This window comes from Williamsia soli (genome assembly GCF_017377795.1).
Taxonomy (GTDB): Bacteria; Actinomycetota; Actinomycetes; order Mycobacteriales; family Mycobacteriaceae; genus Williamsia; species Williamsia soli.
Window position 1 is genome coordinate 169625 of sequence record NZ_JAFRDR010000008.1, and the last position, 57671, is coordinate 227295.

Annotated in this window: 50 protein-coding genes and 1 riboswitch (2 of these 51 running past the window's edge); of the genes, 16 read left to right on the plus strand and 34 right to left on the minus strand. The window is 65.2% G+C overall.

What is annotated here, in order from left to right; all coding sequences use genetic code 11:
* The 3 genes in view from J3S28_RS20710 to J3S28_RS20720 are tightly spaced (at most 53 nt apart) and all read left to right on the plus strand, a layout consistent with a single transcriptional unit that may run on beyond the window.
* A protein-coding gene (locus J3S28_RS20710) for a hypothetical protein (protein WP_207842645.1) crosses the window boundary here: on the plus strand, window positions 1-724 show its 3' end. 764 nt of this gene lie to the left of the window's left edge; only the last 724 of its 1488 coding nucleotides appear in the window; its start codon lies beyond the left edge, outside the window; its stop codon occupies window positions 722-724.
* A gap of 53 nt (window positions 725-777) precedes the next feature.
* A complete protein-coding gene (locus tag J3S28_RS20715) occupies window positions 778-2271 on the plus strand; it encodes a glycosyltransferase (RefSeq protein ID WP_207842741.1) in 1494 nt (497 codons plus the stop codon).
* Window positions 2264-3958, plus strand: a complete 1695-nt coding sequence (locus J3S28_RS20720; RefSeq protein ID WP_207842646.1) for an ArnT family glycosyltransferase — start codon at window positions 2264-2266, stop codon at window positions 3956-3958. Before J3S28_RS20715 ends, J3S28_RS20720 begins: the two co-directional genes overlap by 8 nt.
* 27 nt (window positions 3959-3985) lie before the next feature.
* Here J3S28_RS20720 and J3S28_RS20725 read toward each other — a convergent pair whose 3' ends face one another.
* Window positions 3986-5128 carry a beta-mannosidase gene (locus J3S28_RS20725; protein ID WP_207842647.1) on the minus strand — a complete coding sequence of 381 codons (1143 nt, stop codon included), beginning with the start codon at window positions 5126-5128 and terminating at the stop codon, window positions 3986-3988.
* A gap of 126 nt (window positions 5129-5254) precedes the next feature.
* Between J3S28_RS20725 and J3S28_RS20730 the strand changes: the two genes are divergently transcribed.
* Window positions 5255-6580 (plus strand): D-alanyl-D-alanine carboxypeptidase family protein, encoded by a 1326-nt coding sequence (locus tag J3S28_RS20730; protein ID WP_207842648.1) that lies wholly within the window; start codon window positions 5255-5257, stop codon window positions 6578-6580.
* A gap of 28 nt (window positions 6581-6608) precedes the next feature.
* Here J3S28_RS20730 and yhjD read toward each other — a convergent pair whose 3' ends face one another.
* From yhjD to J3S28_RS20755, 5 genes are all read right to left on the minus strand, one after another.
* Window positions 6609-7715: an inner membrane protein YhjD gene (yhjD, locus tag J3S28_RS20735; protein WP_207842649.1), complete on the minus strand. Its 1107-nt coding sequence runs from the start codon at window positions 7713-7715 to the stop codon at window positions 6609-6611.
* A gap of 30 nt (window positions 7716-7745) precedes the next feature.
* The gene (trpS, locus tag J3S28_RS20740) at window positions 7746-8786 is read right to left on the minus strand and encodes a tryptophan--tRNA ligase (RefSeq protein ID WP_207842650.1); all 1041 of its coding nucleotides are present in this window, start codon (window positions 8784-8786) and stop codon (window positions 7746-7748) included.
* A 32-nt stretch (window positions 8787-8818) separates the two neighbouring features.
* Window positions 8819-9625, minus strand: coding sequence for an exodeoxyribonuclease III (locus J3S28_RS20745; protein WP_207842651.1), 807 nt, complete (start codon window positions 9623-9625; stop codon window positions 8819-8821).
* 105 nt (window positions 9626-9730) lie between these two features.
* The gene (locus J3S28_RS20750; protein WP_237341881.1) at window positions 9731-10939 is read right to left on the minus strand and encodes an MFS transporter; all 1209 of its coding nucleotides are present in this window, start codon (window positions 10937-10939) and stop codon (window positions 9731-9733) included.
* Between the two features lie 214 nt (window positions 10940-11153).
* Window positions 11154-12377 (minus strand): NADP-dependent isocitrate dehydrogenase, encoded by a 1224-nt coding sequence (locus J3S28_RS20755; RefSeq protein ID WP_207842653.1) that lies wholly within the window; start codon window positions 12375-12377, stop codon window positions 11154-11156.
* Between the two features lie 379 nt (window positions 12378-12756).
* Window positions 12757-12866, plus strand: a riboswitch (SAM riboswitch).
* A gap of 58 nt (window positions 12867-12924) precedes the next feature.
* Here J3S28_RS20755 and J3S28_RS20760 point away from each other — a divergent pair.
* Together J3S28_RS20760 and metX are read left to right on the plus strand one after the other, a co-directional pair.
* Window positions 12925-14241 carry a bifunctional o-acetylhomoserine/o-acetylserine sulfhydrylase gene (locus J3S28_RS20760; protein WP_207842654.1) on the plus strand — a complete coding sequence of 439 codons (1317 nt, stop codon included), beginning with the start codon at window positions 12925-12927 and terminating at the stop codon, window positions 14239-14241.
* Window position 14242: 1 nt separating this feature from the next.
* Window positions 14243-15385: a homoserine O-acetyltransferase MetX gene (gene metX / locus J3S28_RS20765; protein WP_207842655.1), complete on the plus strand. Its 1143-nt coding sequence runs from the start codon at window positions 14243-14245 to the stop codon at window positions 15383-15385.
* Window positions 15386-15413: 28 nt separating this feature from the next.
* Here metX and J3S28_RS20770 read toward each other — a convergent pair whose 3' ends face one another.
* The 5 genes from J3S28_RS20770 to J3S28_RS20790 all read right to left on the minus strand — a co-directional run bounded on the left by J3S28_RS20770 (window position 15414) and on the right by J3S28_RS20790 (window position 19992).
* A complete protein-coding gene (locus tag J3S28_RS20770) occupies window positions 15414-16898 on the minus strand; it encodes an Hsp70 family protein (protein WP_207842656.1) in 1485 nt (494 codons plus the stop codon).
* 180 nt (window positions 16899-17078) lie between these two features.
* Window positions 17079-17432, minus strand: coding sequence for a DUF3017 domain-containing protein (locus J3S28_RS20775; protein WP_207842657.1), 354 nt, complete (start codon window positions 17430-17432; stop codon window positions 17079-17081).
* Between the two features lie 5 nt (window positions 17433-17437).
* Complete coding sequence (locus tag J3S28_RS20780) at window positions 17438-18307, minus strand: bifunctional methylenetetrahydrofolate dehydrogenase/methenyltetrahydrofolate cyclohydrolase (protein ID WP_207842658.1); 870 nt, start codon at window positions 18305-18307, stop codon at window positions 17438-17440.
* A 48-nt stretch (window positions 18308-18355) separates the two neighbouring features.
* Window positions 18356-19390, minus strand: coding sequence for an SMP-30/gluconolactonase/LRE family protein (locus J3S28_RS20785; RefSeq protein WP_207842659.1), 1035 nt, complete (start codon window positions 19388-19390; stop codon window positions 18356-18358).
* Window positions 19387-19992 (minus strand): pentapeptide repeat-containing protein, encoded by a 606-nt coding sequence (locus J3S28_RS20790; protein WP_207842660.1) that lies wholly within the window; start codon window positions 19990-19992, stop codon window positions 19387-19389. Before J3S28_RS20790 ends, J3S28_RS20785 begins: the two co-directional genes overlap by 4 nt.
* Window positions 19993-20075: 83 nt before the next feature.
* Between J3S28_RS20790 and J3S28_RS20795 the strand changes: the two genes are divergently transcribed.
* Window positions 20076-20540: a tRNA (cytidine(34)-2'-O)-methyltransferase gene (locus J3S28_RS20795; RefSeq protein ID WP_207842742.1), complete on the plus strand. Its 465-nt coding sequence runs from the start codon at window positions 20076-20078 to the stop codon at window positions 20538-20540.
* Window positions 20541-20552: 12 nt separating this feature from the next.
* Here the strand turns inward: J3S28_RS20795 and J3S28_RS20800 are convergent, their stop codons facing one another.
* The 3 genes from J3S28_RS20800 to J3S28_RS20810 all read right to left on the minus strand — a co-directional run bounded on the left by J3S28_RS20800 (window position 20553) and on the right by J3S28_RS20810 (window position 26073).
* Entirely contained in the window at window positions 20553-20972 is a 420-nt protein-coding gene (locus J3S28_RS20800; RefSeq protein WP_207842661.1) for a hypothetical protein, read from the minus strand.
* 58 nt (window positions 20973-21030) lie between these two features.
* Window positions 21031-22308 carry a reverse transcriptase family protein gene (locus J3S28_RS20805; protein WP_237341857.1) on the minus strand — a complete coding sequence of 426 codons (1278 nt, stop codon included), beginning with the start codon at window positions 22306-22308 and terminating at the stop codon, window positions 21031-21033.
* A 477-nt stretch (window positions 22309-22785) separates the two neighbouring features.
* The gene (locus J3S28_RS20810) at window positions 22786-26073 is read right to left on the minus strand and encodes an error-prone DNA polymerase (protein ID WP_207842662.1); all 3288 of its coding nucleotides are present in this window, start codon (window positions 26071-26073) and stop codon (window positions 22786-22788) included.
* A 124-nt stretch (window positions 26074-26197) separates the two neighbouring features.
* On the opposite strand from J3S28_RS20810, the gene J3S28_RS20815 reads away from it, so the two are divergent.
* Genes J3S28_RS20815 through J3S28_RS20825 form a run of 3 tightly spaced genes read left to right on the plus strand, consistent with a single transcriptional unit; the run spans window position 26198 to window position 30701 of the window.
* Complete coding sequence (locus J3S28_RS20815) at window positions 26198-28324, plus strand: SDR family oxidoreductase (protein ID WP_207842663.1); 2127 nt, start codon at window positions 26198-26200, stop codon at window positions 28322-28324.
* A gap of 53 nt (window positions 28325-28377) precedes the next feature.
* Window positions 28378-29445, plus strand: a complete 1068-nt coding sequence (locus J3S28_RS20820) for an alanine racemase (protein ID WP_272874228.1) — start codon at window positions 28378-28380, stop codon at window positions 29443-29445.
* A complete protein-coding gene (locus J3S28_RS20825; protein WP_207842664.1) occupies window positions 29412-30701 on the plus strand; it encodes a serpin family protein in 1290 nt (429 codons plus the stop codon). The genes J3S28_RS20820 and J3S28_RS20825 overlap by 34 nt, the downstream gene beginning before the upstream one ends.
* Before the next feature lie 62 nt (window positions 30702-30763).
* Here the strand turns inward: J3S28_RS20825 and J3S28_RS20830 are convergent, their stop codons facing one another.
* The 3 genes from J3S28_RS20830 to imuA' form a co-directional block, all read right to left on the minus strand.
* Complete coding sequence (locus tag J3S28_RS20830) at window positions 30764-32131, minus strand: LLM class flavin-dependent oxidoreductase (RefSeq protein ID WP_207842665.1); 1368 nt, start codon at window positions 32129-32131, stop codon at window positions 30764-30766.
* Window positions 32132-32300: 169 nt separating this feature from the next.
* Window positions 32301-33881, minus strand: coding sequence for a DNA polymerase Y family protein (locus tag J3S28_RS20835; protein ID WP_207842666.1), 1581 nt, complete (start codon window positions 33879-33881; stop codon window positions 32301-32303).
* The gene (gene imuA', locus J3S28_RS20840) at window positions 33878-34699 is read right to left on the minus strand and encodes a DnaE2-dependent mutagenesis accessory factor ImuA' (RefSeq protein WP_372436042.1); all 822 of its coding nucleotides are present in this window, start codon (window positions 34697-34699) and stop codon (window positions 33878-33880) included. The genes J3S28_RS20835 and imuA' overlap by 4 nt, the downstream gene beginning before the upstream one ends.
* A 193-nt stretch (window positions 34700-34892) precedes the next feature.
* Between imuA' and J3S28_RS20845 the strand changes: the two genes are divergently transcribed.
* The gene (locus J3S28_RS20845) at window positions 34893-36080 is read left to right on the plus strand and encodes a serine/threonine-protein kinase (RefSeq protein WP_307797291.1); all 1188 of its coding nucleotides are present in this window, start codon (window positions 34893-34895) and stop codon (window positions 36078-36080) included.
* A gap of 77 nt (window positions 36081-36157) precedes the next feature.
* Here the strand turns inward: J3S28_RS20845 and J3S28_RS20850 are convergent, their stop codons facing one another.
* Both J3S28_RS20850 and J3S28_RS20855 read right to left on the minus strand, forming a co-directional pair.
* Entirely contained in the window at window positions 36158-36829 is a 672-nt protein-coding gene (locus tag J3S28_RS20850; RefSeq protein ID WP_207842667.1) for a response regulator, read from the minus strand.
* Window positions 36826-38082, minus strand: a complete 1257-nt coding sequence (locus J3S28_RS20855; protein WP_207842668.1) for an ATP-binding protein — start codon at window positions 38080-38082, stop codon at window positions 36826-36828. Before J3S28_RS20855 ends, J3S28_RS20850 begins: the two co-directional genes overlap by 4 nt.
* A gap of 182 nt (window positions 38083-38264) precedes the next feature.
* Between J3S28_RS20855 and J3S28_RS20860 the strand changes: the two genes are divergently transcribed.
* Together J3S28_RS20860 and J3S28_RS20865 are read left to right on the plus strand one after the other, a co-directional pair.
* Window positions 38265-39614, plus strand: a complete 1350-nt coding sequence (locus tag J3S28_RS20860) for a PspC domain-containing protein (RefSeq protein ID WP_207842669.1) — start codon at window positions 38265-38267, stop codon at window positions 39612-39614.
* Entirely contained in the window at window positions 39607-39828 is a 222-nt protein-coding gene (locus tag J3S28_RS20865; protein ID WP_237341858.1) for a hypothetical protein, read from the plus strand. The genes J3S28_RS20860 and J3S28_RS20865 overlap by 8 nt, the downstream gene beginning before the upstream one ends.
* A 4-nt stretch (window positions 39829-39832) precedes the next feature.
* Here J3S28_RS20865 and guaA read toward each other — a convergent pair whose 3' ends face one another.
* The 4 genes from guaA to guaB all read right to left on the minus strand — a co-directional run bounded on the left by guaA (window position 39833) and on the right by guaB (window position 46064).
* On the minus strand, window positions 39833-41428 hold the full coding sequence (guaA, locus tag J3S28_RS20870; protein WP_207842671.1) for a glutamine-hydrolyzing GMP synthase: 1596 nt from the start codon (window positions 41426-41428) through the stop codon (window positions 39833-39835).
* Window positions 41429-41452: 24 nt separating this feature from the next.
* Window positions 41453-43180: a GMC family oxidoreductase gene (locus tag J3S28_RS20875; protein WP_207842746.1), complete on the minus strand. Its 1728-nt coding sequence runs from the start codon at window positions 43178-43180 to the stop codon at window positions 41453-41455.
* Between the two features lie 147 nt (window positions 43181-43327).
* Complete coding sequence (locus J3S28_RS20880; protein WP_207842672.1) at window positions 43328-44470, minus strand: GuaB3 family IMP dehydrogenase-related protein; 1143 nt, start codon at window positions 44468-44470, stop codon at window positions 43328-43330.
* A 49-nt stretch (window positions 44471-44519) separates the two neighbouring features.
* On the minus strand, window positions 44520-46064 hold the full coding sequence (guaB, locus tag J3S28_RS20885; RefSeq protein WP_084838447.1) for an IMP dehydrogenase: 1545 nt from the start codon (window positions 46062-46064) through the stop codon (window positions 44520-44522).
* Between the two features lie 214 nt (window positions 46065-46278).
* Between guaB and J3S28_RS20890 the strand changes: the two genes are divergently transcribed.
* The gene (locus J3S28_RS20890; protein ID WP_084838448.1) at window positions 46279-46671 is read left to right on the plus strand and encodes a DUF5319 domain-containing protein; all 393 of its coding nucleotides are present in this window, start codon (window positions 46279-46281) and stop codon (window positions 46669-46671) included.
* Between the two features lie 59 nt (window positions 46672-46730).
* Here the strand turns inward: J3S28_RS20890 and J3S28_RS20895 are convergent, their stop codons facing one another.
* The 3 genes from J3S28_RS20895 to J3S28_RS20905 form a co-directional block, all read right to left on the minus strand.
* On the minus strand, window positions 46731-47588 hold the full coding sequence (locus J3S28_RS20895; RefSeq protein ID WP_207842673.1) for an anti-sigma-D factor RsdA: 858 nt from the start codon (window positions 47586-47588) through the stop codon (window positions 46731-46733).
* Between the two features lie 43 nt (window positions 47589-47631).
* Window positions 47632-48219, minus strand: a complete 588-nt coding sequence (locus J3S28_RS20900; RefSeq protein WP_207842674.1) for a sigma-70 family RNA polymerase sigma factor — start codon at window positions 48217-48219, stop codon at window positions 47632-47634.
* A 127-nt stretch (window positions 48220-48346) separates the two neighbouring features.
* Window positions 48347-49177, minus strand: a complete 831-nt coding sequence (locus J3S28_RS20905) for a hypothetical protein (protein ID WP_207842675.1) — start codon at window positions 49175-49177, stop codon at window positions 48347-48349.
* Window positions 49178-49622: 445 nt separating this feature from the next.
* Between J3S28_RS20905 and J3S28_RS20910 the strand changes: the two genes are divergently transcribed.
* Window positions 49623-49919, plus strand: coding sequence for a WhiB family transcriptional regulator (locus J3S28_RS20910; protein ID WP_084838361.1), 297 nt, complete (start codon window positions 49623-49625; stop codon window positions 49917-49919).
* 99 nt (window positions 49920-50018) lie between these two features.
* On the opposite strand, the gene groL is transcribed toward J3S28_RS20910, so the two are convergent.
* The 3 genes from groL to J3S28_RS20925 all read right to left on the minus strand — a co-directional run bounded on the left by groL (window position 50019) and on the right by J3S28_RS20925 (window position 53745).
* Window positions 50019-51647 carry a chaperonin GroEL gene (groL, locus tag J3S28_RS20915; protein WP_207842676.1) on the minus strand — a complete coding sequence of 543 codons (1629 nt, stop codon included), beginning with the start codon at window positions 51645-51647 and terminating at the stop codon, window positions 50019-50021.
* Between the two features lie 121 nt (window positions 51648-51768).
* Window positions 51769-52068: a co-chaperone GroES gene (groES, locus tag J3S28_RS20920; protein ID WP_030171070.1), complete on the minus strand. Its 300-nt coding sequence runs from the start codon at window positions 52066-52068 to the stop codon at window positions 51769-51771.
* Window positions 52069-52248: 180 nt separating this feature from the next.
* Entirely contained in the window at window positions 52249-53745 is a 1497-nt protein-coding gene (locus J3S28_RS20925) for an MFS transporter (protein WP_207842677.1), read from the minus strand.
* A gap of 86 nt (window positions 53746-53831) precedes the next feature.
* On the opposite strand from J3S28_RS20925, the gene J3S28_RS20930 reads away from it, so the two are divergent.
* The gene (locus J3S28_RS20930) at window positions 53832-54275 is read left to right on the plus strand and encodes a MarR family winged helix-turn-helix transcriptional regulator (RefSeq protein ID WP_207842678.1); all 444 of its coding nucleotides are present in this window, start codon (window positions 53832-53834) and stop codon (window positions 54273-54275) included.
* A 231-nt stretch (window positions 54276-54506) separates the two neighbouring features.
* On the opposite strand, the gene tsaD is transcribed toward J3S28_RS20930, so the two are convergent.
* The 5 genes from tsaD to J3S28_RS20955 all read right to left on the minus strand — a co-directional run.
* Window positions 54507-55538 carry a tRNA (adenosine(37)-N6)-threonylcarbamoyltransferase complex transferase subunit TsaD gene (tsaD, locus tag J3S28_RS20935; RefSeq protein WP_207842679.1) on the minus strand — a complete coding sequence of 344 codons (1032 nt, stop codon included), beginning with the start codon at window positions 55536-55538 and terminating at the stop codon, window positions 54507-54509.
* Window positions 55535-56014 carry a ribosomal protein S18-alanine N-acetyltransferase gene (gene rimI, locus J3S28_RS20940; protein WP_207842680.1) on the minus strand — a complete coding sequence of 160 codons (480 nt, stop codon included), beginning with the start codon at window positions 56012-56014 and terminating at the stop codon, window positions 55535-55537. The genes tsaD and rimI overlap by 4 nt, the downstream gene beginning before the upstream one ends.
* The gene (gene tsaB / locus J3S28_RS20945; protein ID WP_207842681.1) at window positions 56011-56670 is read right to left on the minus strand and encodes a tRNA (adenosine(37)-N6)-threonylcarbamoyltransferase complex dimerization subunit type 1 TsaB; all 660 of its coding nucleotides are present in this window, start codon (window positions 56668-56670) and stop codon (window positions 56011-56013) included. The genes rimI and tsaB overlap by 4 nt, the downstream gene beginning before the upstream one ends.
* Window positions 56671-56761: 91 nt before the next feature.
* Window positions 56762-57229 (minus strand): tRNA (adenosine(37)-N6)-threonylcarbamoyltransferase complex ATPase subunit type 1 TsaE, encoded by a 468-nt coding sequence (gene tsaE / locus J3S28_RS20950; RefSeq protein ID WP_307797293.1) that lies wholly within the window; start codon window positions 57227-57229, stop codon window positions 56762-56764.
* On the minus strand, window positions 57226-57671 hold the 3' portion of the coding sequence (locus J3S28_RS20955) for an alpha/beta fold hydrolase (protein ID WP_207842682.1). Its footprint extends 604 nt past the window's final position; 446 of the gene's 1050 nt are visible here — the last part of the coding sequence; its start codon lies off the right edge, out of view — the gene reads right to left on this strand; it ends in the stop codon at window positions 57226-57228. The genes tsaE and J3S28_RS20955 overlap by 4 nt, the downstream gene beginning before the upstream one ends.

A 57671-nucleotide genomic window follows, 5' to 3' on the forward strand; every position in this document is an offset into this window, starting at 1 on the left:
CCCACTCTCGGCGAAGACCATCCTGTTGGCCGTCACCATGGTGACCGCATTCGCAGTGGCGCTGTCGCTCATCAGTCTGCCGCGGTCGACGGCGCCGCCCGTGTTGCGGGACAACGCACTCGAGTTCGGCACTCCCCTCATCGCCCCACCCGGGTGGCAGACCACCAACGTCACCGAGTACGACTTCGTCAAGCGCTTCTTCGGCCGCACCTCCACACTGATCCGCCAACGTCTGCTCGCTGAGGAAGGGAACCCTGCCTGGGACAAGCTGTCCCGCCCGCGGACCGTCATCGTCGACAGCGTCACCACCCTCCGTCCAGTGGCGTTCTCCGTATACCCCGACAACGTCATCTACAACATGACCGCGACCCGAACCAGCAACGGCCGCAAGATCGATCTCGGTAACGACGTCGTCGGCGAGATCTTCACCGTCGTCGACGACACTCTGCTGGTGACCTGGACCAAACTGACGTGGACCTGGCGCAACAAGTCCTCCGCTCAGCGAGTCACGCTGCTCACGGTCGACAATCATGACGCGGATGCACCGTTCCCCGAACCCGAGGATGCGTTGATCGACAACCTGAACACCCTGTTCACGGTCCTCATCCGCGGCAACTCAGTGGTGGACAACAACAATCCGAACTTCAAGGATGCCGGGATGCTCACCGTGCTGGGTCGCGAACTGGTGGCCGCACAACTCGAACCCGCAAGGCAGGCCTCATGACCGGCCCCTCCGAACCCGAGGACTTGCGGCGCGGTGCCTCGTTGTCGAACGGCATGAGCACCGACGGGATGGACCCGGAATCCGACGAGTTCAAGACCACCGCTCTGTTCGACGCGATCGAGGGTTTACGCGCGGTCGATCCGCTGCGATCAGCCTCCACGGCGGTGGTGGGTTGGCAAAAGGGCGTGCTGATCGGGTTCTGCGTCGTCGTCATCGGTCTTGCCATCTGGCAGCCCGTCGCCACCGCGACTTCCCTGATCGGACTCTGCACCCTGTTCTACGTAGGGTCACTCGGCGACCGGCTCCTGATCTTCCGGCGTGGACTCGCGTCCGGCCCCATCTCCATCAGCGACGAACGCGCCCGGGCTGTTCCGGACTCTGACCTGCCGATGTACACGATTCTCGTGCCGGCCTACAACGAGCCCGAGGTGGTGGCCGACCTCATCGGAGCCATGGCCGCGATCGAGTACCCCGCCGAGAAAATGCAGGTCCTCTTACTGCTCGAAGCAGACGATGACGTGACGATCAACGCGGCGGAGGCGTGCAAGGGCGTCGAGATGATCACCATCGTGTTGGTACCTCCCGCCGAACCGCGAACCAAACCCAAGGCCTGCAACTACGGCCTCCACCTCGCCACCGGCGAGATAGTCACCATCTACGACGCGGAAGATCTCCCGGATCCGCTCCAATTGCGGCGCGCGGTCCTCGCTTTCGCCGACGGCGACGACTCGATCGCGTGCGTCCAGGCGAAACTCGCGTTCCACAACGGCAGGCAGAATCTGTTGACCGGGTGGTTCACCAACGACTACGGACTGTGGTTCGGCTACCTGCTGCCCGGGCTGATGCGCAGTCGTGCACCCATCCCGCTCGGTGGCACATCGAACCATCTACGGCGTTCTGTGCTCAGAGAGATCGGCGCGTGGGATCCGTTCAACGTCACCGAAGACGCCGACCTCGGGGTGCGGATCGCTGAAACCGGATACCGCACAGCGGTGATCGATTCGGTGACCCTCGAGGAGGCCAACAGCGACCCGATCAACTGGATCCGGCAGCGATCACGCTGGTACAAGGGCTACCTGCAGACCTGGCTGGTACATGTGCGGCGGCCGGTCACACTGTGGAAGGCCATCGGTGCCGTCAGCTTCATCCGATTCACCCTGCTGCTGGCAGGCACTCCCGTCATCGCCTGCCTGAACCTGGTCTTCTGGTTCATCACGGTGATGTGGTTTCTCGGCCAGCCTGCCTTCATCGGGGAGGTGTTCCCCTGGTACATCTACTTTCCGGCCCTGGTCTCGCTCATCTTCGGCAATGGCGCCACGATCTACATGAACCTGATCGCCATCCGAGAGGACGACCGTCCCGACCTCCTGATACCAGCGCTGACCGTCCCCATCTACTGGGTGATGATGAGTATCGCGTCCGCGAAAGGGTGCTATCAGCTGATCCGGAACCCCTCCTACTGGGAGAAGACCTTTCACGGCCTCTCGGTCAAGACCGACGTGAATCCCGGCGATGCGCCGACCGGCGCGGAGGGTGGCAATGGGTAGCAGACGCCTCAGCACGATCGTCTACTTCGTCTGCGCCGGCGTGTATCTGGTGGTGGGGTACTACCTGTGTGTGCGTCACGGGTTCATCATCGGCGACGCCCTGTCCAGGGTTTCGTCAGCGGAAACGGTGCTCTTCAGCCGCGATCCCCACGTCGCCGCAATCGGTTTCATCTTCACGCCGCTGACCGCACTCGTGCAGCTACCGGCCGTGGGGTTCGGCGAGATCTGGCAGCCGATGACGGAACTCGCCTACTCGGGAGTGATCATGTCGGCCCTCTTCATGGCCGGCGCCGCGGTACAGGTGCTCGGTATCGGCGCGGATCGTGGTCTCCCGCGTTCGTTCACGCTGCTCATCACGGTTCTGTTCGCCTTCAATCCGATGATCGTGTTCTACGGCTCCAACGGGATGAGCGAAGCCCCCTTCGTGTTCTTCACCTGCTGGGCGGTCCGCCGACTGATCGCCTGGGCGACGGACGACGATGTGCACCACCTCGCTGCTGCCGGCGTCGCACTCGGCTTGGGCTACCTGACCCGATACGACGCCGTCGCAGCCATCGGCGCAGCCGCGATCTTCGTGGCCATGGTCACGGCATTCCGTAGCGCCCCGCACCTACGCTGGCGTCGCGCCGCCCTCGACGGCGGACTGGTCGCGGCTCCCGGCTTCTTCGCGTTTCTCGGCTGGGCGGCCACCAGCTGGCTGATCACCGGACAGGCGTTCGCCCAATTCAGTTCGCAGTACGGCAATTCCTCGATCATGCAGCAATCGGGAGCCGACACCCCCCGCGAGTTCCTGCCCGGTCTCGAGTTCTCGTTCACCTCGACCGTGCTCCTCGCGCCGACGTTGATCCCACTTCTGGTGCTGGCCGGGGTGGCGGGGTGGTGGCGCCGCGACTGGATCCCCCTACTCGTGCCGGTCCTGATCTTCGGGGCGGTGCTTGCCTTTCAGGCCTACAGTTACGCGAGCGGTTCCACGTTCGGCTTCCTGCGCTTCTACATTCTCGCGGTACCCATGGCGGCGACGACGGCCATCCTGCTCCTGCCCGCCCGCGCCTGCACGATAACCAAGAGGCGCGGCAAATATGCACCGACGCAGACGCTCTCACCATCGCGCCACCCGGCACCCCGGCATCGGATCAGCCGCGCCCCGAAGTGGCCGGCTTTCGTCGCCGCGGCTTTGTTACTGGCAGTGACCGTTCCGAGTTCCGCATGGGGAATGAGCAAACCGCACTATGCTCCTCAGGAGTATGCGCTCGGAGCCGTGCTCGCACCGGAACCCGACAACGTCACGGACCGCAAGGCGACCGAACACCGTATCGCGGCAACTTTCTCGACCGAGCGCGAGATGGCACGGTACCTCGACGGACTCGATCTCCCTGAAGGATCCATCCTGACCGACACCGTCTACGGATTCGCCGTCGTGGTCGCCTCGACGAAACCGAAGACCTTCGTCGTCCCGTCCGATCAGGATTTCACCGCCATCCTCAACGATCCCGCGGCCAACAACGTGAAGTATCTGCTCTCTGTGCCCAACACCGGGCGAGGTGAATCAGATGCACTCAACCTCCGTTACCCGACGCTCTACGAGACCGGCGCCGACATCGCAACGCTGGCACTCGAGGTGCCCAACGACGGCGAGAGTCAACCGATCTGGCGAATCTACCGCGTACTCGAGTCCGTCGACGACTGATCGTGGTGGCCGGTGGGGCCTCAGCGACTAGGCCGCCAGCCTGCGAATGACCCCGAACATGGGATCGCCGGGCCCGATGTCCAAGGTGCATTCACCGAGTCGCGGATCCGGCACAAACGACCAGAACAGTGCACCCGCCGTACCTGCCTCGTTTTGAGCCGAGACCTTGCGCAGAAGCGTGTCCGCCCGCTCATGCAAGCTGACGCAGCCGCCCGCACGCTGCCCGATCTCAGCGACGACCAGCGGTTTGCCCACTGCCTGCGCCTGTGTCAGCCGAATCGCGAGTCCATCGTGATGGTTGCCGGGTATCAGCTCTCGCGGACTGTAGTCGTGGTAGTCGAGAACGTCGATGCCTGGCGATGCGGCGACGTCGCCATACTCGGTGAACTGCGCTCCGCACTGCCCACCGCCGGCGAGCCCGGCCCACACCGGGGTGTCGTGGTCGAGCGACTTGAGCCGCGCGCCGGCGTCGTCGAAGAACGAACGCAACACGCGCGCGGCGTCCGCCGGGCAGGTTCGGGCCTGCCAGGTGCAGGCCGCGTCGCCACAGTTGCTCGCCTCCGGCTCACCCATCAGTTCCCAACCGGCCAGCGACGATGACGAGCCCCAGCGGGCCACCGCAGTGTCGAGCCAGCGGGCGTAGGGCATCGGAGCGGTCTCCGCTTGAATGTCGTCCCATCCGGATGAGTACCACTGATGATCCTTGAATTTCCCGTCCTCACAGGCACCTTCGCCCGAGGCCAGCACCGGTACCAGCAGCTGATCGTGGCGACCCGCAGCATCGAAGATTGCATCCAACCGGGAGAAGTCGGTCTCGTGGGTGTGCTTGTCGACTGCCATCGAGGCGAAGAGGTTGAACCGTGTGACCGAATCCGCCGGCAAAGCGCCGAAATACGAATCGAGGTCGACCTGCGCCCCGCAGCCGTTGTTCACTGTCCAGTCGGTGCCGAGTTGATAGGCGTTCAACCCGATCGGCCACCAGGGGCGACCGTCCAGGAGTAGTCCGTCGGCGGTCGTCGACACGCGAGAAGCTCCCTGTTCGTTCCCCGAACGGTCCTCGCCACATCCGGCGACAATGGCAACCAGCGCCAAGACAACCGTTGCGACGACCATCCGCGACGACCGACGTCGCTCTGTAGGGCGCCGCTCGGCACAGGCTCCGCGGCTCATCGCACCATCGTATGCCCCTTCAGCCGGGTCATCGGTCGCTCACCTGAGCGAATGCCTGCACCGAACGGTCGAATTCCGCCGTTTGACGACCCCCGAAGTGCACCGTGACCGGTACTGTCGCAGGCGATGATTCGACCGCTACAGCGTGCTTCGGTCCTGGTGGGCTCGCTGATACTCCTGCTATCGATCAGTGGACCTGCCGTGGCCGGCGCCGCGCCCGTCACGCTGACGCCCCCGATCGGCGCACCGGCGCCTGAGACGATCACCGACGGCTGCCCGTACCAGACCACCCCGGTCCCGCCCGTCGACGAGTCGGAGGTCGTACCAGTCGGCATGCCGTCTCCGACACCGTTGCCGGTACCCGATCCCCCGGTAGGCGGTGACCTACTCGGAGGTTGCGGGGTCGTTCTCGCCCCTGGGGCCGCCCCGGCGCCCGAAGGCCTGACCGCCGCAGGTTGGCTGATCGCCGATCTGACCGCCGACAAGGTCCTCGCAGCCAAGGATCCGCATGGTCGCTACCGCCCGGCCAGCACCATCAAGGTGTTGCTCGCCCTGGTGGTCCTCGACGAACTGGATCTGGACGCGACGATCACCGGTACCCAGGACGACGACGAGGTCGAGGGCGACGCCGCCGGGGTCGGTCCCGGAGGCATCTACACCGTCCGCGATCTGCTCGCCGGGCTCATGCTGGTGTCGGGCAACGACTGTGCGCACGCACTTGCCCGCGAACTCGGCGGTCAGGACGCAGCCGTCGAGAAGATGAACGAGAAAGCGGCAGAACTCGGAGCGACCGACACGCGCGCCGCCTCCGCGTCCGGTCTCGACGGGCCCGGCATGAGCAGCTCACCATACGATGAGGCGCTGATCTTCCGCGCGGCCCTGCAGTTCCCCGAGTTCGTGGAGATCTCGAGACACGACGAACTCCGGTTCCCCGGATATCCCGGCATGCCCACGGACACCACCGACGCCGACGGGAATGAGTCGTCGGCCGAGACCACCGCGGAGACCACCCCATCCGGCGACCCCGGTATCGACCTCTACAACATGAACCAGTTGCTGTACAGCTATCCGGGCATGATCGCCGGGAAGACCGGGTATACGGACGATGCCCGCAAGACATTCGTCGGCGCCGCAGAACGTGACGGCCGCCAGATCCTCATCGTGCAGATGTATGGACTCAACGACGGGCCCGGTTCTTACTGGCGCCAGGCCGAGGCCATGCTCGACTACGGATTCGCCCAGCCCGCAGCGCAGAACATCGGCACCCTGATCGAGGAGCCGGGTCAGACGACCGAATCCGCGGGCGCCGAGCCCCGAGACGGCAACCGGGTCGCCGCCCCCGAATCCGAGGCCGGCACCGACTGGACCGTTCGACTCTTCATCGGGCTGCTCGGTGCACTCGTCGTCGTCGGTCTCGTCTACGCAGGCCTGCGTATGGACAAACGCCACTGAGGCCGCTCGCACCCCAGCTCGGACGCGACTAGCGTCTGCGTCGGGTTGCTGCCGAGATACCCACGGCAGCAACCACACCCGTACCGATGGCTGCCGCGACACCGCGCGGACCGAGACCCTCGCGTACCTGCACACGCGGATAGATGACCACCGGATCGGGAACCGAGGCCGGTTCGTACTTACGGTTTATCGGATCCGTCGCGGCCCACGCTGTCGCGAACAAGATGATACGAGTGGTGATGAATGCGAACACCATGATGCCCAGGATGGGGCCGAATGTGGCACCCGCGGGGCCGGTGATCACCGACTGCAGGTAGAAACTCGCGACGAACTTGAAGATCTCGAACACCACGGCCGTCAGCAGACCCGCCTTCGCTGCGTTGCGCAGCGGTAACGCGACTCGCGGCAACTTCGCGATCACCCAGGTGAAGAGCAGCCACGAGGCGAAGATCGAAAGGACAACGGACACAGCCCTGATCGCGATGAACACGCCCGGTAGCTCGTCGAGCTGCAACCATTCGAGGATTTTCGCCGTCAGGCCGCTGCTGGAGAGGGCCGACAGCGCGAATGTCACCACCATGGCCGCGAACAGCCCGAGCAGCGCCGCGAGATCGGCCAACTTGGTCTTCACCACGCCGTCGGTCTCGGGCTCATCACCCCACTGCACGGTCAGCGCCATGCGGAGGTTCGCCATCCAGCCCAGTCCGGCGTACAGCGCCACCACCAAACCGATGACACCGATCGTGGTGCGGGAGTCGATCGCCTGATTCATCAGATCGGTCAGCTGGTCCCCCATGCTGCCGTCCACCGACTCTGCGATCTGCTCCTTCGCGCGGTCGAGGAGATCCGGGTTGTTGACGAAGACGAAGCCCGCCGCGGCGAACCCGATCATCAGTAGCGGGAACAGGGCGAAGATGCTGAAATACGTTGTCCCGGCCGCGAAGTAGTCACCCTTGCTGCCCTGATATCGCTGACCTGCCTCGACGAGGTGGTCCAACCAGGGACGAGCCGCGCGCTGCTTGTCGAGGAAGGAAGGTTTACCGGCCTTGTCCTGCGTCGCCGACGTGTTCTTCTGCTCCGGTGCCTTGGCTTCGGCGTTCGTGGAGTCGCGACCCCCACTTCGCGCTGGTGACATCGGTTTCCCCGTTCGGTTGGTCAGTCCATGTCAGCTGGGTGCTACGAACCCAACTTTGTCATAAACCATCTGTAACGTTCGGGAAGCAACCTCTCGCGCCCGCTCGGCACCCGCGGCGAGCACGCGATCGATTTCGGTGGTGTCGCTGAGCAACTCGTCGAATCGCTCGCGCAGCGGGGTGACGAACGCGGTCAGCGCATCTGCGGTGTCGACCTTGAGCTGGCCGTAACCTTGCCCTTCGTACCCGGCGACCAGGTCGGTCACGGAGGTACCCGTCAACGCCGACTGGATGGTCAGCAGGTTGCTGACGCCGGGTTTTTCCGCACGGTCGAACACGATCTCGCGGCCGTTGTCGGTCACGGCGGAGCGCAGTTTCTTCGCCGACCGCTTGGGATCGTCGAGGAGATTGATCAGTCCAGAGTCCGACTCTGCGGACTTGCTCATCTTGGCGGACGGGTTCTGCAGGTCGTAGATCTTCGCGGTCTCCTTCACGATGAACACCTCCGGCACCACGAAGGTCTTCCCGAACCGGGAGTTGAAGCGCTGCGCAAGGTTCCGGGTCAGCTCCAGATGCTGGCGCTGGTCTTCGCCCACCGGCACCGAGTCGACCTGAAAGGTGAGGATGTCGGCCGCCATCAGGATCGGGTAGGTGAAGAGTCCGACGCTCGCGTGGTCGACGCCGGACTTGGCCGACTTGTCCTTGAACTGGGTCATCCTGCTCGCCTCGCCGAAACCGGTGAGACACGAGAGCACCCAGGTGAGCTGCGCGATCTGCGGGACGTGCGACTGCAGGTAAATGGTCGCGCGCGCGGGGTCGACACCGAGCGCGAGGAGCTGGGCAACGCTGCGCCTGGACCGATCTCGTAGGGCCTTCGGATCATGCGCCGTCGTGATGGCGTGCATGTCGGGGATGAAGTAGAACGCTTCGTCGAAGTCGTCCTGCAACGTCACCCACTGCTGCACGGCACCGAGATAATTTCCAAGGTGGAACGAATCACTGGTCGGCTGGATGCCCGACAAGACGCGTTTGCGCCGCTGCGGTGGGCTGGTCTCGGTTGTCACGTCACTCACCGGTGAATTCTCTCATTCGGCCGCGACCGGTTTTACGAGTACTCCACCGTGACCGGCGCATGGTCGGACCACCGCAGGTCGTACGCGTCGGCGCGGTGCACGTAGGACTTCGTCGCCTTGGCGGCCAGTCGCTTATTCGCCAGCTGATAGTCGATCCGCCAGCCCGCGTCGTTGTCGAAAGCCTTGCCGCGCCAGCTCCACCAGGAATACGGTCCGGCGACGTCCCCGGCGAGCTCCCGCGCGACGTCGTTCCAGCCGCGCTCGAGGAGCCCGGCCACCCAGGCACGCTCTTCCGGCAGGAAGCCCGGGTTCTTCACGTTCCCTTTGGCGTTCTTCAGGTCCAGTTCGGTGGGCGCGATGTTCCAGTCGCCGCCGACGACAACGTCGCGGCGCTTACGTGCGGCCTTGCCGAGATGTGCGGCGAACTCGTCGAGGAACCGGAACTTCTCGTCCCTCTTCGGCCCATCACCGGCACCCTTCGGGAGATAGAGGCTCGCGACCGTCAAGTCACCGAAGTCGGCCTCGAGATAGCGACCGGTGGAGTCGAACTCGTCGCTGCCGAAGCCCCGCCGAATCTTGTCCGGTTCGGTTCGGGACAAAATTGCGACCCCGGAATGCCCCTTGATGGCGGCTTCGCTCATGCACAGATGCCACCCGTCCGCCAACGCCGGCGCCAGCGCTTCGAACGTCTGCTCTTCGGTGGCCCGAGTCTCTTGCAGCAGAACGTAATCGGTGTCGGTGTCGCGCAACCAGGGCAGCAGTCCGAGATTGCGTTCCGATCGCTCTTTCACTGCCGCGCGGATGCCGTTTGCGTTTATCGTGGTCACGATTGTCGTCACGTCCGCCGAGCCTACGGGCGGGCACCGACACGAGGCCGGGCGGGACATGGTCGACCTGTCTGCTTCACCTCGGCCGCCGGGTTCGAGAACCACCCGCCGGCGACGTCACCGCGCGTCTACCGGCACCAGCGGTTCGGGGGCGGGGGCGGCCAGTCGCCTGGTGCGCCGCGCGTAGAGCATCGCGAGTCCGAGAACCGTCAGCCCGGCGACCGCAAGACCCGCGCCCAGCACAGACGGCGCCCGGTAGCCGTAGCCTGCCGCGATCACCAGACCGCCGAGCCACGCTCCGCCGGCGTTGGCGATGTTGAGCGCAGAGTGGTTGAGTGCTGCCGCCAGCGTCTGGGCGTCGTCAGCGACGTCCATCAAGCGGATCTGCAACGCAGGCGTCAGTGCGGTGCCGCTCAGTCCGATCAGGAAGGTCAGGGCCAAGGCAGCCCAGGGGTTGCTTGCGACCAGCGTGAACAGCAGCAGCATGGCCATGATCGCGACGAGCCCGATGGCGATGGCGCGCACCACGCCGCGATCCGCGAGAGCACCACCGACGAGGTTGCCGGCCACCATGCCCAGCCCGAACAACATGAGTGCGAACGGGATCAGTGACTCTGCGACGCCGGAAACAGACGTCAAGGTGGTGTTGATGTAGGTGTAGAAGGCAAACATTCCGCCGAAGCCGACGATTCCGATGAAGAGTGTGAACCAGACCTGCGGACGCACGAGCGCGCCCAGTTCGGTCATCGGATTCGTGATCTTCATGTCGGTGAGCGAGGGCAGGTACCAGCAGAGCGCCGCGATGGTGAGCAGTCCGATCGCCGCGACGACCACGAAGGCCGCGCGCCAGCCGAGGGTGCTGCCCAGCCAGGTCGCCGCCGGTACCCCCACGACGTTGGCGACGCTCAGACCGAGCATGACCTGCCCGACCGCCTTTGCTCGCGACGCCGGGCCTGCGAGGTGGGCGGCGACGAGGGACGCCACCCCGAAGTAGGCGCCGTGCGGCAGACCCGCGATGAAGCGGGCGAACATCAGCATCCCGTAGGACTGCGCGAAGACCGTGGCGGCGTTGCCGACCGTGAACGCGATCATCAACGCGATCAGTAGGGTCCGCCGCGACATCCGGGCGGTCAAGGCCGCGATCAGCGGGGCACCGACGACCACGCCGAGCGCGTAGGCGGAGATCACATGGCCGGCCGTCGGCTCGCTGGTTCCCAGCGACTCGGCGATCGAGGGCAGCAGGCCCATCGCGACGAACTCGGTCGTGCCGATACCGAAGGCGCCGAGCGCCAGCGCGAGAACGACGGTCCGTCTGCTGCCACGCATACCCCCTGTTGGAGTTGGGGTGGTGGCACTGACTGCAGACATGCATCGATCCTCTCGGGATGTCAGGGGAGACGGCTCCGTTGCCGCCGAGGTAACTAAGGTGCAAACCGTTGCAGGCGTCGCAGCATTCCGCAATCGCACGTGAACTGCCACACAGAACATCGACCCCCGGCGGCCGGGGGCGGATGGTGGTGAGTCGTCGCCGACTCGAGTGTCAGCTCGCCTTGATGGCCGCTTCGAGATTCTCGTCGAGGGCACCGAGGAACTCCTCGGTGGTGAGGTAGGCCTGATCGCCGCCGACGAGTTGCGCGAGGTCCTTGGTCATCTTGCCGCCCTCCACGGTGTCGATGACCACGTCCTCGAGCTTCTGCGCGAACTCCCGAACCTGCGGGGTGCTGTCGAGCTTGCCGCGATGATCGAGGCCACGGGTCCACGCGAAGATCGATGCGATCGGGTTGGTCGATGTCGGTTTGCCCTGCTGGTGCTGGCGGTAATGCCGCGTCACCGTTCCATGGGCGGCCTCGGCCTCGCACACCCTGCCGTCAGGGGTCAACAGGACCGAGGTCATCAGGCCGAGCGATCCATACCCCTGCGCGACGGTGTCCGACTGGACGTCACCGTCGTAGTTCTTGCACGCCCAGACGTATCCACCCTCCCATTTGAGGCTGGAGGCGACCATGTCGTCGATGAGGCGGTGCTCGTAATGGAGTCCGGCAGCATCGAACTCGGCCTTGAACTCAGTGTCGAAGACGTGTTGGAAGATGTCCTTGAAGGCGCCGTCGTAGGCCTTGAGGATGGTGTTCTTCGTCGACAGGTAGACCGGGTAATTGCGCTGCAGACCGTAGTTCAGCGATGCCCGCGCAAAGTCTTCGATGGACTTGTTGAAGTTGTACATTCCCATCACGACGCCGCCCTCGGCGGGCATCTGGACGATCTCGTGCTCGATCGGCTCCGAGCCGTCGTCCGGCGTGTAGGTGATGGTGACCTTGCCGCCCGAGGGGACCTTGAAATCCGTTGCGCGGTACTGATCACCGAAGGCATGGCGCCCGACGATGACCGGTTTCGTCCACCCAGGGACCAGTCGCGGCACGTTCGAGATGATGATCGGAGCACGAAAGATGGTGCCACCCAGGATGTTCCGGATCGTGCCGTTGGGAGAACGCCACATCTTCTTGAGGCCGAACTCCTCGACGCGCGCTTCGTCAGGCGTGATCGTGGCGCACTTCACCCCGACGCCGTGCTCGAGGATGGCGTTCGCGGAATCGATGGTCACCTGATCGTCGGTGCGGTCGCGCTCCTCGATTCCGAGGTCGTAGTAGTCGAGGTCGATGTCCAGATAGGGGTGGATCAGCTTCTCTTTGATGAACTGCCAGATGATCCGTGTCATCTCGTCGCCATCGAGCTCTACAACTGTTCCTTCGACCTTGATCTTGCCCATATGGCTACGCGTCCTCCTGCGATGTGCTGCCCCGCCGGCGGGGCTTGTCTCGGAGCGACCCCGTGGGTCGCGCGCACGTCCGACGCATCCAACCTGACACGGCGCGAGCGAACCGGCCGCACCACCCATAAAATAAGACGGGCGTACTGCTAAATCAGCATACCCGTCCCCGGGCGCCGAGCGCGCCGGTTCTCGTGCTGCTGCGCGCAGACGACGTCCGTCCACACAGACCCACAGATCCCAGGCAAACCCACGTGCTGCAACAGCTGGGTTTGCCTGAGGCACCTGGTTTGTGACACGTGACCCCGAAACGGAGAAATTGGGCTGCGCGAGAGGGTTCTCAGTGACTTCCCCGCGTGTTATATCCTCTACTGCGAAAGGTCATGAGTGTCAGCAACAAGCCCCGGCTCGCTGACCGGCAACCCTCCAACCGCGGTGGGGTGCTCCGGGTGATGACCTGGTTGCGGTTCGCCGCAGCAAGCGCGGGTCCGCAGGTCGGACCCAATTTCAATTGGATGTTTCACCGACCGAGAAAGAGAACTCTTGCATGTCTGACAACGACGTCAATCCGGCTGACAACTGGAGCTTCGAGACCAAGCAGGTTCATGTCGGCCAGGCCCCCGACTCGCAGACCTCTGCGCGGGCCCTACCCATCTATCAGACGACCTCCTACACGTTCCGCGACACCGAGCATGCTGCGAATCTCTTCGGACTCGCCGAACCGGGCAACATCTACACCCGCATCATGAACCCCACCCAGGACGCGGTCGAGCAGCGCATCGCCGCTCTCGAAGGTGGCGTCGCCGCGCTGCTCGTGGCTTCGGGTCAGGCCGCCGAGACCTACGCGATCCTCAACGTCGTCGAGAACGGTGGGCACGTCGTCTCCAGCCCGCGCCTCTATGGCGGCACCTACAACCTTTTCCACTACACGCTGCCGAAGCTCGGCATCCAGGTCAGTTTCGTCGAGGATCCCGAAGACCTCGACAGCTGGCGCGCAGCCATCCAGCCCAACACCCGCGCGCTGTTCGGTGAGATCATCTCGAACCCGAACAACGAGATCCTCGATCTCGTCGGGATCTCGGGCGTCGCGCACGACGCGGGGCTTCCCCTCATCGTCGACAACACCGTCGCGACGCCGTACCTGATCAACCCGCTCGCCCACGGTGCGGACATCGTCGTCCACTCCGCCACCAAGTACCTCGGCGGCCACGGCACATCGGTCGGCGGCGTCATCGTCGACGGTGGCACGTTCGATTGGCGCGGGCAGCGCGACGGCCAGGACCTGTTCCCCGGCTTCACCACACCGGACCCGAGCTACCACGGTGCGATCTTCGCCGACCTCGGTGCGCCGGCGTTCGCGCTCAAGGCTCGGGTGCAGTGGCTGCGCGACACCGGTGCCGCCATCTCGCCGTTCAACGCGTTCCTCATCGCGCAGGGCATCGAAACCCTGAGCCTTCGCATCGAGCGTCATGTGTCGAACGCACAGGCGGTCGCCGAGTACCTGTCCAAGCACGCGCAGGTCGAGTCCGTCGCATACGCGGGCCTCGAATCCTCTCGCTGGTACAAGCGCGGCCAGGAACTGGCGCCGCGTGGACAGGGCGCGATCATCGGCTTCGAGATCGCCGGCGGTGTGGACGCGGGCAAGAAGTTCGTGGACGCGCTGACCCTGCACAGCCACGTCGCCAACATCGGTGACGTGCGCTCGCTGGTGATCCATCCCGCGTCGACCACCCACTCGCAGCTGATCCCGGAGGAGCAGATCGCAGCAGGCGTCTCCCCCGGCCTTGTGCGCCTGGCGGTCGGCATCGAGAACATCGCCGACATCCTGGCCGACCTCGACACCGGCTTCGCCGCGGCCAAGTGAGGTGAGTATCGACCCGCACACGCCACCGCGCACTCATCCGGACTGGGAATCCCTACCGGATGGGCAGCTGACCAGTGTGTCGGTCGGTCCTCTCGAGCTGGACAACGGTCAGCGCATCGACAACGTGACCCTGGCGTTCCAACGCTGGGGCACTCTGTCGCCGGCGCGCGACAACGTCGTCCTCGCCCTGCACGCTCTCACCGGTGACTCCCACGTCACCGGACCCGCCGGACCCGATCAGCCCTCCCCCGGTTGGTGGGATGGGCTGATCGGGCCCGGCGGTCCCGTCGACACCGACGAGTGGTGTGTGATCTCGGCAAATGTCCTCGGCGGTTGCCGTGGCTCGACGGGGCCGGCATCGCTCGATTCCGATGGGCGTGTGTGGGGTTCACGATTCCCGCACATCACCGTGCTCGACCAGGTGCGCGCCGAGGTCGCGTTGATGGACGCCTTGCAGATCAACTCTGTCGCGTCGGTCCTCGGCGGATCGATGGGCGGTGCACGTTCACTGGAGTGGGTGATCGGCTACCCCGAACGAGTCCGCAGCGCACTGATCCTCGCGGTCGGAGCTCGGGCGTCTGCCGACCAGATCGGCACGCAGACAACCCAGATCGCGGCCATCACCTCGGACGCGAATTGGCAGAACGGTGATTATCACGGCTCCGGCCGTGCCCCGACCGCCGGCCTCGGTATCGCTCGCCGCATCGCCCACATGTACTACCGGCACGAGCTGGAACTCGATGAGCGCTTCGCGAATTCACCCCAGGGCGACGAAGATCCGCTCCATGGCGGCCGCTACGCGGTGCAGAGTTATCTCGAGCACCAAGCCGACAAGTTGGTGCATCGGTTCGACCCCGGTAGCTATGTGGTGCTGTCCGAGGTCCTCAACCACCACGACGTCGGCCGCGGTCGCGGTGGTGTCGAAGCAGCGCTGCGCAACTGCCAGGTTCCTGTCGTCATCGGTGGCATCGATTCGGACCGGCTCTACCCGTTGCGTCAGCAGGTCGAGCTGGCCGAACTCATGCCCGGATGCGTCGACGGGTTGCACGTGGTGCATTCGGACAATGGCCACGACGGTTTCCTGACCGAATACGACGCCATCTCAGAGCTTTTGAAGAAAACCGTGGACCTCGCGCGCCGCTAGGCACCTGGTATCGCGCAGGGCGCTCCGTTCAGCCGGCAGGCTGCGTCGTGGGCACCGACTGTTGTTGTGGCGCAGGCGATGCAGAAGTACCCTCGGCCGGCGGCGCCGTCGGGGGCGGTGGCGATGTCACCGGCGGCACAATCGTCGTCGAACCCGGCGCTGTGGGCGGAAGCTGTCCCAGCGGCGGCCACGTGATCGACGGGATCGGGAAGGGCCACAACGACGTACTCAACGTTGACGTCGACGGCTGCTCGGTCGGACCACTTGGCGCGGGTAACTCCGTTGTCGCCCAACCCGGATCTTGATTGCCACCCCCGGTGCCGGTACCGGTGCCCGCGCCGCCAGTGTTGCCGACTGTCGCCGGAGGGGGCGCGGCGGTGATCGAGATCTGCTGCTGCGGCGACGTGACCGTGGGGATGACACGCGATTCACCGGCCTCAGGTGGCGGGGTCGATGTGGTCGTCGCCTCGGCCTCGGCCGTGACCGACGACGGTGGTGCTGAGGGAGTCGACGGATTGCCCGCCAGTGAGGAGCCAACGGCGTACACCGTCATCAACGCTCCGGCGAGCAACGCACCGAACACCGCCAGCGGTGCTGCCGACAACCAGTCGCGATTGCGGCGTCCGCCGATGAAGGCCAGCGTGGACCCTGTGATGCCGGTGGCAGCCAGAGTTGCGGCTCCGCGTGCTGCGACCGACTCCGGCGAGTGGGGCAAGATCGGTTCGAGTCCGCTGCGCTCGGTGATGAGGTCGCGCAGCAATGGGATATTGGCCAGTCCACCGACGAGAACCACGGCCTCTGGTCGGGTCGCGCGCTCGGCTTCCACGTACGCGGCGACCTCGTCGGCGGCCGCGGAGGCCATGGGACGAGCGAGTCGCTCGAGCACAGTTCTCGTGACCGGCACGGGGAATGCGGGATTCCCCATCATCATCGATGTCGAGTCCCTGACGGACAGTTCCTCTTTCGCCGTCCGGCAAGCGCTCAGGACACTCGACTTTCGACGGCCGCGAACCTTTCCCGAAGTGGTGAGTTCAGCGGCGAGCAGCGCGTCGAGGCTGTCGCCCGAGACAGCAGTGCTGCGCCGGTGATCGCCGATGCGCCTGGTTGCGGGATCGATCGTGTACAAACTCATCCCGGTGTCGCCGAGGTCCACCACCACCACTGATGTGAACCGATTGATCTCGCCTGCGGAGATCAGGTGGTGCGCGATCGCCTCGGTCTCGGCCACCAAATGGATCTGGCGTTTTGCACCGGTGCCGCGCGACGCGATCTCGCGGGCCTGCTCGTCCGTTCGGTACGCCACCCCGATCGTGGCCACGCTCGTGTTGTTGTCGCGTGCCGTACCCAGCATGAGGTCGATGCCGGAGTTGACGCGGCCGGCGCGGGTCAACCCGTCTGTGGGGTCGACGTCGATGACACGGTTGACCGTGTGAGTACGACCGGCCTCATCGGTGGTCAGCAGGACACAGTGGATCATTCCACTGCCTGCGGACAAACCCAATGAGGTGGTCATGACTCTCTTCCGGCTCGATGATGGTCTCGGTCGTCCGGGTTCTGCAATTGCTGCCATCCCCCGGCGGGGCCGCTCTCACCACCCCAACACTGCCTCTTGAGAACTGCATCGCCCGTAAGGATGAAAGTGTTCATCTTTACTGACTGCAAGTTCAAGATGCAGTACTACGAACCATTGTAATCAGTCTGTGCCCAAAGGGTCGATGGAGGTCGCGAGCCAGAGGATGGCCACGCCGGCGAGAGTCATCGCGACCACGTCCGCGAAGCGACCTCGGACCTCGAGCAGACCGACCCGAGAAGTCGGTATGAGGGCGCGCAGAAGGGCGGCGAGAAGCGCCGCTGATCCGAAGACGAACGCGCCACGCCGCCAGCGATCGACGATCAGGAAAACAGCCGCCACGATGACGACCGCCATCACTGCCAAGAACGGAATCTGGACCAGTACCCAGCGCAATTGGCGAACACGGTGCAGCCGGCGCGCGCGAGCGCGGCCACTGCCCGGGGTGGTCGGCTCGGTTGCCGAGGTACTGGACATCGCGATCAGGCGCGAGCCAACGCGGCCTCAGCGCGTTCGACGACGTTCGCCAACAAGAAGGCCCGTGTGAGCGGGCCCACTCCTCCCGGATTAGGTGAGACATGCCCGGCCACATCCCAGACGTCCTGCGCGACGTCGCCGACGAGCCCGTCCGCCGTTCGACTGACGCCGACATCGATCACTGCGGCTCCGGGTTTGACCATGGTCGCCGTGATGAGTCCGGGGACACCTGCTGCCGCGATCACGATGTCTGCCCGGGAGACCTCGGCCGCGAGGTCGCGGGTGCCGGTATGGCACAGGGTCACGGTGGCGTTCTCGGTGCGGCGGGTCAGCAACAGCCCGATCGGACGGCCGACGGTGACCCCGCGGCCCACGACCACGACGTGTGCACCCTTGACCGGCACGTCGTATCTGCGCAGCAGATGCAGGATGCCGCGCGGCGTGCACGGCAACGCGCTCTGCGATGTCCCCGCACCGTCGAGGACCAGTCGGCCGAGATTGATCGGGTGCAGGCCGTCGGCGTCCTTCTCGGGGTCGATGCGCTCGAGAGCCGCATTCTCGTCGAGATGTTTGGGCAACGGCAGCTGCACGATGTAGCCGGTGCACCCCGGATCCGCGTTCAGCTCATCGATCGCCGCGTTGAGCTGCTCGGTCGTGATGTCGGCTGGAAGATCTTTGCGAATGGACGCGATCCCGACCTTGGCGCAGTCGTTGTGCTTACCGCGCACATAGGCCTGCGATCCCGGGTCGTCCCCGACCAAAATCGTGCCGAGACCGGGCGTGATGCCGGATTCCCGTAGCTTCTCGACCCGCTCCTTGAGGTCGACGAAGACCTCATCGCGGGTGGCTTTTCCGTCAAGTACAGCTGCGCTCACGACGCCATTGTTTCAGGTTGTGCGCATTGCCTGCCGCTGGCCCGCCAACTACTCGAGATCGAACCACGCAACGCGCGGCGATCCGATGCCGCCGACCCACACTCTCCCGTCTCGTTCGCTCACTCCGGTGCTCTGACCGAATCCCGGGAGATCGACCCGATGGTCGGCAACCACCCGCCCGCTCGGCAGGTGGATCTTGAGCACCCACAACGGCGCCACCGGCTCGGGCAGCAGTCGCTCCGGGATTTTCCATACGAGTCGTCGAGCCCGCGGACAACCGGCCAGGACTTCCAGTGGGCGGCTGCGCAGGCCCGCCATCGCCAGCCACAGGTGCTCACCGTCCGGAGACAGTGAACAGTTGTCGGGATAACCCGGCAGACCATCACGTAGCACCTCACTCGTGCCCGTCGTCGGCTCCCAGGAGCGCAGACTGCAGTCTCCCGTCTCGGCGATGATCACCCGGCCGTCGTGGGTGACCAGACCATTCGCGAACTGCAGTCCGGTCAGCAGCACTGTCGCCCGCGGCGGTCCCGACTCGTCGCCGAGATCCACCCGGATCAGTCGTCCCGAACCGCCGTGCTCGATGATGTCGGCCTTGTAGTCGTCCAGGGAGAACCGGGTCGTCGACTGCGTCAGGTGCAGTTCCAGAGGTCGCGGTGTCGATCCACCCGAGTGACGGGTGACGATCACGTTGGAGCAGAACGTCAACGGTTCACCGTCGACGTGGTCGAGGACGACTCGTATCTCGCCACTGCTCATGTCCATCGAGAGGAGCCCGCGTCTGCTGTCGCAGATCAGCAGGGTCTCGCCGATCACCTCGAGGCCCAGTGGTTGACCGCCGGTGTTCGCGACCACATCCCACCGCCCGGTGCCGGCGTCGATGGCGATGATGTTCCCGTCGACCGTCCCTGTCCAGATCCGGCCGCGGTTGTCGGCGACGACGTCCTCGGGTGAGGACGACCCGACGTCGACCACGGTGATCTCCGGGGTCAGCGGCGTAGGCCAACCGGCTGTGTCCACCGGGGTCGGCGTCCACTTGACCGGTGCGATCGTCGGCTTGCGTCGTCTCGATCGAGTGGTCACCCCTGCCCTCCGATCCGCAGGCCGTGAGCCGCGGCGAACTCCAGGGCCTGGCCGGCGTCCACGAGGGCATCGACGACGGATGCCTGCAGCCAGAGCACCGGGTCCACCCGCGCGCCGCGCAGGTCGGCCTTGTCGAGTTTTGCGTCGATGGCGCGCACTCCGGTGAGGTCGGCCCCGGACAGATCCGCGCCGATCAGTGTCGAATCCGACAGGTTGGCCTCTCGGAGTCGGCAACCTCGCAGCACCGCACCTGACAGATCGACCCCTCCGATCGACGTCAACGACAGGTCACAGTCGATCAGTGTCAGCGGCCTGACCCGGGAGTTCGTGATGACGGTCCCCAGCAGGCTGCAGTCGGTCATCTCGACCTTGTTCAGGTGCGTGCGTTCGAAATGGCAGTTTCGAAAGGCGCTCGCGCTGTGAACCGAACGGGAGAGGTTGGCTCCGCTGAAATCGCAGTCAGTGAATGTTACTGCTCGCGTTCGCAATTCACTGAGATCGGATTCGATGAAACTGCAACCGACATACTCACGATCGGACCAGTCCTCGCCCGAGAAGTCAGCGAAATCGAACCGTTCGTCCCGAGAAACGTCAACACTCATGTGCACATGTCTACACGGGTCGTGTAAACCGACGGGCTGACACCGGTTTGTCGACGATGCGACCGATGCGGCAAGCTCAGGGGGTGTTTCGACTGCTGTTCCATGAACCTCGCATCCCACCGAACACGGGAAATGCGATCCGGCTCGCCGCCAATACCGGGTGTGAATTACACCTGGTGGAACCGCTCGGCTTCGACCTGTCCGAACCAAAGGTCAAGCGAGCCGGGCTCGACTACCACGACATGGCATCGGTGACCGTCCACCCCGACCTGTTCGCCGCCTGGAAAGCACTTGCCCCGCAACGGGTATACGCGTTCACCGCGCACGCGGACACGTTCTACACAGACATCAGCTACCAACCGGGCGACGTGCTGCTGTTCGGTCCCGAACCGACCGGGCTGTCCGACACTGTGTTGGCGGACCCTCATGTGACCGAACGGGTCCGTATTCCCATGCTGCCGGGACGGCGATCACTCAATCTGGCGAACGCAGCCAGCATTGTGATGTACGAGGCCTGGCGGCAGCACGGCTTTCCTGGCGCGGTCTAGCCGGTCGACAGGTCAGTCGATCGGCAGTCCCCGCATGATGAACTTGCGCAGCATTGCGGTGGTCGGTTCCTCAATACGCAGTTCGGCGTTATCGGTGGCTGTCGGGGCGACCACGTTCAGGAGTAGTTGACCGCCGGCGAGGATATCCGCGGAATAGGCGCTGTTGTCGCGACTCCATTCCATGTGCAGGCCACCCTCAGGGGTCGCGGTAGGCGTTGATTCCGCCCAGTACGAACTCTGCAGTCCGTCGAAGTATCTCTCGAAGAATTCCTTCGCGGCTGCGGTCGGGGCCAGTGAGTCTTCCCCCTGCCAGCCGTCCTCGAGTCCGAGAACATGCTCGAGTCGGGCGTCGAGATTCTGCTTGGTGTCGCTGGGGTCCGCGGCACCGGGAGTTTGACGGTCGAGATTGCTCGAATAATTGCTCAGGCTCATTTACCGATGTTAGGCGCCTTCCGCTCGGAGGTATAGGGCGGTCGGGGGGTGTTCATCTCTAGCGATCCCAGTCCACCTGCTCCGCCAACGCCAGCAAGGTGTTTCGTCGCCGCGGGCTGCTTGCCCCGATCCAGGCGATCTTGCCGTGCACGTGCGCGCGGAAATTCGGGTGCGCCGACCTGTTCTGCGCCTGCGCACCGGTGCGAATCGCGTTGTGCAGCAGTGCTCGAAGGTTGTCGTAGTCACGTCGGGCGACTCGCGGTTGATCGTTGACCACCAGCCCGGCCAATTGCTGGCGTTGGTGCGCACGCATGGTCTTCGTCTTGTCCGGATGGACGGTGAAACCCTCGTCGGCAACGATGCGCAGCACCACCCACAGCACTGCTTCCGGATTCATGTGGTCGCCGGAGATCGCCAGGTCATCACCATACCGGCTGTAATGCAATCTGTTTCGCTGGGCGTATCCCCAGATCCGACGATCCATGGCACGCATCACGAGATTCGCCAACGCCGGAGAAGTCGGTGCGCCCTGCGGTAGGTGCCGCTGCCTCAGCAGTGCCGCCTGCCGGTGGTCGATGTCCCGAAGATGGGCGATGGGCGTGGTTGTCGTGCACAGTTCTGCCAGGACTCGCGCGGTCCTCTCGTAGCCCACCGCCGCGAAAATTGCCTTCACCCTGGCTGTTCCGATCGAAGAAAAGCAGTCCCGCAGGTCCAACCGGACCACCACCGGACGATCGGTGTGCGGCCAGGCGAAGCTTGCGGTCGAGGTACCGGGAACGAACCCCTGGGCGGCCCGGTGCGGCGGGATGTGGTCGAGGATTGTGCGCAGTACGCGTCGTTGGATTTCCCTCAGGTGAGGTTTGGGCGCCTCGATCATCCGGACGCCGTCACGTTTCGGCACTTGCCAGTACCTGTAGTGCTGTAGCGGACCGTCCTTCGTCCGCAGCCAGTGACCCCGATCGGCGAACCACTCCAGTTCGCCGACAGTCAGGTTGAGCCAGCGCGCCACGTCCGAATAGTCCGGTAACCGGGGCAGGTCGAACCGCATGACGGGGTCCGCCGGATCGTCGAACTCCCGGCTGCGCGGCTCGCCGATCAGCGGCGCGAGAAACGTCCGGACATCGCCCAGATCGGTGGGTCGTTCCGGGAATCGGTCGAGCAGCATTCCGAGCAGCTCCGTGACCACGGGCTGTTCCACCGTAGCCACCAGCATCTCGACGAGCGCCGAGACCGTCCAGCGCGGATCGACCTCGAGCCTCGTCAGCAAGTGCTCGACCGAGTCCGCGGTCAGGCGCATACGTGGCCCCAGACCACCCAAGGAGTAGCTGTCGTTCATGAAGGTTGGCCCGTCACGAATCAGATGCGCGACGGGGAGGTGACCACGAGCTTGTGTCGGCGGCGCCGGCTGGCACGCGGAGCGTGCGGAGCGGCGTCGGACGCTGATACCAACTGCGAGATGTACCCAGGGGTTGCCCCTGAGACGGGTTCGAAGAACCCACTCTCACCTCCCCACCGCGCACACATGCATCGTAGCTGTGCTTGTCTGGCTCGCTCCTGATTTTGTCCAAACGACGGCACGCTCAACGGCGATATCAGCACGCTCAACGGTATTTTCGGCACGGTCGGCGGCAGTTTCGGCACGCTCGACGGAACCACACACGAAGGTCTGAGCGAGCCCAGCGATGCAAGGGCCTGGGAGGTGTGGCCGCGGTTGTTCTGGACTGCCGACGAACGAGCGCCAGCGAGGTGAGGAGAAGGGAAGAACAACCGCCTGATGGCCACACCGACAAGCGAGCGGAGCGAGCAGACAAACTCAAGCCCAGTCCCTTGACCTCGTCCCGACCCTCAGGTCCATGCGTTGGAGGCGTTCTGCCACCACGGTCACGGCTCCTTCAGCGTTTTGCACCCGGCCGCGGATCAGCAGGGCCGGGGCCGTCTGGGCGAGTTTGCGGTACTTGGCCCACAACCCCACCGAGCAGACCACGTTGATCATCCCGGTCTCGTCTTCGAGGTTCACGAAGGTCACCCCTGACGCGGTGGCGGGCCGCTGCCTGTGGGTGACCGCTCCCCCGACGAGCACCCGCGAGCCGTCGGGTACCGACAGCAGATCGACGGCCGCGATCACACCCAGCGCATCGAGTTGGGGCCGGATGAATTCGGTGGGGTAGTTCCCTGGGCTGACCCCGGTGGCCCAGACGTCCGAGGCCGCCATCTCGACATCGCTCATCCCCGGTAGCGCCGGCGAGGTGTTGATCTCGTGCAGCGGGAGCCGATCAGATTTCTCCTGCGCTGCCGCACCCGCATCCCAGAGAGCTTGGCGCCGACTGGTCCCGAAGCATTCGAGTGCACCCGCGGTCGCAAGCGCCTCGAGCTGCCGGGTGTTGACGTCGCACCGCCGGGAGAGGTCGGCGGCATTGGTGAACGCCCCACCTGATGTGCGTTCGGCGACGATCGCCTCGGCCAGGTCGATACCTATGTGTTTCACCGAGCCCAGTCCGAGGCGGACGTCCAAGCCGGCATTCTCCAGGTCCGCGTGCGGTTGCGACAGGTTGACGTCCGGCCCATGCACCTTGACGCCGTGCCTTCGGGCGTCGGCGACCAGTGACTGTGGTGAGTAGAAACCCATGGGCTGCGCCTTGATCAGGGCGGCGCAGAATGCGGCGGGATGATGGAGTTTGAGCCAGGAGGAATAGAACACGAGCGAGGCGAAACTCTGCGAATGACTCTCTGGGAAACCGAAATTGGCAAACGCGGCCATCTTCTCGAAGACGCGGTCGGCCACCTCACCGGTGATGCCGTGCAGCTCTTTCATTCCTTCATAGAACCGGGCGCGCAAGCGCTCCATCTTCTCCGGGGAACGCTTCGACCCCATCGCCCGTCGCAGCTGATCGGCTTCAGCGGAACTGAATCCGGCGACGTCCACGGCCAGTTGCATCAGCTGTTCCTGGAAGAGCGGCACGCCCAGGGTCCGCTCCAGTGCCGGCTTCATCGAGGGGTGTTCACAGGTTGCCTCTTCCAGGCCGTTGCGGCGCCGGATGTACGGGTGCACCGAGCCGCCCTGGATCGGGCCCGGCCGGATGAGTGCCACCTCGACCACGAGGTCGTAGAACTTCCGCGGCTTGAGCCGGGGCAGGGTTGCCATCTGCGCCCGCGACTCCACCTGGAACACCCCTACGGTGTCTGCCTTGCAGAGCATGTCGTAGACCGCCGGCTCGGTGAGATCGATCTTCGCCAGGTCGACGTGGATGCCGCGGTGTTCGGCGAGAAAGTCGATGGCGTAGTGGATGGCCGAGAGCATGCCGAGACCCAGCAGGTCGAACTTCACCAATCCGATTGCTGCACAATCGTCTTTGTCCCACTGCAGCACGCTGCGATTGGGCATCCGGGCCCATTCGGTGGGGCACACATCGGCGATGGGCCGGTCGCAGATCACCATGCCGCCGGAGTGGATGCCCAGGTGTCTCGGCATGCCGTTGATCTGCCCGGCCAGATCGAGCACATCATCGGGGATGTCGCTGTCTGTCGGCTGAGCCTTGTCGTACCGCTGCACCTGTTTGCTCCAGGCATCCTGCTGTCCCACCGAATAGCCGAGCGCACGCGCCATGTCGCGGACCGACGACTTGCCGCGGTACGTGATCACGTTGGCCACCTGCGCGGCGTTCTGCCTGCCGTACCGCTGATACACGTACTGGATCGCTTCTTCACGGCGGTCCGATTCGATGTCGACATCGATGTCCGGCGGGCCGTCCCTGGCCGGGGACAGGAATCGTTCGAACAACAGACTGTTCCCCACCGGATCGATTGCGGTGACCCCGAGGGAGTAGCAGACTGCCGAGTTCGCCGCACTGCCCCGACCCTGACAGAGGATGTCGTGGGTACGGCAGAACGAGACGATGTCGTGTACCACCAGGAAATAGCCGGGGAATCCCAGTGAATCGATCACGTTCAACTCATGTTCGATCTGCTGATACGCCTGGGGATGACTCTGGGGTGGGCCGTACCTCTCCAGTGCTCCCCTGGCCGTCAGTTCACGTAGCCACGAACTCTCGGTGTAGCCCTCGGGCACATCGAACGGCGGCAACTTGGGCGCGATCAGATGCAGCCCGAACGCCAGGTCCCGGGCCAGCATCGCGGCGTTGTCGATGGCGTCGGGATGTGCACTGAGCAATCGCATCATCTCGTCACCACTGCGCAGATGTGCCCCGCCCAGCGGACCGAGCCAGCCGTCCATGTCGTCGAGGCTGCGTCTGGCGCGGACCGCGGCCATCGCCATCGCCAGCCGCCGGCGATGTGGCGCCGAGAAGTGGGCACCGGTGGTGGCCACCGTGGCGACGCGGTTGCGCCGGGCCACCCACGCGAGTGCGGCATTGCGTTCGTCGTCATCGGCTGCGCCCTGCGCTGTCAACTCCATCACCACGTTGTCGCGACCGAATTTCTCGATCAGGTCACGCAATGCCGCTTCCGCGGCCGACGGTCCGCCGGTCGACAAAGCTTGTCGCACACTTCCTTTACGACAGCCGCTGAGGATCAGCCAGTGCCCGGCCGCGGCCTGCGCCAGGGTGTCGATGTCGAATCGGAGCAACCCCTTCTCGCCCGCCGCCATGTGTCCGTCCGCGAGCTGCCGGGACAGTCTCCGGTAGCCCTCCTGACCGCGGGCCAACACCAGCAGATGCGCACCCTCCGGGTCGGCCACCCCCGTGCGGGCCGAGTCGTGTTCGAGCGAGAGTTCGGACCCGAAGACTGTTGGCAGTTCCCATTCCAGGGCTGCCTCGGCGAAGCGCACCACCCCGTAGAAACCGTTGTGATCGGTGATCGCCAGCGCTTCCAGCCCGAGCCGGTAAGCCTCTTCGGCCATCTCTTCCGGACTGCTGGCGCCATCGAGAAAACTGTAGGAGGTGTGGGCGTGCAATTCGGCGTACCGAGTGTCAGAAACACCACGGTGCAGGGCACCTGCCTCGTACGGCCCGCGCTTGCGCGACCAGGCCGGACTGTCACCACCGTCACCGGCGAATGTCTCACCCGGGCGCCCACCAGCAGTCGGGCGCCCAGAAAGAACGCGCTCCATCTCCGACCAGGTCGGAGGGCCATTGTGCCAGCCCATAACTCACTATATCGAACACATATTCGATAGACAAGTTACCTGTTACCCTCGACACATCAATGTCGGTTCGCGGGTGGGGACAGCGCCTCTGGCGGGGCTTCACCTTTCAAGGAGGAGCGCATCAATGCCCGACTACTTCATCACCGGTGGCACCGGCTTCATCGGGCGCCGGGTTCTACCCCTGCTACTCGCCGCTCTCGAGGCCGACGAGGCAAGCGGGGTCGACTCGACGGTGTTCGTGTTGGTCCGGCCGGGATCTGTGGAGCGATTGACCACCGCGAGGGCCGACTGGCTGGGCGGCGATCGCATCACGGCCGTCGAGGGTGACCTGACCGCGGCAGATCTCGGCGTCGACACCACCGCACACGACCTGTCGAACATCGAGCACGTCCTGCACCTGGGTGCGATCTACGACATGGCGGCCAGCGCCGCCGATCAGCAATCCGCCAATGTCGACGGCACGGCCCGGGTCATCGCATTCGCACGCGAACGCGGCGCGATGCTGCATCACGTGTCGTCGATCGCGGTCGCAGGCGACCATGCCGGAGAGTTCACAGAGGCCGATTTCGATCTGGGACAGAGATTCCCATCTCCCTATCACCGCACCAAGTTCGAATCCGAGAGACTCGTCCGCGATGCCGAAGACCTACGCTGGCGGGTCTATCGGCCTGCGATCGTGGTGGGCGATTCTGTCACCGGCGAAATGGACAAGGTCGACGGGCCGTACTACTTCTTCGGCTATCTGCGCGAACTCGGCCGCCTCCCCTCTCGATGGACCATCCCCATGCCCGACATGGGTCTGACCAACATGGTGCCCGTCGACTTCGTCGCCGAAGCGCTGGTGACCCTCATGCGTCACGATCTGGCCGAGGCACCGCCCGGCACTCCGGATCCCGGCGGCGAGGTGTTCCATCTCGTCAGTCCGCACCCCCAGACGATCACCGAGATGTACAACGCGATCGCGCCTGCATTCGCCGGACCGCACGGCCGCGACCTGGTGCCCCACCGATTCGTTGCGCCGGTCGTCGACCGCAGCTCGCACGGGGTGATCCGGACCGGACGCGATCTCATCGCCCGGCAGCAGGGCATCCCGCCCGCCATCCTCGACACCCTCTCGATCCCCACGACCTTCAAGGCCGACAAGACCTTCGGAGTCCTGGCCGGTTACGGGGTGGCCCTACCCGACCTCTCCGACTACGGACCGAACCTCTGGCGGTACTGGCATGAGCACCTCGACCCCAATCGACACCGCCGGCGCAATCCGGCAGGCCCGCTCGCCGGCTTGCACATTCTGATCACCGGGGGCTCGACGGGTATCGGCAAGGAGACCGCTCGGCAATGCGTACGCAAGGGCGCCGTGGTCTTCCTGCTGGCGCGTGGCGCCGACGAACTCGCGGCGGCAGTCGATGAGCTGCGATCCGAACAGACTGAACAAAACGGACACCGCGGCGAGGCGTACGCCTACCCCTGTGACATCACAGACAGCGAGGCGGTGAACCTCACGATCAAGGCCATACTCACCGAACACGACCACGTCGACGTCCTCGTGAACAACGCCGGGCGCTCGATTCGGCGGGCGACCATCGACGCGGTGGACCGCAGTCATGATTACGAACGAACAATGGCTGTCAATTACTTCGGCGCGGTGCACCTGACTCTGGCATTGTTGCCTCATATGAAGGAGCGCAACGTCGGGCACATCGTGAATGTGTCGAGTATCGGTGTGCAGGCGCGCGGACCGCGCTTTGCCGCGTACGTGGCGTCGAAAGCTGCCCTGGAGGCGTTCAGCGATGTCACCGCCACGGAAACGCTCTCCGACCACATCACGTTCACCAACATCCACATGCCGCTCACGCGGACAAAGATGATCGCGCCCACCGAGGCGTATGACAATGCGCGGGTCCTTAGTCCACACACCGCGGCGGCGATCGTGGTGCGCGGCATCGTCGAGAAGCCACGCCGTATCGACACCCCACTCGGCACGCTCGCGCAGATCGGTCAGTTCCTCACTCCGAAGCTGACCGGCCGCCTGCACCATCAGGGTTATCTACTCTTCCCTGATTCCGCGGCCGCCCGAGGCAAAGCCGAAGCCTCCGAATCAAATCGGGAAACAGACGTGATCACACGGGCACACGGCGTACGCGACCGCGCCCATGCACTCGCCCGACCGGCCCGGGTGGCGATGGTCGAAAGTGGCGCCCGCCGTATGACCCGTAAGACATTGAACCGAATACCAGGGATTTCGTGGTAGCTCCTTCAGAAGATTCCCACAGCGGCACCGACATCGGCCGCGTCTCCAGAGTCCTGGCCGCAACCGCAGGACTCGACACTCCCTTGGCCGTGGTGGACGAAGTGGTGCTGGACGCCAACCTCGACCGAATGGCCGAGTTCGCATCCGCCGCCGGTGTCGCGCTCCGACCACACGGAAAAACCCACAAGAGCCCGGAACTGGCGGCCCGTCAGATCTCCCGCAGCGCAATCGGTTTGACGGTGGCCACCATTGGTGAGGCTGAGATCTTTGCAGCCTCAGGGGTCACCGACCTGTTCATCGCCTATCCCCTGTGGCTCACCGAGGGAAAGGCCCGTAGGCTCCGCGCGATCATGGAGCACGCCGAGGTCCTGCTCGCGGTTGATTCCGCTGCCGGCGCCGCCTGTCTGGCGCACCACCTGCCACACGCACGAGTCGTCGTCGAGGTCGACAGTGGTCAGCACCGCACCGGTGTCCACCCACAGCGGGCGGGCGACATCGGGCACAGCGCTGCGGCGGCCGGTCTACAGGTCCTCGGCATCTTCACGTTCCCAGGACACAGCTACTTTCCGGGCCGACCGGCGGCGGTCGGGGTTCAGGAGGCCAATGCGCTGGCCATGGCCGCCCAGTCGCTGCGGGCGGTCGGCATCGACCCGGTGATCAGGAGTGGCGGATCGACGCCGTCGGTTGCCCACGCCGATCCCACCGTGCTCACAGAGATCCGGCCCGGGGTCTACCCCTTCAACGATGCCCAGCAGGTGGAGCTGGGTGTGTGCTCGTTGCCAGACGTGGCGCTGACCGTCGTGACCACTGTCGTCCATCTCGACGGCAACAAAGCCGTCCTCGACGCAGGCAGCAAGGCGGTCGGAGCTGATCACCCGGCCTGGGCCACCGGGGGCGGTCGACTGCCGGAGTTCGGCGACGCCCGCGTCACGTCGTTGTCCGAACACCACGCGACCGTCGACTTCACCGATTCCGCTGAGCGGCCCGGGCTGGGCGACCGGGTGCGACTGGCCCCCAATCACGTATGTACAGCAGTGAATCTGACCGATGAATTGGTGATCGTCGACCATCACGGCACACTGACCAGATGGCCGGTGACCGCCCGCGGGGCGAACGCATGAAACCGCTGTGGACGGTGGTCGCCGCCGCCGCACTGACGGTCACCGCGTGCGCGCAGGGCGCGGAGGCGACCTCCACTGCGCAACTGACCAAGGCCTCCGGAGTGCGCTTCGACGAAATCGGCATCGACGAAGTGCGCAGCGCCGCAAACGAACTGGTCGAGCGCACCACCGGATTCGGTGTCGACATGCTACGGCAGACCGGACTGGACGCCAACGAGGTGGTGTCACCGTGGGGTGCGATGCTCACGCTGCAGATGCTTCGCGCAGGCGCAGGTGGCACCACCGCTGCCGAACTCGATGCGGTGCTCGGCGCGACCGACGACGACGCCATCGCGGCGATGATCGGTCAGCTCGACCGGGTTGACGGCAATCCCGGCGATGTCGACAAAGAGAACCCCCCGACGCCACCGGTGTTCCACGAGGCCACCGGAATTTTCATCGACGAGTCACTCGATGTCGGTCAGGACTACCTCGCGACCCTGGGACGCGTCTTCGACAGTGGTGTCTACCCGGTTGATTTCGCCGAGCCGCAGACGGAGGCCGCCATCAACAAATGGTTGTCGATCAACACCGGTGGCGAGATCACCGAAACCCCGACGACCTACGATCCCGAGACCGTGATCAGTCTGCTGTCCACCGTGTTCCTCGCCGCCGCGTGGGAGCAGCCGTTCTCCCCGGCATCCACCGCCCGCGCTGATTTCACGTCCGCGAACGGGGCGGTCGGCGACGTCGACATGATGAACGCGGTTGTCACCGTGCCGTTCGGTCGAGGAGCAGGCTGGACTGGTGTGCAGTTGCCGTACTCAGCCGGCCTGGCGATGCAGGTGTTCCTGCCGGAGACGGGCCTGGACCCCTTTGTCACCGATGCGGCACTCGCAGACGCCTCGAATGCCCTTCGGTCGGCGCCGGAGACCTTGACCGCGGTCAGCTTGCCGAAATGGGATATCACGACCTCGGTGGACCTGAAGGCCACCCTGGAGCGGCTCGGTGTTCGCGATCTGTTCGGTGACACAGCCGATCTGTTCGCGATCAGTCCGCAACTCGCGGTCACCGCGGCAGCTCAGGACAGCACCATCACCGTGGGAGAGAAGGGAACTCTCGCGGCATCGGTCACTCAGATCGACGTCGGCGTCACTGCGCTGCCGCCGCAAGAACCCGCCGAGTTCTTCGTCGCGAATCGGCCTTTCATCTTCCAGATCATCGACACCGCAACAGGTTTGCCACTCTTCCTCGGAACGATGACCAAGCCCCGGTAGCGGTCCCCGCTGGCAGACATGGGGTGGCTGTTCTCCACAGGGACCGACGTGGGGGTGGATGATCAGACCGCGGCAAGTCCCTGTTCACGCACGTCAGCGGGAAGGTCATCGTTCGGATGGCCCAGGCCTAGATGGTCACGCAGGGTGGATCCGGTGTACTCGGTACGGAACAGACCGCGTCGCTGCAACTCGGGCACCACATAGTCGACGAAGTCGTTGAATGTGCCCGGAGTCTGCGCCGTGGAGACGATGTAGCCGTCAGCCTCACCACCGGTGAACCCGGCCTCTATCTCGTCGGCCACATCAGATGCGGTTCCGACGAACTGCGGCAGCATCACGCCCTGGGCATACAGTTTGCCGATGTCACGGACGGTGAGTTTGTCGCGTCGGCTGAGCCTGCGGGCCACGTCGAAGAGGCCCTGCGAACCGGCCACCGTGAGATCTTCGAGAGGGGCGTCGAGATCGTACTGAGAGAAGTCATGATCAGTGTGCACCGACAGCGTGATCAGACCCGAGATCGGATCGGCGAGTTCGTTGTGGAAGGCCTGTTTCTCGCGGGCAATCGACTCCGTCTCGCCGATGAACGGGATGAACGACGGCAGGACCTTGACGTGGTCGGGATTGCGGCCGACGTTGACCACGCGCGACTTGATGTCGTCGTAGTAGGCACGACGCCCCTCCGGGGTGGGATCGATCTCGAAGATCGCCTCCGCCCAGCGGGCAGCGAAATCTCTTCCGGTGGAGGATGATCCGGCCTGAATCAACACCGGCCGATGTTGCGGGGATCGCGGCTGGTTCAGAGGACCGCGCGTACGGTAGAACTCGCCCGCGTGGTCGACGGTGCGCACCTTGTCAGGGTCGGCCCACACTCCGGAGGCCTTGTCCGCGACGACTGCGTCCTCGTCCCATGCCGACCACAGCTTGATGGCGGCCTGCACGAATTCCTCCGCTTTGAGGTACCTCTCGCCATGGGCGACATGCTCGTCGAAGCCGAAGTTGAACGCTTCTGCCTGGGTCAGCGACGTGACGATGTTCCACGCCACGCGGCCGCGGGAGATGTGGTCGAGCGAACCGAAGACCCGCGCCAGCTCGTAGGGATGGAAGTACGTTGTCGACTTCGTGATCGCGATACCCAGATGCGTTGTGACTGCCGCGATGCTGGCGGCGACGATGCTGGGATCGAGGGTGGCGGCGGCCTGCGTTCCCCGGCGCAACGGCTCGGACTGATCGTCACCGAATCGCAGTGGCGCAGCCAGCAGATCGGCGAAGAACGCGAAGTCGAATTTGCCCCGCTCGAGGATCCGCCCCACTCGGTGATAGTGCTCGGGCGAGAAGAACTCCGTGGTCGATCCGGGATGGCGCCACGCAGCATGGGAGTGGGTGACGGGCGAGGCGATCAGAAATCCGCCCAGATGAAGCTCACGGCTCATGGTGTAGTCCTTCGAGTTGTCAGCACTGTGTAGAGGCGCTTGCGTGGCCCCCTGGTTCGAGCACTCGACCATGAAAGACCCGATCAGCCAGACAACCAAGGATTGGCACCATCATGAGCAGAACTAAGCATCCGAGCGTTGATCACGCGTATCGTCCCTGCTCAAAGCCCTACTCATACACTCCTTCCACCGTCCACTGCCCCTGCTGATAGTGCAGTAGCAGCGCCCGCGAATCTTCGAGCAGCACCTGAGCTCTGGCATACGAGCCACCGTGTGAGCCTGCTTCTGACTCGGACCACCATCTCTCGTCGGTGGCCCAGGGACCGGCCCACCAGTTCAGCCGCCAGGTCCGGCTGCCCCAGGTGAGACTGGCGGGTTCCCCGGTGAAACCACCGCGTCCGGTGACCTCCACCGGATGATCCTCGGCGTCTCGCACGCTCACCGGCGCCATCGGCAGTATCGACGGGGACGGTCCCGGTACCCGTCCCGGCCACGGCGCCTGCGGGTCTGCCGCGGGCACGAGTTCGTCACCCAACGGCACCAGGGTGATCTGTTGTCCGGGACCCCGGCCACCACTGCGCAGAGGTATCTGCACCCGATCTCCGCCGAGCAGCCCCTGCACCCGCACCAGAGCCCGACGTACCCGTTCGGCCACTTCCCCGTCGCCTCCTGTCAGGCCACCACCCGTGAAACCCAATTGCAGTGCGCCCGAACTGATCACCTCCACCGGATCGAGACGCAGCAACACCACCGGCCCATCCGGCCGGTCTGCGGCAGTGCGCCCGGACAGCCAGCCCTCCAGTTGCCAGCGGATCCTGTCGGCCGTCGCATCGGGAGTGAGCGGATTGGCACAGCGCCAGGTTCGGGAGTACTCGCGACCACTGTCGGTGACCGCCTGCACGGTGAGCCTGGTGCAGGCCACCGACGCCGCCGCGAGCACATCGTGTAGTTGCGCCGACAATCGGCGGCCGATGAACGCCGCAGCGTCCACTCGATCCACGGGCGGGTCGCACTGGTGCTCCACCACCAGGTCCGGCGGGGGCGCCTGACCGGACGGCGGGCGCTGCGGCATGGCCCGCGCCGTGCGGTGGGCGTAAATGGCATCGGCCCCGAATCGGGTGGCCACGTCCGCGTCCGACAGACCGGCGAAGTCGCCGATCGTCCGAAGTCCCATCCGCCACAACAGGTCGACCAACGCGAGGCGATCGTCTGCACACATGCTGGGCTCCACCGCCAATTCAGAGATGCGTAGTGGGGCAAGAAAATCGGCGCCTGCGCCCACGGGAATGACCATGCCGCGACGGGCCGCGATGATTGCGGTGAAGAGCTCGTCGGCGATCCCGACCTGGGATTCGATACCGCATGCGGAGACGATGTCGGTCAGCTTCTCTGCGGCGATCTCCTCACTGCCGAAATACCGTGCGACACCGCGCGCAGGCAATACCAGCAGGCCGGGTCGCAGGACCTCCACGAGAGGAATGAGCTCGGCAACCGCTGCCACCACCGGCTCGAACAACCGGGCATCACGGCACTGATCGTTGTCGGCCACCGTCAACTGCGGACACCTGGCCTGGGCATCACGTTTACGCATGTCCCGCCGTACCCCCAACGCCCGCGCCGATGCCGAGCACGCGATCACTCGCCCCGCACCCAACACCGCGACCGGCTGATCAGGAGAGAGATCGATGTCCGACGCCGCGGCCACCGCCGGCCAATCCGGACACCAGAGACCGAACACCCGACCGCTCACAGCGCCACCTTCATGGTGGCCGATTCTTGCGACGCAGAAATCGAATCATGCTGCTCAGCAACGGCGTCCAGCAACTGGACTCGTCCCCCTCTGTCGACCACATCGAGTCGGGTGCTGGCACCGGCAAACCCACGCCCCACCGAGCGCACCGTCAACGACACCCCACCGAGGCGGCCGTAACCACGCCGCCGCGCAACAGGCTGATGCCGGTAGTCACAGACCCTGGATTGCAGCTTCACATGCGCCCCCGACCAGGTGCCGTCGGTGACCACCAGGACTGCGCCTTTACTGCGCGCACGAGCCATCACCACGCGACTGCGGGACGGCGGCACCGAGATGCCGCCGAGTCCGGCCACCACCAGATCGAGCCCGTCGAGCAACACCGCGGCGATCTCGACGGGGTCTGGGCCAGGGTCTGGTATCACCGCGATCCGGGACAGATCACCCCCCATCTCCACCACCCCCAGCAGGCACAGTTGCGGCTGTCCGATCACCGCAACATGTCCGCCGTCAGCACTCACCTGGGCGATCAATGAGAGCAGCAGTGAACGCGCTCCTTCCAGCGCCACCACCGTGCCCCTCACCAACCCCTGCGCAGGCAACAACTGTTCGAGCGCAGGCGGAACAGCCAGCCGATCCCGATCCGAGTACTTCTCCTGCGGCGTCGTCACCGCTGACATCTGACGTTGTGGCACAATTGATTCCGGTCGCGCCCTGGTGGTTGCCGAAGCCAGTGTCTGCCGCAACATCGCCAGCTTCGCAGCCTTGTCCGGGACTGTCTCCATCGCCCGCATCGCACCCTCCAGATCACTCCTCACCGAGATGAGGAAGCGGCTCAGGGAAGGTGGGCCACCATCAGAACTCGAACACATTTTCGAACTTCCTGAGCGTAGGACAGCCCTCCGACAAGCGTCAACATCGTCCGGCGCGTCGGCCCGATTTGTCCGGGCGAGTCGCACACACCAGGCACACCGTCCACTTGAGCCTCACCAGTCCACTAAGGTCGGACACGTGAGCGCCTCCGAATACCGCGTTCCCGGCCCGGACTATCTGGTCGCCGGGCGCTACCGGCTGCGCTCGATGATCGGCGGCGGCGGCATGGGCGCCGTATGGCTGGCACACGACACCTTGCTCGACCGCGAGGTCGCCGTGAAACAGGTCCTCTCGGTGGCAGGCATGACCGAGGACTCAGCCGCGCAGATGCGTCAGCGAGCGATGCGGGAGGGCCGGATCGCCGCCAGGCTCAGTCACCGCAATGCCATCGCCATGCACGATGTGGCCCTGGAGTCGGGTGAGCCGTGGCTGGTGATGGAGTACCTGCCCTCGCGCAGCGTCGCCGAGATCCTTCATCAGACCGGCACCCTGCCGGTGCACCAGGTCGCGCAGATCGGCGCCCAGATCGCGGATGCGATGACCGAGGCACATGCCGCCGGGATCCTTCATCGCGACATCAAGCCGGGCAACATCCTGATCGCCGAAGGCCGCAACGCCGGCCTGGTCAAACTCACAGACTTCGGCATCTCCCGATCGAAGGACGATGTCCAACTCACCCAGACAGGGGTCATCACCGGCACCCCGGCTTATTTTGCACCTGAGGTCGCCCGCGGTGAAGATCCCTCCGAGGCATCCGACGTCTATTCGCTCGGCTCCACGCTCTTCACCGCCACCGAAGGAGAGCCACCCTTCGGCATCGACGACAATTCGCTGGTCCTCCTGCACCGGGTGGCAAGGGGCGAGATCAACCCGCCGAAGCGGTCGGGCCACCTCGAAGGCGCACTGCTGGCCATGCTCGAACCCAGTCCTGCCCGCCGCCCGACCATGGCCGAGGTCCGCGACCGGCTCGCGCAGGTGGCCGCGGGTGACAACGGCAACACCGCGATGATCCTGACAAGTCCACTCGATCGCACCTCATCGAACCGTCCGCAGCGTCCCCCGACCCGGCGCATCCCCACCACCACCGAATCCGGCCTCCCTGCGGTCACATCATCCGGTCCCACACGCCAGGATGCCCCACACCCCTATCCACCCGTGGCCCCCGACCCCTGGCAGGTCACCCAGCACTCGCAGCCGTCGTACCCCGTCTTCGGACAGCAACCACCACAGCAGCAGTCACGGCACCTCGGCCTCGCCGCCGCGGTGTTCCTGGTCTTCGTGGTGCTCGCGGCGATCGCCATCACCTTGATCGCCGTCATACGTTGACAAACCCACTCGTTCCAGGCACACCCAGGTGTTGCAGCTGGTGGTTTTGCCTGAAATAAGTGGGTCTGCACAGGCTTTCAACTGATGTGACGGTTGGCAGCCCACCGGGTCAGCGCATTTCGGTTGGACTGTTGAGTCTTTCGCAGCACATTCGACGCATGTGTCTCGACCGTCTTGATGGAGATCACCAGATCCTCGGCGATCTCCCGGTAGGTGAACCCGCGGGCGAGCAGGCGCAAGACCTCCATCTCCCTGGGCGTGAGGGAATCGAGCTCCGGGTCGAGATGTGGTTCGGGCTGCGGAGAACGACCTGTGAAGGAATCGAGCACGAATCCGGCGAGCCGCGGGCTGAACACCGCATCCCCGTCGGCGACGCGCCGCACCGAATCGGCGAGCTCCGGTCCACCGATCGTCTTGGTCACGTAGCCGCGCGCACCGGCCCGAATTGTCGCGATCACGTCTTCGGCGGCATCAGACACGCTGAGCGCCAGGAACACCGGGGCATTCTCGGGAGCTGCGTCGGCAATCCCCCGGAGCACCGCGATGCCACCGCCGGCGGGCATGTGCACGTCGAGGAGAACCACGTCGGGACTCGACTGCAGGATTCCTGTGACGGCATCGGCCACCGCGCCGGCCTCCCCGACCACCTGCATGTCGTTCTCCGAGGCCAGTTCGGCTCGCACCCCCGAACGGAACACACCGTGGTCGTCCACCAAGAACACCCGATACGGCTCGCTTCGCCCGGTCATCTCTCCCGCTCTCGATTCACCGTTTCCCGGATGGACTCGGTGTCCTCGCCGCCACCTTCGGGAGCGCCCGAGGGCTCGGTCCCGCGCGGCATGGCCATCCGCACGTCAACCCCGCGACCCGGCGTCGACTTGATGTCAACGGTACCGCCGTGTCGCTGTACCCGACCCTTGATGGAGCCCGACACCCCGCGCCGATCCTCCGGGACCTGGTCCGGATCGAAACCGACGCCGCGGTCGCGGACGAACACCTCCACCAGATCGCCGTCGACCTCGGCGTAGACGTCGACCGATCGTTCCCCGGAATGCTTGGCGGCGTTGACGAGGGCTTCCCGCGAGGCCGCGATGAGGGCAGCCCATCGGCGTTGTTCGGTACTCCAGGACGGGTCGTCGGCAGTGACATCCCCGACGGTCACCACCTCGACCTCGACGCCGTAGTGGTCCTCGACCTCGGCTGCCACCGACTTCAACGCGGCCGTCAGCGATTCGCTCTGCGGACCGACACCCCCGAACAGGTAGTTGCGCAACTCCCGCTCCTGGCTGCGCGCCAGCCGCTGCACCTCGTCTCCGTGGGCAGAACGCTTCTGGATCAGCGCGAGGGTCTGCAGAACCGAATCATGAAGGTGTGCAGCGATTTCTTCTCGCTCCGCGGTACGAATCCGGGCAGCCCGCTCGGCGCCGAGCATCCGTGCCATGCGTAACCACAACGGGATGGTCAGCAGCAACACACCCAGGACCGTCGCCGCGACCGCGAGCAGTGTCGCACTCAGCCCACCGATCCGGTTGTTGCCGGCGAGGACGACAACCACGAGACCAACCACCACAAGTGTTGCGCCACCGGCGATCCGGGTCCAGGTCAGCGCCCGCGCCGACCCTGATCGCGGACGCCAGCTGGAGTCGAGTTCGCGCCAGACCAGCGAGGCCCCGACGGCGACGACGACCAGCGGGATGAGGAACTGCGCCGGCGTACCGGATGCCACGAAACCGACCGACACCACGGCGACGACACCGACTATGGCCAGACCGATGCCTTGCCTGCGTTCGGAACTGGTCGGCGGTTCGGTATCGGTGCCGGGCGGGCACATGAACCAGAGCAGCCCATAGGCACACACGCCCGCCCCGGCCAGCGCACTCAGGATCACGAAGACGACCCGCACCCGAAATGCATCCATGCCAAGGTGATCGGCCACGCCACCGGCTACACCGCCGATGACACGGCCGCCATCGCGGCGGTGCACGCGTTCGACTGTGGGCATCACTCGATACTTGCATGCGTGGACCGCTGCGCACATCAGGGTAGTTACCCAGATCGAAGTCCAGGGGGCAGATCAGGGTGAATCCCGATGGTCAGGCTCCCGCGCAGTGCCCAGAATTGAGGCATGAACTTCAGGCGGAGCTCGACCATGACGACGGAGACGAAGCGGAGCGGGGCTCGACCATGACAAATACCGAGCATCAAGACACGAAGAGTGGTTCGCCTTTCAACTCGGACGAGCTTCACAACATCTGGCGCACCCGACCTGCCCGCGCAGCGGCCGGCTCGTCCATCGCGGGTGTCGCCACCGGGATCGGCCTGCGATACAAGGTCGACCCGACCCTGGTCAAGGTCGCTTTCATCGTCTCGGCCCTCTTCGGCGGCGCGGGCATCCTGATCTACATTGCCGCATGGATCCTGCTGCCCGAGGGTTCTGCGTCTGCCGGAGCTGCTGCTCAGGACACGCATGCCAACCGTCTGTTCCACGGATTCCGGCATGCTTCGTCGCATCCCCCGACCATTGTCGGCATCGTCATCGTCGTGGTGGTGGCGTTGGTCGCCGGGCCACATCTGGCCTGGAGCAGCGGCGGGGTCGCCGGACTCGCTCTGATGGCGCTGGGGTGGTGGCTGCTGTACCAGCGAACCCCGGTCGCGGAACCGGGCACCAGTGCCGACACGGTCGGTCAGCGACCCGTCGCACAGTCCACCGCACCCGGGTCCTGGTGGCAACAGACCACCGGCGCCAGCGACGACAGCGGACAGTTCCAGCGCTGGACGCCGCGGGCCTGGTTGAAGGAGGAGGCCGCGAGCAACGACAGCACCGGCACCGGCACCGAGGGTGCGACGGACCCGACACAAGGCTCGCAGGACCCGCTCGTCCCGACACCACCGGCGTGGGATCCGTTGGGAGCCGCTCCCTTTGCATGGGATCTACCCGAACCGACGCAGCCTGCCGAGATCGACGCCCACCCTCGCTCCAGGTTCACCCCGATTGTGCTCGGTCTCACCGTCATCGCGACCGGCGTGGCTGCCGCGATCTCGGTCGGCACCGAGTGGCTCGACCCGGTCAAGGTGGCCTCGATCGGGCTGGCGGTCGTCGCTGCGGGACTCCTGGTCGGCGCCTTCCTCCGACGCGGCGCGGGGTTGATCCCCGTGGCGATCGCGATGGCGGGCTTCGTCGTGGTGGCCTCGCTGATCGACGGAATGCCGTCCGGCCCGGTCGGTGACCGCGATTGGAAGCCATTGACGAGCGCCGACATCCGGGACGAGTACACGCTGATGATGGGGTCCGGCGAACTCGATCTGACTGCCGTCGACCTCACTGCGGACAAGAAGGTGGTCATCGACCTGGGCGTCGGAGAGTTCAAGGTCATCGCTCCGAAAGACATGAATCTGCGCACCACGTGCGATGCGGCGATCGGCGAGGCGAAGTGCCCCGACGGCCTCGACGGTGGCACGGACGGGACGGCCGGGCCCGTGCTGACCATCGACGCCGACACGACCATCGGCAATGCGGAGGTCATCCGTGAGTAAGTTCTCGCCCACCCAGGCCCTGGTCGGCATCGGAGTCGCGCTCGTCGCTGTCTGGGGACTGCTCGGCGGGCCGGACATCGACGGGTCGGGGGCCGGTCCCTGGGTCATCCTCGGTGTCACGGTCGTCGTCGGACTCACCCTCATCTTCAGCGGTGGCCGCGGTAGGGGTTCCGATGCGAAGAAGTCGACGACCGCCCCGCCGACGGAGAGTTAGCCGATCACTCCCACTCGATCGTGCCCGGCGGCTTGCTGGTCACATCGAGCACCACCCGGTTCACCTCTGGCACCTCGTTGGTGATCCGGGTGGAGATGATCTCCAGAACTTCATAGGGAATCCGCGTCCAGTCCGCGGTCATCGCGTCTTCGCTCGACACCGGCCGCAGCACGATCGGGTGACCGTAGGTCCGCCCGTCGCCCTGCACGCCCACACTGCGCACATCGGCCAGCAGAACCACGGGGCACTGCCAGATCTGGTTGTCGAGTCCGGCGGTCGTCAATTCCTCGCGGGCAATCAGATCGGCCTTGCGCAGCAACGCCAATCGCTCGCCGGTGACCTCGCCGACGATCCTGATCGCCAGGCCTGGCCCCGGGAAAGGTTGCCGTGCAACGATTTCCTCGGGAAGACCCAGTTCCCGGCCTACCGCCCTGACCTCGTCCTTGAACAACAGGCGCAACGGTTCGACGAGACTGAATTCGAGATCGTCCGGCAACCCACCGACGTTGTGGTGGCTTTTGATGTTGGCCGTCCCGCTGCCTCCGCCGGACTCCACGACGTCCGGGTACAGGGTCCCCTGCACGAGGAAGTCAACCTTGTCGCCGTGCGCCGCCCGATCGCCGAGGACATCGGTGATCGCGCCTTCGAAGGACCGGATGAACTCGCGGCCGATGATCTTGCGTTTGGCCTCCGGATCACTCACCCCCGCCAATTCCCGCAAGAAGGTCTCCTCGGCGTCCACGGTGACCAAACGCGCGCCCGTGGCAGCGACGAAGTCCTGCTGGACCTGCTCACGCTCTCCGGCCCGTAGCAGACCGTGGTCGACGAAGACGCAGGTCAGTCGGTCGCCGATGGCGCGCTGAACCAGGGCCGCCGCCACCGCGGAGTCGACACCACCGGACAGACCGCAGATGGCCAGGCCATCCCCGATCTGGGACCGGACCTGTTCCACGAGCGCGTCGGCGATGTTTGCCGCCGTCCAGGTGGGTGCGAGGTTCGCGACCTCGTAGAGAAACCTGGTCAGGATCTGCTGTCCGTGTGGCGTGTGCATCACCTCTGGGTGGTACTGGACGCCGGCCATCCGCCGTTCCAGTGACTCGAACGCGGCGACCGGTGCACCCGGGGTCGAGGCGGTGACGGTGAACCCGGGCGGCGGCTCCCGCACGGCGTCGTTGTGACTCATCCAGACCGGTTGCTGCTCGGGGGTTCCCGAGTGCAGCACTCCGTCGCCCGCGGTGGTCAGCGTCGTCCGCCCGAACTCACGGCCACCGGTGTTGGCGACGACGCCGCCCAAGGCATCGGCCATGGCCTGGTAGCCGTAGCAGATCCCCATCACCGGGAGACCCAGGTCGAAGAGGTCGTGGTCGATCCCCGGTGCGTCTTCGGAGTACACCGATGCTGGACCGCCCGAAAGAACCAACGCCACAGGGTTCTTCGCCTTGATCTCTTCGATGGACGCGGTATGCGGAATCACTTCGGAGAAGATTCTCGCCTCACGTACCCGTCGGGCGATCAACTGGGCGTATTGAGCACCGAAGTCGACCACCAGCACCGGTCGCGGGGCCACTGCTTCCACACCTGAATCTGCGCTGTCCGTCACCGGACCAGTCTAAACGCGCCGCGGCTATGCACTGACCTCGGTGGGCTTCTGTACGACCGTCAGCGGAAGGTGCAGGGCACCCGGCGCATCTTCCGGGACGACCGGCGCAGTGGGCCGGGTCGGCGCGATGCGAAGATACGGCGCACCTTGCTGCGGGCGTTTGTCGTCTTCTCCCTGGTTGGGCCACAGCGCGATTGCCCGCTCCGCCTGCGCACAGATCGACAGCGACGGGTTGACACCCAGATTCGCGGAGATCGCCGCACCGTCGGTGATGTGGAGGGTCGGGTAGTTCCACACCCGGTGATACGGATCCACGACCCCGGTCTCCGGACTGTCGGATATCACGCAGCCACCGAGATAATGTGCGGTCAGCGGCATGTTGAACACATCGCCCCACGTCCCGCCGGCGAGACCGTCGAATTGTGCCGCCGCCCGCTCGGTGGCCTCGTTGCCCGCCGGGATCCACGTCGGATTGGGCTCACCGTGCCCCTGTTTGCTGTTCACGAACTTCCATGGCCCGAACTTCTGCACAAAGGTCGTCAACGAGTTGTTCCGGTTCTGCATCACCAGGAGAATGACGGTGCGCTGGCTCCACTTACGGAGTTTGAACAACTGCAACAGACTACCCAGCCCCTCCTCGCGTGCCTTGTCGAGGAACTTCAATCGCCGCGACCGCCCCGGCTCGCCATCGGTCAGCAACGTCTGCAACAGCGCAATCGCATTGGAGCCCTTGCCATACCGCACCGGCTCGATATGGGTATCGGGAGCCGGATGGAAGGAAGAGGTGATGGCGATGCCTTCGGAGAAGTCCTGCGCAGGGTCGTACTCGCGGCGCATCGCTCCCAGGATTGACTCGGAGTTGGTGCGTGTCAGCAGACCCAGGGTGTCGGAGACGTTCCGGAGTGATCCGCTCTCCTTGCCCAGATGCATGATCTTCTGCGTGTTGAACGTACCCGCGGCGACGACCACCTGAGCTGCGGTGATCGTTCTCCTACGAGCCCCGAGCCGTCCCCACGCAGCAGACCTGGACGTGCGCACCCGCCAGCTGCCGTCGGACTGGGGCTCGAGGCCGGTGACCGTGGTGCGGTCGATGATCGTCGCGCCTGCGGATTCGGCGAGTCCGAGGTAGTTCTTGAGCAGAGTGTTCTTCGCGCCGACGCGGCAGCCCGTCATGCACGAACCGCACTCGGTGCACACCGTGCGGTCCGGACCAGCCCCACCGAAGTAGGGATCCGCCACTCGCTCACCGGGAGCGCCGGTTCCGCCCGACTTCGCTCCGAAGAACACCCCGACCGGGGTCGGGCCGAACGTGTCCCCGACACCCATGTCGTCCGCGACCTTGCGCATGACGCGGTCGGCGTGGGTCTCGATCGGAGTGGTCACCACACCGAGCATGCGACGGGCCTGGTCATAGTAGGGCGAGAGCTCGCCCTCCCAGTCCGTGATGTGCGCCCACTGCGGATCCTGGAAGAACGGCGTCGGCGGCTTGTACAAGGTATTCGCGTAGTTCAGCGATCCTCCGCCGACACCGGATCCGGCCAGGATCATGACGTCTTTGAGAAGATGGATGCGCTGGATGCCGAACATCCCGAACTTGGGTGCCCACAGCCATTTGTGCAGTCGCCAACTCGTCTTGGCGAACTGTTCGTCGGTGAAACGTCGTCCTGCTTCGACGACACCGACCTTGTAGCCCTTCTCGACCAGCCGCAACGCACTGACGCTCCCGCCGAACCCCGATCCGATGATCAGCACATCGAAATCGTGATCCGTGCCGGGAACGGTGTGCTCGGGCTGTGAGTAACCGTTACCGCGTGATACAGACACCTTGACATCGTACCTTGTCACATACGCGTGATGTAACGCCTGTCACTATAGGAATCGAGGGCTCCGAGCAGGGCGTCAGTTGCAGGCGGAGAGTCCGACCTTCTGGAACTCCTTGAGGTCGGAGTATCCGGCCTTGGCCATCGAACGACGCAGTGCACCAACGATATTCAGATGTCCGAACGGATCGTCGGTGGGTCCGTGCAGCACTGTCTCCAGCGAAGGGCGGCCGGCATCGGTCGACACCGGGAGGAGCGCGCCTCGCGGCATGGACGGGTGAGCGGCGGCGGCCGGCCAGTAGTAGCCGCGGCCGGGTGCCTCCGCAGCCGAGGCCAGCGGTGAACCCAGTACCGCCGCGTCGGCGCCGCACGCAATCGCCTTGGCGAGCTCACCGGAGGTGTGGATGTCACCGTCGGCGATGACGTGCACGTACCGGCCACCCGTCTCGTCGAGGTATTCACGCCGAGCGGCGGCGGCGTCGGCGATCGCCGTGGCCATCGGCACCCCGATACCGAGCACCTCGCCGGTGGTGGTCGATCCGGCCGTCGACCCGTAGCCGACGATCACGGCCGCAGCTCCGGTACGCATGAGATGCAGGGCGGTGCGATGGTCGTGGACGCCACCGGCGATCACCGGCACGTCGAGGTCGGCGATGAACGTCTTGAGGTTCAGCGGCTCGGAACCGTCGTTCGAGACATGTTCGGCCGAGATGATCGTGCCGTGGATGACGAGTAGCTCCACACCCGCAGCGACCAGGACCGGGGTCAGCTCGGCAGCCTTCTGCGGACTGACTCGCACGGCGGTGGTGACGCCTGCGTCGCGAATCGTCGAAACGGCCGCGGACAGCAGATCCCGATCGATGGGTGCGGAATGCAATTCCTGGAGTTTGCGAACTGCCGCGGAAGGGTCGACATCGTTCTCCGCGATCTCGACAACCTGCGCGATCTTGTCCTCGACGTCGCGGTGCCGGGCCCACAATCCCTCACCGTTGAGCACCCCGAGCCCACCGAGCCGGCCCAACTCGATGGCCGACTGCGGAGAGATCAGCGCATCGGTCGGGTGGGCCAGGATCGGGGTGTCGAAACGATAGGCGTCGAGCTGCCACGTCGTCGAGACCTCACTGGACGAGCGAGTCCGGCGAGACGGAACGATGTTGATGTCACCGAGCTCGAATGTCTGCCGGGCTGTTCTGCCCATGCCGATATCGACGTGATCACGCACTTGGAGTGCCTTTCGTAGCTACTGGTCGGTCAGAGACGGGACGACGGACTCAGCGGGAAGTGTAGTTCGGTGCCTCGACCGTCATGGTGATGTCGTGCGGATGGCTCTCCTTGAGTCCGGCCGCGGTGATCTGAACGAATTGTGCGTTCTGCAGATCTGCGATGGAACTCGAGCCGGTGTAACCCATGGCAGCGCGGAGACCGCCACCGAGCTGGTGGATCACCTGTGACAACGGACCCCGGAACGGCACCCGGCCTTCGATACCTTCGGGCACCAACTTCTCCTCGGACAGCACGTCGTCCTGGAAATAGCGGTCCTTCGAATACGACTTTGCCTGACCGCGACCCTGCATCGCGCCGAGCGATCCCATCCCGCGGTAGCTCTTGAACTGTTTGCCCGCGACCAGGATCAGCTCACCCGGGGCCTCTGCGGTACCCGCAAGCAAAGAGCCGAGCATCGCGGTGGAAGCCCCTGCGGCCAACGCTTTGGCGATATCGCCGGAGAACTGGAGACCACCATCGGCGATGACGGGCACACCGGCGGGCTTGCAGACCGCCACCGCCTCCATCACCGCGGTGATCTGCGGAGCACCGACGCCCGCGACCACGCGAGTGGTGCAGATCGAGCCGGGACCGACCCCGACCTTGACCGCATCGGCGCCGGCATCCACCAGTGCCTGCGCCGCCGCCCTCGTCGCGACATTGCCGCCGACGATCTGTACCTTCGACCCGATCTCGGCCTTGAGCTTGCTGACCATCTCGAGCACCAGCCGGTTGTGGGCGTGCGCGGTGTCGACGATGATCACGTCGACACCTGCGTCGGCCAGCGCCATCGCGCGATCCCATTGGTCGCCGCCGGTACCGACGGCGGCGCCGACGAGCAGGCGTCCGTCGGCATCCTTGGTTGCCAGCGGATGCTGTTCGGTCTTCACAAAATCTTTGACCGTGATCAGCCCGGTCAACTTGCCGTGCCCGTCGACGATGGGGAGCTTCTCGATCTTGTGCCTGCGCAGCAGTCCCAGAGCCGCCTCGGCGGACACACCTTCCTGCGCGGTGATCAGCGGTGCCTTGGTCATCACCTCGGCGACAGGACGGTCCTGGTCGACCTCAAAGCGCATGTCACGGTTCGTGATGATGCCGACGAGTTCGCCCGCGTCATCGGTGACGGGCAGGCCGGAGATCCGGAATCGGGCGCACATCGCGTCGACCTCGGCCAGGGTGGCCGACGGACTGCAGGTGACCGGATCAGTGACCATACCGGCCTCCGATCGCTTGACCGTCTCGACCTGCCCGGCCTGGGCCTCGATGGACAGGTTGCGGTGCAGCACGCCCATACCGCCGGCACGCGCCATCGCGATGGCCATCCGGGACTCGGTCACCGTGTCCATCGCCGAACTCACCAGCGGGACCCGCAGGGTGATCTCTCGCGTGAGTTGAGATGAGGTGTCGACGTCGCTGGGGATGACATCGGAGGCGGCGGGCAGCAAGAGCACGTCGTCGAAGGTGAGGCCGAGCATGGCCACCTTGTTGGGGTCGTCACCGCCGGTCCACACCGGTCCACGCGCCGGGGATGTGCCGACAGTCGGGTTGTTCATTCCGGGCACACTCATTCCGGCCGGGCCTTTCGCATGAATTGATCGGGGCGAGTTCGTTTCGATTTGCCCATCCTATCTGCTCCTCGGCAGGCGCCCGGACGGCCTGCGACCTGGGGTGAACGAACCGACCGGTGCCGACCGGGGCACGACGCCCGGTCATTCACCCAGCGCACAGAGTGGCGCCGGTGGGGTGAGGCTGACTACCGTGGTCAGCGTGCGAGATCATCTGCCTCCGGGACTGCCACCGGACCCCTTCGCCGACGATCCCGGCGGGGATCCGTCTGCAGCGCTCGACGCCGCCCCGCCCGGTGAGCCCTTGGACGCCAACGAGCGCATGGCGATCGAAGAAGACCTCGCCGATCTCGCGGTCTATGAGGCATTGCTCCACCGCCGCGGAATCCGCGGGTTGGTGGTGGTCTGCGACGATTGTCAACTCGATCACTATCACGACTGGGACATGCTTCGCGCCAATCTGCTGCAGCTTCTCGTCGAGGGCACCGTACGGCCACATGAGCCCGCCGTCGACCCCTGCCCCGAGGCCTATGTCACATGGGACTACTGCCGCGGATACGCCGACGCGATGATGCACGCCAGAGACGACGACTGAAATCTCCTTTCAACAAGAAACAGCGCCGCGATTGTTCGCGGCGCTGTTTGTTTTGGGGATCAGTTCGCAGGGGGAGGCGGCGGCAGCGGAACGCTACTGCTGCTACTCGACGGGTTCGGTTCCGTCGGTGGCTCACTGACGGTGGTCGGGCCGGATGGAGACGTCGAGACGGGGGGCTCGGACGTCGAGGTCTCGGGTGGCGTGATGGTCACGGTCTCCTGCGGGACCGTCACCGTCACCGTCGGCTCTTCGGCCACCGATGTCAGAGGCGGGGGGGTCGAAATGCTGGTCGACTTCGCGGAGGTCGTGGTGGTGGTCGCCGGGACCGCGAGCTTGCCCCGAACGTTGTCAATCCTGTCCTGCAACGCTTTTCGCTCGTCTTCGGCACGGACATCGCCGAGTTGCGACTGGGCGCGATCGAGGAATGTCGTCGCGGCCGGCTTGTCACCGGCGGCCAACGACTGCTCTGCGCGATCGATGTTCGCCTGCACATCGGCAACGGCCTGGGTGGCCGAGGCATCCGCACCGAACATCACCTCTTTGACGCCCCACAGGGCGTCGCCGGGAGCCGCATTGTGGGCGACCACACTGACCCCGCCGAACAGGATCGCGAAACCCGCAGCTGCACCAGCGGTGAACCGCACAAGCCGCAGAGATCTGCGACGCGAGTCGGCTCGGCGCCGCGACTCGATCCCGGCCTCCACCTCCTCCAGCGTCGGACCTGTCGGAAATGGCTGCGCCATGATGTCGCTGCGCCACTCGGACAGCAACGACGCCAACTCGTAGTCGACCGGAGTCTGTGCGGGAACGATCGGTTTGGACAGCAACGCGTCGATGAACTCGTCATCGGCACGCACTGCGCCCAGGTTCACAGGGATCGAATCTTCGTCGATCGAATCGGTACGGGGCGAGGGCACAGCCGCTCCCCTGTCATCCCGCCGATCGCGGTCTCCGCGTCGATCACGCCCACTGCCCATTGCCCTCACCACCTTTCGAGATCTCGTTTTTCAACTTGCCCAGTGCCCGGTGCTGAGCCACCCTGACCGCGCCGGCCGTACTTCCGACAGCCGCAGCCGTCTCCTCCGCCGACAGCCCCACCACCAGTCGCAAAACGAGCACCTCGCGCTGCTTCTCCGGGAGCTTGGCCAGCAGTTCGTCCATCCGTCTACCGGCGTCCGAATCGAGTGCCCGCTGTTCCGGGCCGTCGCCGGTATCCATCCGCTCGGGCATATCTTCCACCGGCTCGGACTTGTTACGTCCGGCCGCGCGGTGGGCATCTGCCACCTTGTGAGCAGCGATGCCGTACACGAACGCCATGAACGGTCTGCCCTGGTCCTGATACCGGGGCAGCGCGGTCATGACCGCCATGCAGACCTCCTGCGCCACGTCGTCGGCGGAGAGCGAATGCCGCTCACCACCTCCGACCCTGGCCCTGCAATAACGCACCACCAGTGGTCGGACACTCTCGAGAACATCGGAGAGAGCTGACCGGTCGCCCTGCGCTGCCGCAGCCACCGCCCGGTCCAACTCGTCACCTGTAAAAATCATCGCTCGCTGATGTCTCCGCGTTACCTTCGCCGACTGCTGCAGGCCACGCAGGGGCGATTTCCCCCGCGGTACGTCGCTAGTAGCTTATCCAGCGAGCTTCTGGGGGCTCGCGTGGTGGCTCACGCCACTAGTCCAATGCGGCGCCTTGCGCCTTCAGCTGCACCCCGAGTTGCTGCGCTCGACCTGACCACTGTTCACCGGCCCCGATCCCGTCCAGCAGTTTGGCAGCCGCCCATTCCAAAGGGAGCTGACCGAACTCGATCGCCTGGTCGGTCACCCGCGACGCCCGCTCGCTCGCCTGCCGGACATCTCCGGCGGTGGCGGCAGCCGCCGCCGCGATGAGATCGGTCTTGATGACGTGCCGGATCGACGGGCATGCCGCACTCATGACCTCGGCCTCCCGGGCATGTCGTCCGGCTCCGGCCGCATCCCCGGTGAACATCGCCAACTCTGCCCGGACCCAATGCGACCTGAGCTCCGTTCGCCCACCCCAGATCCAGTTGCGGTCGGACTCCCGGCCCCGAGCTTCCAGGATCTGATCCACCCTGTCGAGCAGTCGACCGGACGCTCCGAACATGCCGCGACCCAAATTGTCGGCAGCCAGACCGGTCAGGGCGTCACACAGAGCTGCCCTGCGGCGCTCCTCTGTTTCGGATGTCGGATCAGCCCTGCCTCGCCCGGCGGCAAAGAGCAATGCACGCGCGTCGTCGGCGACGGCGTGGTGGTGGCGGCCCGCCTGTCTGCGGTGTGCCGCTCTGGTCGAGAGTGCGAGCGATCTCAGGACCTCATCGACACCCGGCACGTCGAGTCGGCCGAGTTCTCCCGCAGCCGCGGCGTAGCGTCCGGCACCACCGAGCGCCACGGCCCGAAACCAGGTCGCCCACGGGTCGGGCGCAGCGGGAATCGGGCGCGCTCTCGCGCTGCCACCGAACGCGATCGCGGGTAGTGTGACCTGCATCGCTCTCCTCACATCACACTTCGGACATCCGAATTAGCCTGAATTTAACTTACCGAAAAGTGCCGAAACCACTCCGTGATGTCAATTCCAGATCAACCAGATATGTCCACCAGGTAAATTGGGGCCCTTGTTCGAAGGCGCTCTGACTGTCCGATTCCGGCCTTGAATCCCTGAACGGATCAGCGCGAATATGCCCTTTGAGCTGGACCGATACTGGTCGGTCCAATTCCGGTCCCCGTTGATCACCGTGCCGCAAACGACGTGTCGTCCATTAAACGATTGGTTAACATCGTCCAAAATCGACGTCTTCGAATGGCGAAATAACCGGCTGTTGACTCCATTTCCAGGATTTGCATACGGTAAGAGAGACACCGGAAAACAAAGTTGTTTCTGGTCGCAACTGGTCTCAATTACGCCTCACGGCACGTTATAGAGGAGCACGCAGATGCCTCAGCCAAACCACCTACCCGGACCGAACGCCGACATCTGGGATTGGCAGATGAAGGGCCTGTGCCGTGGTGTCGACTCATCGATGTTCTTCCATCCCGACGGGGAACGCGGCCGAGCCCGTGCGCAGCGCGAGCGGCGTGCCAAGGAACTCTGCCACCAATGTCCGGTGGTCGCAGCCTGTCGTGAGCATGCACTCGCCGTGGCCGAGCCCTACGGCATCTGGGGCGGACTTTCAGAGTCCGAGCGTGGAATCCTGATGAAACGCGGCGTGGGCCGCCGTATCGCCAGCTGACGCCACGTCCTCGGGCGATAGATCCATTCAACGATCGACCTGAAAAAGCGGCGTCTCGACCACTTGGTCGAGACGCCGCTTTTCAATACGTGGCAAATGTCAGTGAGCGTGTCCGTGACCATGCCCGTGTTCGTGGGCCTCAGGTGCTTCGGCAGGCTTCTCGGTGATGGTGCTCTCGGTGGTGAGAACCATCCGCGCGACGGAGGCCGCATTGACGATCGCCGAGCGGGTCACCTTCACCGGGTCGACGATGCCGTCGGCCAGTAGATCTCCGTAGGTCAGCGTGCCGGCGTTGAAGCCGTGCCCACGGGGCAGTTCAGCCACCTTGGACGCCACGACGGCTCCGTCGGCGCCGGCATTCGAAGCGATCCAGAACAGGGGTGCCTGAACTGATTGCTTGACGACGCGCACACCCAGCGCCTCGTCGCCCTCGAGACTGTCGGCAAGGTCATCGAGAACTGCCGCGGCAGCCTGCACGATCGCAGACCCGCCACCGGGAACGATGCCCTCTTCGACTGCGGCCTTGGCCGCAGCAACGGCGTCCTCGACGCGGTGCTTGCGCTCTTTGAGTGCTGTCTCGGTGGCCGCACCGACGCGGATCACCGCGACGCCGCCGGCAAGCTTCGCCAGCCGCTCGGCCAACTTCTCGCGATCCCAGTCCGAATCACTGGCCTCGATCTCCCGACGCAGGTGCTCCGCGCGCTGAGCGATCGCCTCCGAGGTGCCCGCACCGTCGACGAGAGTGGTCGCGTCCTTGGTGACAACGACCCGTCGTGCGCCACCGAGTAGTTCGAGTCCGGCGTCGGCGAGGGTGATGCCGATGTCAGCGGTGATGACGGTGCCGTCGGTGACGATGGCGAGGTCTTCCAGGAATGCCTTCCGGCGATCACCGAAGAACGGCGCCTTGACCGCAACAGCCTTGATGGTCTTGCGGATCGAGTTGACGACGAGCGTCGACAGCGGTTCGCCCTCGATGTCTTCGGCAATGATCAGGACCGACTTGCCGGACTCTGCGATCTTCTCGAGCAGCGGCAAGAACTCGGGCAGCGAGCTGATCTTGTCGCGGTAGATCAGCACGAGCGCGTCTTCGAGGACGGCTTCTTGGCTGTCGATGTCGGTGACGAAGTACGGCGAGAGGTAGCCCTTGTCGAACTGCACGCCTTCGGTGATCTCGAGGTCGGTGATCAGACCCGAGCTCTCTTCCACCGTCACGACACCGTCGGCGCCCACGCGCTCCATGGCTTCGCCGACCAGTTCGCCGACCTCGGGGTCACGCGAGGACACGGTGGCGACCTGGGCGATGGCGGCCGCGCCCTTCACCGGGGTCGCGGCGGCGATCAGCGACTCGGACAGCGCGTCGGCTGCTTTGCCGATACCGATGCCGAGCGCGATCGGGTTGGCGCCCGCTGCGACGTTGCGCAGGCCGGCCTTGACGATTGCCTGGGCCAGCACTGTCGCGGTGGTGGTGCCGTCGCCTGCGACGTCGTTGGTCTTGGTGGCAACCGACTTCACCAGCTGGGCGCCGAGATTCTCGAAGGGATCTTCGAGATCGATCTCGCGGGCGATGGTGACGCCGTCATTGGTGACGCTGGGTCCACCGAATGCCTTGGCCAGCACCACATGCCGACCTCGGGGTCCGAGGGTCACCTTGACCGCGTCGGCGAGGTGATCGACACCACGCTCGAGCGACTGCCGGGCCTTGTCGTTGTATTCGATCTGCTTGGCCATGGGTTGTTGTGGCTCCTAGAAATATGGAAAAAGTTAGGGAAACAGAACCGCCCCGGCAACCCCCGCATGGGGACGCCGGGGCGGTTGTCCAACTCGTGTCTCGATTGCTCGAAGCAGCGAGTTACTTGGAGATGACTGCCAGCACGTCACGCGCCGAGAGAATCAGGTATTCCTCGCCGGAGTACTTGATCTCGGTGCCGCCGTACTTGCTGTAGATGACGGTGTCGCCTTCTTTGACGTCGACCGGGATCCGGTTGCCCTGCTCGTTCACGCGTCCTTCGCCAACGGCGACAACGGTGCCCTCTTGCGGCTTTTCTTTGGCCGTATCGGGGATGACCAGGCCGGACGCAGTCGTCGTCTCGGCCTCATTGGCCTGAACGAGGATCTTGTCCTCAAGCGGCTTGATGTTCACGCTCGCCACGATGTGAGCCCTCCACTTTCGGGGTAGTTCGGGTCCGGTGTCCGGACCCTGTCAGCTGCTGATGCACGTATACGGCGCCTGGATCGGTCCCGTCGTCGCGGGTGCCGGAACCTCACTGGGTGCCGACTAGCACTCTATACATGCGAGTGCCAGCACTCAAGGTCGCAGGGTGCAAACGTCTCATGCTGAGACCGCCGACACCGCCGGTTCGCTCGTGCTGCGGCGACGTTCGAGAGCCAGGACCACGACCGTTCCGAGTAGTGCGACGACGGTGAGGGCCGCGATCACGGTGATCGCCGGGACCATACCGCCGATCAGCTCCCCCGGCCTGCCCGGCTCGGCGCTGCCGAGGATGGCGGTGATCACCGCCATCATGAGTGCGCCGCCGATCTGGATGCTCGTGTTGACCAGTCCCGAGGCCAGGCCCTGCTCGTCGTCGGAGACACCGGCCGTCGCCTGGGAGTTGACGGACGGGAAGGTGATGGCGAAACCGAGACCGAGGAAGACGATCGTAGGCAGCAGGAACACCACATAGCTCGCGCCCGGTTCGACACGAAGGAACCACAGGTACCCGACGAGAAACGCCACGAAGCCGGCTGCGATGAGGATGCGCGTACCGACCCGGTCCAGGATCCGATCCATGAAGAAGGCGCTCGCGACGACCAGCAACCCGGCCGGAAGGAAGCCCAGGGCCATCTGGATCGGCGACCATCCCAGCGAATCCTGCAGGTACAGCGTGACCACGAACTGGAACGCGACGTACCCTCCGAACATCGCAGCCGCCGCCAGATTGGCGTGCACCAGGGTGAGCGAGCGCAGGATTCCCAGGCGCAGCAACGGGTGCCGGTGCCGGACCTCGACCGCGATGAACGTGGCTGCCAGTGCCGCTGCGACGAGGAACAGGACGATCGTCGACAAGGCTGCCCACCCCACCTCAGGTGCTTGCACGACCGCGTACACCAGCGTCAGCAGCGCAGCAGTGCTCGTGATCGCACCGATGGCATCGAAGTGGGCCCAGCTGAAGGGTGTGCGCGACGACCTCGGGATGACCCGAGCACCGACCACCAGCAGTGCAATGGCGACCGGGCCAGGGAAGATCAGCGTCGCGCGCCACGACAACTCGGTGAGCAACCCACCGAACACGAGCCCCAGCGAGAACCCGCTGGCACCGCAGACGGTGTAGATCGACAGCGCCTTGTTGCGTGCGGGACCCTCCGCGAAGGTCGTGGTGATGATGGAGAGTCCGGCCGGGACCGTGAACGCCGCCGCCACGCCCTTGACGAAGCGCAGCGCGATGATCAGGGAATCGATTTCGGTGGCCGCACTGACCACCGACGCGATACCGAACACCGCCAATGCGGACAGGAAGACGGTCCGGCGCCCCAGTAGGTCACTGGCGCGTCCACCGAGCAGCAACAATCCCCCGTAGCCCAGCACGTAACCGCTGACGATCCACTGGAGCTGGGTCTGATCCATGCCGAGGTCGCCGCCCATGGATGGCAACGCGACACCGACCATCGAGACGTCGAGACCGTCGAGGAACAGGGCGCCGGCCAGCACGACGAGCAGCAGCCAGACCTTTCCACTCCACCCGCCTGCGGATCTCACGTGTTCGGGTGTCCGCGGGGAGCTGGAGGGCCCGTCGGAAGGTCGCTTGCGATTCAGATCAACTGTCATGGTCGTGAACTATATGCATACGCATCTAATGTGTCTACATAAAATGCAAACAACAATAATTCCCTTGCATCTGATATGATGCCCCCATGAGCAGCCCGCAACGAAGCGACGATGACCTGGCCCAGGCCTGGCACACGCTCTCGGTGCGCTATCACCGCTTGCAATGCGACCTCGATCGCGCATTGCAGGCCGCCCAGCAGATTTCCAGCAGCGAGTTCGAAGTCCTCGAGCTCCTCGCGTCCGCCGACGACCGGAAGATGCGGATGAGCGCACTCGCCGGCCTCGTCCACCTGAGCCAGAGCGCGCTCTCCCGGCTTGTGGCGGGCCTGGAAAAGGATGGACTGGTCGAGCGATCCATGTGTGCCGGCGACCGTCGATCGGTGTTCACCGAGCTCACCGCTGACGGTGTGGCCCGCTACCAGGCCGCCAAGCCGGTGCAGAGAGCCATACTGCGCGCAGAATCCGACGCCTGCACGTCGGGATCACTCTGCGGCGCACCGGACCTCGACAATTCCTCGGCGACCAGCTGATCTCGGGCTCCCCGCCGAGCGTGCCCTTTCAGGCATCGAGCGTGCCGGTACGTGCGCCGACCGTGCCCTTTCAGTCATCGAGCGTGCCGTTGATCGCGGTGAGTGTAGCCCTTTTCGATAAAAGCGGACCGAAATATCTTGTATCACAACGAAAAAGGCACGATCGGCGACGAAAAGGGCACGGTCGGCGTCGTTTATGGCACGGTCGGCGGGGGTGTGGCCGGGCGCAGGTCAGTAACTGCTGACCTGAACCGACAATCCGGGGTCCGTGGCGACGGTGAGTTCGGACGGCTCTGCGCCGCCGGCGATCACATGGGCTCCGAGAGTTGCGATCATCACACCGTTGTCGGTGCACAACCGCGGCTTCGGAACCCGCAACGTGATGCCTGCCGCCGCACAACGCTCCTGTGCCATCGATCGGATGCGTGAGTTGGCGGTGGCCCCGCCCCCGAGCACCAGCGTGTCCACTCCGACGTCTGTGCAGGCACGAACCGCCTTCATCGTCAGCACGTCGGCGACCGCCTCCTGGAAAGACGCAGCGATGTCGTCGACGGGAGGTTCGATCCCGTCGCGCCTGCACTTCTCGACGTGGCGGGCCACCGCGGTCTTGAGCCCGCTGAACGAGAAGTCGTTGCGGGCATCTCTCGGGCCGGTCATACCGCGGGGAAACCTGATTGCGTTCGGATCGCCATGTCGTGCAGCAGCATCGAGTGCGGGCCCGCCGGGAAAGCCCAGCCCCAGCAGTCTCGCGACCTTGTCGAATGCCTCCCCCGCCGCATCGTCGACCGTGGTCCCGAGTTCGACGATCGGCGCGCCCAGATCGGTGACGTGCAGCAGATGGGTGTGCCCACCGGAGACCAGCAACGCCACACACGGCGGCATCGGCCCGTGTTCGAGTGTGTCGACCGCGACGTGACCACCGAGGTGGTTGACCGCATACAGCGGAACATCCCAGGCTGCGGCATAGGCTTTCGCTGCCGCGACGCCGACGAGCAGCGCTCCGGCCAACCCCGGCCCGATGGTCACGGCGATGGCGTCCGGAACCGTGATGTCGGCGGCTGCCAAGGCCCGGCGCATGGTGGGAACGATCGCCTCGAGATGCGCGCGCGACGCCACTTCGGGCACCACACCGCCATACCGGGCGTGTTCTTCGACGCTGGACGCGACCTCGTCGGCGAGCAGCGTCGTCGTGTGATCGGCGTTCCACCGCACGATCCCGACCCCGGTCTCGTCGCAGGAGCTCTCGACTCCGAGAACGATCATGCGAGATGCTCCTCTGTCACAGGGACGGCGACAGCGGGCCGGCGCATCGTGTACGCGTCGGCACCGCTGGGCTGGTAATACCTCTTGCGCACACCGACCTGCTCGAAACCGTTGCGGCGGTACATCTCGATCGCCGTCTCGTTGTCCGTGCGGACCTCCAGGAACACTTCCGCGTGATGCCGGTCGGCGACCTCGAGCAGAGCCGTGAGGAGCTCGCGCCCGTGACCACGCCCCTGGTAGGCGGGATCGACTGCGATGGTATGGATTTCGCACTCGGGATGGTCGGAGGGACCCAGGACCGAGATCCCGGCGTATCCGATGAGCGTCTCGTCGTCGCGAACCGCGAAGTAATGATTGTGCGGGGCAAGCATCTCGCTGCGAAACGCCTCCGCGGGCCAGGGCGAGTCACCGGCAAATAGGAGTACCTCGAGTGCGGCGCAGCGCGCGGCGTCGCGGGGCGTCAGGTCACTGATCACTTCTTACGATCCTTGAGTTCCACAGCGTCGGGACGGCGCAAATACAACGGCGTGAGCGGTCCCGGGACCACGCTCGCGACCAGGTTGGGCAACGCCACCTGCACCAGGCTCAGTGCCGTGGGCGCGCTCGCGGTGCGCACGGGGAGATCGAACAGCGCACTGTGGCCGGGCGAGCCGGCCACCGCGTCGATGTTCTCGCCGGCCAGATGTGCCGTCAACTCGCCGGGCGCCAGCACGTCCGGGCCGTGGGTGCGCACCCCATCGACGAATCGAGCCCAGTAGACCTCGCGGCGCCGGGCGTCGGTGACGACGAGCAGCGACCGCACTTCGGGTTCTTGCAGCGCGATCGCGTCGAGGGAACAGACGCCGTGAACTCCGATTCCCAGGGCATCCCCGAATGCGGCTCCCGTCGCCAGTCCGACCCGCAAGCCGGTGAACGGACCCGGACCCTGACCGACGACGACTGCGTCCAGGTCGGCGCGTGTCACCCCGGCCTCGGCGAGACACTCCAGAATCCGAGTGGTCAGGATTTCGGCATGGCCGCGGGTGGTCAGTTCTCTGCGCTCGGAACGGACGAGCGGACCGCTATCGTCGGTCACCTCGACGACCCCAGTGACGACCTCGGGAGTTGCGGTGTCGATCGCGAGCACAAGCACGATCAGCCAGCCTACCCGCGCCCGCCCCGGTCCCCCATGATGTGCCGTTCTGGCGAACGAAAGCCCAGGTCGGCACCGCCACAACGACCCATCATCGGGAGAGCCAGCCGTAGTCGACGGAGCGCTCATCCGTATCGAGGTCGCGGGTCAGCCGGACGAGCAGGTGTCGTCCGGCGAGCCGCTCGGCGACGCCCTCGCCCCATTCGACGACGACCACCGAATCGGTGAGGTCGGTGTCGAGGTCGAGCGCATCGAGTTCATCCAGATCGCCGAGCCGGTAGGCATCGACGTGGATCATCGCCGGCCGGCCCGGTCCCCCGGACCGGTGCTCGCGCGCGATGATGAACGTGGGTGAGGTGATCCGGCCCTGCACCCCGAGGCCGGCCCCGATCCCCCGCGCCATCGCGGTCTTGCCTGCCCCCAATGGGCCGTCGAGTATCACGAGATCGCCGGCCGAGAGTTCCGCCGCGAGTTCTCGGCCGAAAGCCTCGGTGTCGTCGACGGTGGGTAACTGCCGACGATGTGGCAGGTCCTCCTGATGTCGCGGCTCGGAACTCACTGCCCGGCAACCCTCCGGACCAGCGCAGCGATCGCCGCGGTGATCACCGCGGGGTTCTCCAGCATCACCATGTGCCCGCAGTCGGCCACCCCGACGAGCTCACACTTCGGGCTCAACTTGTTATGTAGTTCAACCGAGTTCGGCAAGGGCGTCACCTTGTCCTCGTACCCACAAGCCACCATCGTGTCGACCCCGGAGAGCACTGCCAGACCGGCCGTCTCGTCGTGCTCTTCGAGAGCTCGCAGGAAGTTGACGACGGTGTCGATCCGGGTGCGCTGGATCACCGACTCCACGAACTCGGCGACCGCCGGAGAATGGAACGTCGAACCGAAGCTGCCCGCGGTCAGCACCGGCGCCATCAGCAGCCTGGTCAGCCCGCGGCCTGCCTCCACCGCCCGGGGCGCTTGCCGCACGGAGAGCCGGAAAGCGTCGACGAGTGGGT

What these genes read in the sequence shown, in the direction of transcription:
- J3S28_RS20715 (WP_207842741.1), top strand. Translation starts at nt 778, where the DNA reads ATGAGCACCGACGGGATGGACCCGGAATCCGACGAGTTCAAGACCACC.
- J3S28_RS20720 (WP_207842646.1), top strand. Translation starts at nt 2,264, where the DNA reads ATGGGTAGCAGACGCCTCAGCACGATCGTCTACTTCGTCTGCGCCGGC.
- J3S28_RS20725 (WP_207842647.1), bottom strand. Translation starts at nt 5,128, where the DNA reads ATGAGCCGCGGAGCCTGTGCCGAGCGGCGCCCTACAGAGCGACGTCGG.
- J3S28_RS20730 (WP_207842648.1), top strand. Translation starts at nt 5,255, where the DNA reads ATGATTCGACCGCTACAGCGTGCTTCGGTCCTGGTGGGCTCGCTGATA.
- yhjD (WP_207842649.1), bottom strand. Translation starts at nt 7,715, where the DNA reads ATGTCACCAGCGCGAAGTGGGGGTCGCGACTCCACGAACGCCGAAGCC.
- J3S28_RS20750 (WP_237341881.1), bottom strand. Translation starts at nt 10,939, where the DNA reads ATGCGTGGCAGCAGACGGACCGTCGTTCTCGCGCTGGCGCTCGGCGCC.
- J3S28_RS20755 (WP_207842653.1), bottom strand. Translation starts at nt 12,377, where the DNA reads ATGGGCAAGATCAAGGTCGAAGGAACAGTTGTAGAGCTCGATGGCGAC.
- J3S28_RS20760 (WP_207842654.1), top strand. Translation starts at nt 12,925, where the DNA reads ATGTCTGACAACGACGTCAATCCGGCTGACAACTGGAGCTTCGAGACC.
- J3S28_RS20770 (WP_207842656.1), bottom strand. Translation starts at nt 16,898, where the DNA reads ATGACCACCTCATTGGGTTTGTCCGCAGGCAGTGGAATGATCCACTGT.
- J3S28_RS20775 (WP_207842657.1), bottom strand. Translation starts at nt 17,432, where the DNA reads ATGTCCAGTACCTCGGCAACCGAGCCGACCACCCCGGGCAGTGGCCGC.
- J3S28_RS20790 (WP_207842660.1), bottom strand. Translation starts at nt 19,992, where the DNA reads ATGAGTGTTGACGTTTCTCGGGACGAACGGTTCGATTTCGCTGACTTC.
- J3S28_RS20800 (WP_207842661.1), bottom strand. Translation starts at nt 20,972, where the DNA reads ATGAGCCTGAGCAATTATTCGAGCAATCTCGACCGTCAAACTCCCGGT.
- J3S28_RS20805 (WP_237341857.1), bottom strand. Translation starts at nt 22,308, where the DNA reads ATGAACGACAGCTACTCCTTGGGTGGTCTGGGGCCACGTATGCGCCTG.
- J3S28_RS20810 (WP_207842662.1), bottom strand. Translation starts at nt 26,073, where the DNA reads ATGGGCTGGCACAATGGCCCTCCGACCTGGTCGGAGATGGAGCGCGTT.
- J3S28_RS20815 (WP_207842663.1), top strand. Translation starts at nt 26,198, where the DNA reads ATGCCCGACTACTTCATCACCGGTGGCACCGGCTTCATCGGGCGCCGG.
- J3S28_RS20825 (WP_207842664.1), top strand. Translation starts at nt 29,412, where the DNA reads ATGGCCGGTGACCGCCCGCGGGGCGAACGCATGAAACCGCTGTGGACG.
- J3S28_RS20830 (WP_207842665.1), bottom strand. Translation starts at nt 32,131, where the DNA reads ATGAGCCGTGAGCTTCATCTGGGCGGATTTCTGATCGCCTCGCCCGTC.
- J3S28_RS20850 (WP_207842667.1), bottom strand. Translation starts at nt 36,829, where the DNA reads ATGACCGGGCGAAGCGAGCCGTATCGGGTGTTCTTGGTGGACGACCAC.
- J3S28_RS20855 (WP_207842668.1), bottom strand. Translation starts at nt 38,082, where the DNA reads ATGCCCACAGTCGAACGCGTGCACCGCCGCGATGGCGGCCGTGTCATC.
- J3S28_RS20860 (WP_207842669.1), top strand. Translation starts at nt 38,265, where the DNA reads ATGACAAATACCGAGCATCAAGACACGAAGAGTGGTTCGCCTTTCAAC.
- guaB (WP_084838447.1), bottom strand. Translation starts at nt 46,064, where the DNA reads ATGAACAACCCGACTGTCGGCACATCCCCGGCGCGTGGACCGGTGTGG.
- J3S28_RS20900 (WP_207842674.1), bottom strand. Translation starts at nt 48,219, where the DNA reads ATGATTTTTACAGGTGACGAGTTGGACCGGGCGGTGGCTGCGGCAGCG.
- J3S28_RS20905 (WP_207842675.1), bottom strand. Translation starts at nt 49,177, where the DNA reads ATGCAGGTCACACTACCCGCGATCGCGTTCGGTGGCAGCGCGAGAGCG.
- J3S28_RS20910 (WP_084838361.1), top strand. Translation starts at nt 49,623, where the DNA reads ATGCCTCAGCCAAACCACCTACCCGGACCGAACGCCGACATCTGGGAT.
- groL (WP_207842676.1), bottom strand. Translation starts at nt 51,647, where the DNA reads ATGGCCAAGCAGATCGAATACAACGACAAGGCCCGGCAGTCGCTCGAG.
- J3S28_RS20925 (WP_207842677.1), bottom strand. Translation starts at nt 53,745, where the DNA reads ATGACAGTTGATCTGAATCGCAAGCGACCTTCCGACGGGCCCTCCAGC.
- J3S28_RS20930 (WP_207842678.1), top strand. Translation starts at nt 53,832, where the DNA reads ATGAGCAGCCCGCAACGAAGCGACGATGACCTGGCCCAGGCCTGGCAC.
- tsaD (WP_207842679.1), bottom strand. Translation starts at nt 55,538, where the DNA reads ATGATCGTTCTCGGAGTCGAGAGCTCCTGCGACGAGACCGGGGTCGGG.